Source organism: Klebsiella sp. I138 (assembly GCF_051131765.1).
Classification (GTDB): Bacteria; Pseudomonadota; Gammaproteobacteria; order Enterobacterales; family Enterobacteriaceae; genus Klebsiella.
In genome coordinates, this window is sequence record NZ_CP180447.1 from 2353649 (window position 1) to 2411319 (window position 57671).

Genomic DNA, 57671 nt, shown 5'->3' on the forward strand with positions numbered 1-57671 from the left:
TCAGAGAGCAGTACGCGCTGCGGATGACGATGCGTCGGGTCGGCCACCGGTACAGCGGCCATTAATTTGCGGGTATAAGGGTGCTGCGGGTTTTCAAACACGGCGCGGCGCGGGCCAATCTCAACAATTCGCCCACGATACATCACCGCCACGCGGTGACTGATGCGTTCAACCACCGCCATATCGTGTGAAATAAACAGGAATGCGATGCCCATTTCACGCTGTAAATCGAGCATCAGATTAATAATCTGCGCGCGAATGGAGACATCCAGCGCCGACACGGCCTCGTCGGCAATCACCACTTTTGGATTCAGCGCCAGCGCGCGGGCGATGCAAATTCGCTGACGCTGACCGCCGGAAAACTCGTGCGGATACCGCCAGGCGTGTTCCGGCTGCAGGCCGACTCGCTCCAGCAGCCAGGCGACACGCTCACGCGCCGCGTCCCCCTTCAGCATGCCGTGTATGCGCAGCGGCTCCATTATTGAATAACCGACGGTTTGTCGCGGGTCGAGCGACGCAAACGGATCCTGGAAAATAAACTGAATATCGCGGCGCAGCGCCTGAAGCTTGCTGTTTGCCAGCGTATCGATACGCTCTCCGTTAAAGACGATCGTTCCACCCTGCGTCGCCACCAGCCGGAGCAAAGCCCTGCCGGTCGTTGACTTCCCGCAGCCGGACTCGCCGACCAACGAGAGGGTTTCTCCCGGCCACAGATCGAAGCTGACCTTCTCGACCGCATGAACTTCGCGGGTGATGCGGTTCAAAATACCGCTGCGCAACGGGAAGCGCGCCACCAGATCGCGCACTTTAAGAATCGGCTCGCCGGCCACGACGGTATTCTGTTCGCCCTCATCGGGCGCGGGCTGCTGTAATAACGGAAAATGGCGCGGCAGGTTGCTGCCGCGCATCGAGCCAAGTCGCGGTACTGCAGCTAGCAGCGCCTGGGTGTAGGGATGTTGCGGTGCGCGGAAGATAGCCTCTACCGTGCCGCTCTCCACCGCTTCACCGCGGTACATTACCAGTACCCGATCGGCAATATCGGCGACGACGCCCATATCGTGAGTAATAAAAATCACCCCCATCGCCATCTCTTTTTGCAGAACGGCAATGAGCTGGAGAATTTGTGCCTGGATCGTGACATCCAGCGCCGTGGTGGGTTCATCGGCAATCAAAACCGCAGGACGGCACGACAGCGCCATGGCGATCATGACCCGCTGACGCATCCCGCCGGAGAGCTGATGAGGATAGCGCGAGAGCATCGTTTCCGCCTCGGGGATCCGCACCTGATCGAGCATTTTCTTTGCTTCGCGCAGCGCTGCATCATGCCCCAGCCCCTGGTGCAGGCGAATAGATTCAGCAATCTGCTCTCCGATGGTAAACACCGGGTTCAGCGAGGTCATCGGCTCCTGAAAAATCATCGCCATATCGGCCCCGCGCACGCTGCGCATCCCGGCAGCAGACTGTTCGCTCAGGGCAACAACCTGGCGGTTGCGACGACGCAGCCACAGCGCTTCGCTGCTGACCTCGCTAACCTCCCGATCGAGCAGACGCATGAGCGCCAGCGCAGTCACGGATTTCCCCGACCCTGATTCGCCGACGATGGCTAGCGTTTCGCCCCGCCGCAGGGTAAACGACAGCTGACGCACCGCAGAAAACGTCTCCCGCTCCTGGCGAAATGCCACGTTCAGATCGCGCACCACCAGGACATCATTGGCGTCGATTTCTTGACTATGCGGCAACGTGCTTCCCCTTATTCCCGATAAATGCCAATTGTGGGCGTATCCCCGGCGTAGCACCAGGCCCGGTACATGCCTTCACTGTTGAACGGCAGCACCACATTGCCTTCTCTGTCGATGGCAATCAGGCCGCCGCTGCCGCCGAGCGCCGGCAGTTTTTCCATCACCACTCGCTCGCAGGCTTCATACAGGCTGAGATTGCCATATTCCATCAGCGCAGCGATATCGTAGGCCGCCAGCGTACGGATAAACACTTCGCCGGTGCCGGTACAGGAGACCGCGACGCTGGCGTTATTGGCATAGCAACCGGCCCCCGGCAACGGGCTGTCGCCGACGCGACCGGGGAGTTTATTCGTCATACCGCCGGTCGAGGTTGCCGCCGCCAGATTGCCGGCCAAATCCAATGCCACCGCACCGACGGTGCCCATTTTATGGCGTTCGTCCAGCGGCGAGGTGCGGTGATCGAGTACGATCTCGTCGTCGGCCTGCGCCTGTTGCAGCTGAAGTAAACGTTCGGTGGTCGAAAACAGTGCGTTCTCTACCGGCTCCATACCGTGGTCGGCGGCGAACGCTTCCGCGCCCTCGCCGATCAGCAGCACATGCGGGCTTTGCTCAAGCACCAGACGCGCGGCCAGCACCGGGTTACGTAAATGTTTGACTCCGGCAACCGCCCCGGCCTGCAACCGGTTGCCGTCCATCACGCAGGCATCCAGTTCATGAGTGGCATCACGGGTAAAAACTGACCCAATACCGGCATTAAACAGCGGGCACTCCTCGAGCAGGCGCACCACTTCAGTGACCGTATCCAGCGCACTGGCGCCTGCCGCCAGCATTTTTTGTCCGCTGTCGACAATCTCAGAGAGCGCCGCCACGTACTGTCGTTCGCGTTCCGGCGTCAGCGCGGAGCGCGTTATCGCCCCCGCCCCGCCATGAATTGCTATCACCGCCTTGCCCATTCAGCGATCCCTTACCCATAAAATGTCTTTATTCATACGGCATCCTGCAAACAGCCTCTTGAGTGGCGACGGATAACCTGCTCTTTTCCAGGTGTATTCCCCTACTGATTCAACGCATCCTGGATGATTTTGTGTATAAATATCATTATCGTGCTGACTGTCCTATACAATTTTTGAATATAGAAAGCCTATGCGGTGGTGTAAAGCCTGTACCGTGGTGGCATATAGCCGTCAGCGCTTTTCTGTCATAATAGGCGTTTTCGATGTTTTGCCCGCAGGAGAACCCCATGGATTTTACCGCCGGACTGATGCCGCTCGACACAGCCCTGACTCAGATGCTCAATCGTATTACACCGCTGAACGCGGTGGAAACCGTCCCGCTGTTGCAGGCCTTTTCGCGCGTAACTGCCCATGATCTCATTTCGCCGCTGGACGTCCCGGGCTTTGATAACTCGGCAATGGACGGCTATGCCCTGCGTCTGGCTGACCTCGCCGACGGCGCGGCGCTGCCGGTCGCAGGTAAAGCCTTCGCCGGGCAGCCGTTCCACGATATCTGGCCTGCCGGCACCTGTATTCGCATCATGACCGGTGCACCGCTCCCTTCAGGCTGCGATGCGGTCGTGATGCAGGAAGAGACAGAGCAGACCGAAGAAGGTATCCGCTTCGTCGCCCCCATCAAAGCGGGGCAAAACATTCGCCGCCGTGGCGAAGATATCGCCGATGGTGCCGTTGTATTCCCCGCCGGAACCTCGCTTACCGTCGCCGAGCTGCCGGTGCTGGCCTCGCTGGGTATTGCGCAGGTGGATGTGGTGCGTAAAGTGCGCGTCGCGGTGTTCTCGACCGGTGATGAACTGCAGCTACCGGGCCAGCCGCTGGGCGACGGACAAATCTACGATACCAACCGACTCGCCGTACACCTGATGCTCCAGCAGCTGGGTTGTGAGGTGATTAATCTTGGCATTATTCCTGACGATCCGGACCGCCTGCGCGAGGTGTTTATCGAAGCTGACCGCCAGGCCGACGTGGTCATCAGTTCCGGCGGCGTTTCCGTCGGGGAAGCGGATTACACCAAAACAATCCTCGAAGAGCTGGGCGAAATTGGCTTCTGGAAGCTGGCCATCAAACCGGGTAAACCTTTTGCCTTCGGAAAGCTGAACAACAGCTGGTTCTGCGGCCTGCCGGGCAATCCGGTCTCCGCTACCCTCACCTTTTACCAGCTGGTGCAGCCGCTGCTGGCAAAACTGGGGGGCAACAGCGGCAGAACTCAGCCGATGCGCCTGCGCGTTCGCGCCGCCACGCGGCTAAAAAAATCGCCGGGCCGCCTCGACTTCCAGCGCGGCGTACTGCAACGCAACCCGGACGGTGAGCTGGTGGTTGAGTCGACCGGTCATCAGGGTTCGCATATTTTTAGCTCTTTTAGCCTCGGTAACTGCTTTATCGTCCTGGAACGCGAACGCGGCCATGTCGAAGCGGGCGAATGGGTTGAAGTTGAACCCTTTAACCATCTGTTTGGGGGGGTGTAATGGGCGTCGAGCTGAGCGATGAGGAGATGCTGCGCTATAACCGTCAAATCATCCTGCGCGGTTTCGATTTTGACGGCCAGGAGCAGTTGAAAGCCTCGCGGGTACTGGTGGTTGGCCTCGGCGGACTCGGCTGCGCTGCGGCACAATATCTGGCGGCCGCTGGCGTCGGTCAGCTCACACTACTGGACTTCGATACCGTGTCGCTCTCCAATCTGCAGCGCCAGACGCTGCACAGCGATGCGACCCTTGGCCAGCCGAAGGTCGACTCCGCGCGTGACGCGCTGGTGCGCATCAACCCGCACGTTCAGCTCGCGACGCTGAACGCCTTGCTCGAAGACGATGCATTACAGGCGCATATTGCCGCGCACGATCTGGTGCTCGACTGCACCGATAATGTCACTATCCGCAATCAGCTCAATGCAGGCTGTTTCCGGCACAAAACGCCGCTGGTTTCCGGCGCAGCGATTCGTATGGAAGGCCAGATCAGCGTCTTTACCTGGCAGGAGGGCGAACCGTGCTATCGCTGCCTGAGCCGCCTGTTCGGCGACAACGCCCTCACCTGCGTTGAGGCGGGCGTGATGGCACCGCTGGTCGGCGTCATCGGCGCGTTGCAGGCGATGGAGGCCATTAAAGTTCTCACCCGCTACGGCGTTCCGGCGGCAGGCAAAATTGTTATCTACGACGCGATGACCTGTCAGTTTCGTGAAATGAAGCTGCCGCGCAACCCGCAGTGCGAGGTTTGCGCTGGTCTCTGACCCCCTCCCGGCGGCGGCCGCCGCCGGTTAATGTGTGACCTGGTACGACTTTCCCTTTTCTCCCAGGCCTGATCCGCTCTGCTGTTGATTTGCATCAATACAACTTTCATTCGAAAGTAATTTAATCTTCATATGCAAAGAGAGGGCACATTATGATTTTCAACATTCAGCGCTATTCAACTCACGACGGCCCCGGGATTCGCACCGTCGTATTCCTTAAAGGTTGCTCGCTGGGTTGCCGCTGGTGCCAGAATCCGGAAAGTCGCGCCCGCACGGCGGACCTCCTGTATGACACCCGTCTGTGCCTCGACGGCTGTGACCTGTGTCAGCAGACGGCGCCGGATGTCATCACCCGCAAGCTCGATGGCCTGATTATCCATCGCGAAAAGCTCACCGATGACCACTATGCGCGGCTGCGCGAATGCTGCCCGACCACCGCGCTCACCGTTTGCGGCGAAGAGAAGAGCGTGGAGGAGATTATGGCCACGGTGCTACGTGATAAACCTTTCTACGATCGCAGCGGCGGCGGGGTTACTCTCTCCGGCGGTGAACCGTTTATGAATCCTGAACTGGCGCAGCGGCTGTTTCAGGCCAGCCATGAAGCCGGGATTCACACCGCCGTCGAAACCTGTCTGCACGTGCCGTGGAAATATGTGGCGCCCTCGCTGCCGTGGATTGATCTGTTTCTTGCCGACCTTAAGCACGTTAATGAAGCGATTTTCAACCAGTGGACCGACGGCAGCGCCCGCCGGGTGCTGGATAACCTGCAGCGCGTCGCGCAGGCCGGGAAGAAAATGATCATCCGCGTCCCGTTGATTCAGGGGTTCAACGCCGATGAAGCCGCCATTACCGCCATTACCGATTTTGCCGCCGACCGTTTGCAGGTCGCGGAGATTCATTTCCTGCCGTACCACACGCTGGGAATGAACAAATACCAGTTACTCAGTCAACCCTATACCGCACCGGACAAACCGCTTGCTGCACCCGAGCTGCTCGCCTTCGCGCAGCACTATGCTCAGAGCAAAGGTTTAACGGCTACTTTACGAGGATAAACCCATGACCACCCTGAAACTGGATACGCTGAGCGCTCGCATTCAGGCGCATAAAATGGCGCTGGTACATATCGTTAAGCCCCCGGTGTGCACAGAGCGCGCGCAGCATTACACCGCGGCTTATCAGCAGCATCTTGATAAGCCTATTCCGGTGCGTCGTGCGCTGGCGCTGGCTCATCACCTGGCAGAGCGTACTATCTGGATCAAACACGACGAGCTGATCGTCGGCAACCAGGCAAGCGAAGTCCGCGCCGCGCCGATCTTCCCGGAATATACCGTCAGCTGGATTGAAAAAGAGATCGATGATCTTGCCGATCGTCCGGGCGCGGGTTTCGCCGTCAGCGAAGAGAACAAGCGGGTCCTGCATGAAATCTGCCCGTGGTGGCGTGGGCAAACCGTCCAGGATCGCTGCTACGGAATGTTTACCGATGAGCAAAAAGCGCTGCTGGCAACCGGTATTATCAAAGCAGAAGGCAATATGACCTCCGGGGATGCCCACCTTGCGGTTAACTATCCGCTGCTGCTGGAAAAAGGCCTCGACGGCATGCGTGCCAAAGTGGCCGAGCGCCGCTCGCGCATCAACCTTACGGTGCTGGAAGACTTGCACGGTGAGCAATTCCTGAAGGCCATTGATATCGTACTGGACGCGGTGAGCAAACACTGCCAGCGCTTTGGCGAACTGGCTCGTACCATGGCCGCAGCAGAAACGCGCGAAACCCGTCGCGACGAGCTGCTGGCCATCGCGGAAAACTGCGACATCATCGCTCATGAACCACCAAAAACCTTCTGGCAGGCGCTGCAGCTGTGCTACTTCATCCAGTTGATTCTGCAGATTGAGTCCAACGGTCACTCGGTATCCTTCGGCCGTATGGACCAGTACCTCTATCCGTACTACCGCCGTGACGTCGAGTTACAGCAATCCCTGGCACGCGAGCAGGCGATTGAAATGCTGCATAGCTGCTGGCTGAAACTGCTGGAAGTGAACAAAATTCGCTCCGGATCGCACTCTAAAGCCTCCGCAGGGAGCCCACTGTATCAGAACGTGACCATCGGTGGACAAAACCTGGTGGATGGCAAAGCGCAGGATGCGGTGAACCCCCTCTCCTATGCCATTCTGGAATCCTGCGGCCGTCTGCGCTCAACTCAGCCCAACCTCAGCGTGCGCTACCACGCCGGCATGAGTAACGACTTCCTCGACGCCTGCGTGCAGGTGATTCGCTGCGGCTTCGGGATGCCGGCGTTCAATAATGACGAGATTGTTATTCCTGAATTCATCAAACTCGGCATCGAACCGCAGGATGCCTACGACTATGCGGCCATCGGCTGCATCGAAACCGCCGTCGGCGGCAAATGGGGATATCGCTGTACCGGGATGAGTTTTATTAACTTCGCCCGGGTGATGCTCGCGACCCTGGAAGGGGGACGCGATGCGACCAGTGGCCAGGTGTTCCTGCCGCAGGAACATGCGCTGTCGAAAGGTAACTTTGCCAACTTCGAGCAGGTCCTGGCCGACTGGGATACTCAGATTCGCTACTACACGCGCAAATCAATCGAGATTGAGTATGTGGTCGATACCATGCTGGAAGAGAACGTCCACGATATTCTGTGCTCGGCGCTGGTGGATGACTGCATTGAGCGGGCGAAGAGTATTAAGCAAGGCGGAGCGAAATACGATTGGGTTTCCGGTTTGCAGGTCGGTATTGCCAACCTCGGTAACAGCCTGATCGCGGTGAAAAAGCTGGTGTTTGAACAGGGGGCAATCGGTCAACAGCAGCTGGCAAAAGCACTGGCAGAAGACTTTGACGGCCTGACCCACGAGCAGCTGCGTCAGCGCTTGATCAATGGCGCGCCGAAGTACGGTAACGATGATGACAGCGTGGATACCCTGCTGGCACGCGCTTACCAGACTTATATCGATGAGCTGAAGCAGTACCACAACCCGCGCTACGGTCGTGGTCCGATTGGCGGCAACTACTACGCCGGAACTTCATCAATTTCTGCGAACGTCCCGTTCGGCGCGCAGACCATGGCGACGCCGGATGGCCGTAAGGCGCATTCACCGCTGGCGGAAGGGGCTAGTCCGGCCTCCGGGACCGACCATCTTGGGCCGACCGCGGTTATCAGTTCTGTGGGTAAACTGCCGACCGGCTCGATTCTCGGCGGCGTGCTGCTTAACCAGAAGCTGAACCCGGCGACGCTGGAGAACGAGTCCGACAAGCAGAAGCTAATGGTGCTGCTGCGGACCTTCTTCGAGGTGCATAAAGGCTGGCATATCCAGTACAACATCGTGTCGCGTGAAACGCTGCTGGAAGCGAAGAAACACCCCGACCAGTATCGTGATTTAGTGGTTCGCGTGGCCGGTTATTCGGCCTTCTTCACCGCGCTGTCGCCGGATGCCCAGGACGATATCATCGCCCGAACCGAGCATACGCTGTAAGCAAAACCCCCCGGAGGCGGCGCGTTGCGCCTCCGGGGCCATCCACCCCATTGACCCACTGGATTCAGGTTGCAGGAAGCCACCGAAACCACCGCAGTAACCGACACAAAAGACAGCAAACAAACTTTCATTCGAAATAAATTTGTGCTTCAGGTCACATTGTAATTAGAATGTTACTGGTCGAAGTTAGCCAGGAGCATTTGTTATGACCGTTAAAGTTATCGTCACCGATATGGACGGAACTTTTCTCAATGACGCCAAGCAGTACGATCGCCCGCGTTTTCTCGCACAGTTCGCGCAGCTTCAGCAGCAAGGTATTGAATTCGTTGTCGCCAGCGGCAACCAGTACTATCAGCTGATCTCTTTTTTCCCGGAAATTCGCGAGCAGATCTCTTTTGTCGCCGAAAACGGTGCACTGGTGTATGAACACGGCAAACAGCTGTTCCACGGCGAGCTGACCCGTCATGAGTCCCAGGTGGTGATTGGCGAGCTGCTGAAAGACAGCCAGCTGAATTTTGTCGCCTGTGGCCTGGAAAGCGCCTACGTCAGCGACCAGGCTCCCGATGCTTTCGTCGCCCTGATGTCGAAGCACTACCACCGCTTGCAGCGAATCAGCGATTATCAGAACATTAATGACACGCTGTTTAAATTCTCCCTTAATCTGCCGGATAGCGATATCCCGCAGCTTATCGATAAACTGCACGTTTCACTCGATGGCATCATGAAGCCCGTGACCAGCGGTTTCGGCTTTGTCGATTTAATTATTCCCGGCCTGCATAAAGCGAACGGCATCAGCCGCCTGCTCAAACGCTGGCAGATCTCGCCGCAGGAGTGCGTCGCCATTGGTGACAGCGGCAACGATGCAGAAATGTTGAAGCTGGTGAAGTACGCTTACGCTATGGACAACGCCGCCGAAAGTATCAAAGCCATCGCGGATTACACGACCGACGATAACAACCATCACGGCGCGCTGAAGGTGATTCAGGCCGTTCTCGACAAGACTCCCCCCTTCTCTCTCTGACCGCTGACCGGGGCCTTCTGCCCCGGTTTTTCCATTTTGTGCGCCCCCTCTGATTTTTAAACTTGCATTAACTTAAATTTAACTTAAATTAACGTTTGTAAGATTTAATACTTTCGAATGAAAGATGAGTGAGGTCACCATGGCTGCTATCTATACCCACGAAACATTACCCGCCGACCACAAAGCGGCAATCCGACAAATGAAACAGCATCTGCGCGCGCAAATCGGTGACGTGCAGGCGGTGTTCGATCGTCTGACCGCGCGGATCGTCGCCCGCCTGGAAGAGATCGAGGCGCTGAAAGCCCGGGGCGAAGATGTCTGGCCGGTGATCCCGTTCAGCGATATCGCCGAGGGGAAAGTCAGCAATGCCCAACGCGAAGCAATTAAGCGTCGCGGCTGCGCGGTGATCAAAGGCCACTTCGCGCGCGAGCGGGCCCTGGCATGGGATAACGCCATGCTTGAGTATCTTGACCGTAACCATTTCGACGATGTCTACAAAGGCCCTGGCGACACTTTCTTCGGCTCACTGGACGCCTCGCGCCCGGAAATTTACCCGATCTACTGGTCGCAGGCACAGATGCAGGCGCGCCAGAGCAATGAGATGGCGGCCGTGCAATCCTTCCTTAATCGTCTGTGGACCTTTAACCATGAGGGCAAGCAGTGGTTCGACCCGGACGTCAGCGTCATCTATCCGGATCGCATCCGCCGTCGCCCGCCGGGAACCACGTCAAAAGGTTTGGGGGCGCATACCGATTCCGGTGCCCTGGAACGCTGGCTACTGCCGGCCTATCAGCGCGTCTTTGCCAACGTCTTTAACGGTAATATCGATGCCTACGATCCGTGGGATGCGGCGCACCGTACCGAAGTTGAAGAGTACACCGTCGACAACACCACCAAGTGCTCCGTCTTCCGCACTTTCCAGGGCTGGACCGCGCTCTCGGATATGATTCCCGATCAGGGACTGCTGCACGTAGTGCCGATTCCAGAGGCGATGGCGTATGTCCTGTTGCGCCCGCTACTGGACGACGTGCCGGATGATGAATTGTGCGGCGTGGCGCCAGGCAAAGTGCTCCCCATTTCAGAGAAATGGCACCCGCTGCTGATCAAAGCGCTCAGTTCTATCCCGGCGCTCAACGCCGGCGATTCGGTGTGGTGGCACTGCGATGTGATTCACTCGGTGGCGCCGGTGGAAAACCAGCAGGGCTGGGGTAACGTGATGTATATTCCCGCCGCGCCAATGTGCGAGAAAAATCTCGCCTATGCGCAGAAGGTTAAAGTGGCTCTGGAAAACGGCGCGTCGCCGGGGGACTTCCCCCGCGAAGACTATGAGGCTGACTGGCAGGAGCGTTTTACCCTCGCCGATCTCAACATCCACGGTAAACGGGCGCTGGGTATCGTCGTCTAGTCGTCGTAGAGCCCGGCCTGCACCACCGCGGTATGGCGGTTACCGGAGCGTATCCGCCGTACCGAATCCCGCACCACCAGCGTGCCGTGCAACAGCAGCGAGCCGTGCGGCGCATTCGGGCGAATCAGCCGCTGCTGGATCATATGCACCGCTTCCGTGCCCAGCTCATCCCGTGGGACGTGGACGGCAGTCAGCGGCACATCCTGAATCGCTGCCAGGTTGAAACCGTCAATACTCATCACTGAGATATCCTGCGGCACCCTGAGCCCCCGCTTTTGCAATGCACTGACCGTTCCGGCGACCATAAAATCTCCGCCGACCAGAAATGCCGTCGGCAGCGTTTTACCCGCCTGTGCGTCAAGCCATTCACCCACCCGCTCTTCGGTGTCCCTGGCGCTAAAGCTGGCGACCGTAAGCAGATCCCGCCCGTCGGTGAAGCGCAGGTTGCGCATCCGCCAGGCCTCTTTGATGCCTGCCAGCCGCAGATCCATGGTGTAACGACGCAGGCACATCACGTTCAGCACCGCCCGATGCCCCATTTCAAACAGATACTGGGCAGCAAACTGGCCGATCAGCCGGTGATCCGGGGCAATGGAGGGCAGACGCATCCCTTCATCGCGACAGTTGAGCAGCACGCAGGGTTTTGCCAGATCTGCCGCCAGATCGTGAATATGCGGACAATCAATACCCAGCAGGATCGCCGCTTCGGTTTCCGGCTCATTCATGCGGGCCAGGAACAGATTGGCATCACTGTCATTCTCCTCAAGCGCGCAGGTGCGCAGACGTACCTCATGGGCGCCCAGCGCATGGTGGATGCTCTGGATAACCCGGTAATAATAGATATCAGAACGCTCATCAAACGCCCGCTGCGGTGCAAAGACCACCAGGCTGTTAAGCAGCATACGTCCGGCGGCGATACCCTCCAGAACCCCCATTTCGCGCGCACACGTCAGCACGGCCTGGCGGGCCCTCTCACTGGTGTTCGCTTTTCCTGCCAGCACTCTGGAGACGGTGCTTGCGGACATGCCCGTTCGGGCGGCGATCTCAGCAATTTTTAGCTTTTTATCCATTTTGTGATCCAGCTCCATCTTCAAAATGAAAAAATTTTCATCATCGATGAACCCAGCTTATCAAGTAAATCCTTGCCTCTTCCGTGAGCATTTCGCCAGCTTGTGAAAAAACTTTCATAAATAACGCTACTGCCCGTTCGTTTTCTCACCTAACCTGAATTGGTCCGATAACTTCCATACTAGTTGCGCACAAAGAAAAATAAATAAAACAATATTATTCAATACATTACAGGAACCGGTATGACAACTCGATGTATGAGCCGGTCATTACCCTACATAAAAAAAACTTGTGGAGAGTTCTATGAGTCAAGGCCTCAACAACGATATCACCGCCAGTCAATCCCGGCGGGTGGTCAAAAATTTACGCTGGTGGATGCTGGTCCTTTTTTTACTTGGCGTCACCGTCAACTACATCACACGTAACTCGCTGGGGATTATCGCCCCGGAGCTGAAAACCACCCTCGGCATCACCACCGAACAGTATTCGTGGATCGTCGGTGCATTTCAGCTGGCCTATACCCTCTTCCAGCCGCTGTGCGGCTGGCTCATCGACGTGATCGGCCTGAAAATTGGCTTTATGATTTGCGCCACGCTGTGGGCTATCGCCTGTATCGCTCACGCCGGTGCCGGTAGCTGGCTGCATCTGGCCATTCTGCGCTTCTTTATGGGCGGGGCAGAAGCCGCCGCTACGCCAGCAAACGCCAAAACCATCGGTGAATGGTTCCCGAAATCTGAACGCCCGATCGCCGCCGGCTGGGCAGGTGTCGGCTTCTCGATTGGCGCAATGCTCGCACCGCCGATTATTTACTTCGCCCACGCCTCCTTCGGCTGGCAAGGGGCCTTTATGTTTACCGGGGTGCTGGCCCTGCTGTGGGTCGTGCTGTGGTGGGTGTTTTATAACAACCCTGAAAAGCACCCTAACCTCGGTAAGAGCGAGCTGGCGTTCATTCGCCAGGACAACGAGCCGCCGGCAGTTAAGCTGCCGTTCTTCACCGCGCTTAAAACCGTCTCAAAAAATAAGCGTTTTTACGGGATTGCGATTCCGGCTTTCATGGCTGAACCCGCCTGGGCAGTGCTGAGCTTTTGGGTACCGCTGTACCTTGCTAAAGAGCACGGGATGGACCTGAAACAGATTGCGATGTTTGCCTGGCTGCCGTTTCTCGCCGCCGACCTCGGGAGCGTCGTCAGCGGCTATCTGACCAGACTGTATACCCGCTGGTTCGGCTGTAGCCGCGTGAACTCGGTGGTCGCCAGTTCGGTGACCGGCGCCTTCCTGATGATTTCGCTGGCTCTCGTCGCCATCACCCGCGATCCCTACATCACCATCGTGCTGATCTCTATCGGCGGCTTCGGCCACCAGATTATCTCCTGCATGCTGAGCGCACTGGTGGTGGAGTCATTTGATAAAGGCCAGATGGCGACGGTCAACGGCATGCGCGGTTCCGCGGCCTGGATCGCCAGCTTCCTGTTCTCGTTATTAATCGGGGTGACCGCCGACAAAATTGGCTTCAACCCGCTGTTTATCGCCATGGGGTTCTTTGACCTGATTGGCGCCATCTTCCTGGTGACATTTATTGCTGAACGTCGCGCCAAACGCGCCTGAGAGTGGATACAAAAAAGATGAAAACGCTTAAACACTGGACATTACACCAACAGCTGGCTCATCACGTTGAGCTGACTATCGATGAGCAGCACACGCTGTGCCTGTATGTGCTGGAAGAGAACCTGTTTCGCGTGCTGCTAAAACGCCAGGGTCAGTTGGCGCTGGACCGCACCTGGAGCATTGCGCCGCAGCAGGACGTGCCGTGGGAAGGACGTTCTCGCGACGATCTGAGCGGCTTTAGCCTCCCCGCGTGGACGCTCGAACAACACAGCGACAGCCTGACGGTCGCCACGGGCCAGCTGCGCGTCACCGTCCACCAGCCGCTGTGGCTGGAGTGGAGCTATCGCCAGGATGACGGCGAGTGGCTTCCACTGGTGAATGACCGCCCCACCAGCGCCTATCTGCTCAACGCCCACGGCGACGGCGTGGCGCACTATCTGAGCCGCCGCAAGGACGAACGCTTTTATGGGCTGGGTGAGAAGGCCGGGAATCTTCAGCGCAATGGGCAACGCTATGAGATGCGTAATCTTGATGCGATGGGCTATAACGCCGTCAGTACCGATCCGCTGTACAAACACATCCCCTTTACTCTCACCCAGCGTAGCGACATCAGCTACGGCCTGTTCTACGATAACCTGAGCAGCTGCTGGCTGGACCTGGGCAATGAAATTGATAACTACCACACTGCCTATCGCCGCTGGCAGGCGGAAGCAGGCGATATCGATTACTACATGTTCACCGGCCGTCGGGCGCTGGATGTCACTAAAGCATTTGTGCGCCTGACCGGCAAAACGCTGTTCGGGCCCAAATGGAGCCTCGGCTACAGCGGCTCCACCATGCACTACACCGACGCACCGGATGCGCAAAACCAGCTGATGAATTTTATTCGCCTGTGTGAAGATCATGCGATCCCCTGCGACTCTTTCCAGCTTTCTTCCGGCTACACCTCTATCAACGGCAAACGCTACGTTTTTAACTGGAACTATGACAAGGTGCCGCAGCCCAAAGTGATGAGCCAGTGCTTCCACGATGCGGGCATCAAGCTGGCGGCCAATATTAAGCCCTGCCTGTTGCAGGACCATCCGCGCTATGGCGAAGTGGCGGAAAAAGGGTTATTTATCCGCGATTCAGAAACTGACGCGCCGGAACGCTCAAGCTTTTGGGATGACGAAGGATCGCACCTCGACTTCACCAATCCACATACCGTCGCCTGGTGGCAGGACGGCGTAACCCGCCAGCTGCTGGAAATGGGTATCGATTCTACCTGGAATGATAATAACGAATTTGAAGTCTGGGACGGCGAAGCCCGCTGCCACGGTTTTGGCCAAAACATCGCTATCAAACATATTCGCCCGGTGATGCCGCTGCTGATGATGCGCGCCTCAATGGAAGCCCAGCAGCGTTTCGCCACGCAAAAACGTCCGTATCTGATCTCCCGTTCCGGCTGCGCCGGGATGCAGCGCTACGTCCAGACCTGGAGCGGCGATAACCGTACCTGCTGGGATACGCTGCGCTATAACACCCGCATGGGGCTAGGGATGAGTTTGTCCGGTTTGTATAACGTGGGCCACGACGTCGGCGGTTTTTCCGGTGATAAACCGGATGCCGAACTGTTCGTGCGCTGGGTGCAGAATGGCGTGATGCATCCGCGCTTTACCATCCACTCGTGGAACGATGACCAGACGGTCAATGAAGCCTGGATGTACCCGGGAGTGACGCCGGCAATTCGCAGCGCGATCGAACTGCGCTACCGCCTGCTGCCCTACCTGTATACGCTACTGTGGCAGGCCCACGCCGATGACGAACCGATGCTGCGACCGACGTTCCTCGATCATGAGCACGATCCACAAACCTTTGAGGAGTGCGATGATTTCCTGCTGGGCCGCGATCTCCTGGTCGCCAGCGTAGTGGAGCCGGGGCAACGTCAGCGCCGGGTGTGGCTGCCGGATAACGCCTCCGGCTGGTACGATTTTTATAGCGGGGAATGGTTCTCCGGCGGCCAGTGGGTAACGCGAGATGCGCCGCTGGAAACGCTACCGCTGCTGGTTCGCGCAGGAGCCGGGCTGCCGCTCAGTGAACGCATCACCCACGTGGATGCGACAAAGGACGACAGCCGCGAACTGAAGCTGTTCCCGCTGAAAGGCGTGGGTTCATCACATGGTCTGCTGTTTGAGGACGACGGCGAAAGCTGGGGCTATCAGGAAGGCAATGCGCTGTGGCTGACGTGGGAGATGGTCTGCGACGCCAGCACCATCAACCTACAGGTGAGCACCCGCGGTCATTATTGTCCGGCCTGGCCAGCGCTGAAAGTGACGTTACCCACCGGGGAAAGGCGCAAGCTACTGATAAACGGTATCGAAGCCGGAGAATGGCAGTTGAAGTAACCCCCGGAGCCCTTCCCTTGCGGAGGGGCGCGGTTAATTGATGTCCACCTGTAACTAAATACGCCACAACTGTAAGGCCCCGTGGCGTTTTTTATACGCCGGTTATACCGTAAGAGTGCCCCTTCACACATTCGGACCTCTGACGATGAAAGTATTGAGTGCTCTTATTGTTTCGCTGACGTTGTGTTCCACCAGCGCACTGGCGTTTCAGGAGAAACCCTCTCCCGAAATCCCGTTGCCTTCGGCAACGACCAAAACGACGGCCCTCAGCCGTTTTGCGGCTGATGAAAACGATACGGCCATTACGCAGGCCTATGGCCCTGGGACGTTTACCAGCACCTCGACCACCAGCAATGGTTTCCCCGTTCCGGCCGCAGCCGTGCGTCATCGCTAAACCGCTCTTCATATTTTGCCGGGCAGGCGCTGACACATACCTGCCCGGTTCACTGTACAAGCCCACCAGATATCCCCCCCTCAGACTGAGGCAATCAGCAAACCAATCAGTACACAGCAAAGTACCAGACTCAGTAAAGTCAGGACGATAATCATTGCACGCTACCCCGTTCAGATTCAGAGAAGACGGGATTCAGCCACGCCATTATTAAAGGAAAATGCGTTCATGGCCCCCTCCTGCAGCCGACAATTCAGCGACTATTTATTCACAGTATTGTGCAGGAAAAATGGGCAAATTAAGGGGCGCAAAATTTATTGCGAAGTTGTTGCTGAAAGGTTGAGGTAAAAGGGGGGTGGCAAACGTTATCCCGGCACGCTGAGGTGCCGGGATGGCAGGCAATTAGTTATCGATGCCTTTGCTACGCAGGTAATCTTCGTAGTTACCGGTGAAGTCGATCACGCGCTCCGGCGTAATTTCAATCACGCGGGTCGCCAGCGAGCTGACGAACTCACGGTCGTGAGAAACGAAGATCAGGGTACCCTGATACATTTCCAGCGCCATGTTCAGCGATTCGATCGATTCCATATCCAGGTGGTTGGTCGGTTCATCCATCACCAGAATGTTCGGTTTTTCCATCATCAGCTTACCGAACAGCATGCGACCTTTCTCACCACCGGACAGTACTTTTGCCGGTTTTTTGATATCGTCCTGGCTGAACAGCAGACGGCCAAGGATGCTGCGCACGGCCTGCTCGTCATCGCCTTCCTGCTTCCACTGGCTCATCCAGTCAAAGACGGTCATGTTATTTTCGAATTCGTATTCGTGATCCTGCGCGTAGTAACCAATCTGCGCGTTTTCAGACCATTTAACGCTGCCGCTGGTCGGCTCAAGCTCACCCACCAGGGTTTTCAGCAGGGTAGATTTACCCACGCCGTTGGTCCCAAGCACGGCCAGTTTTTCGCCCACTTCCAGCAGCAGATTAACCCCTTTGAACAGCGGGCCATTGTCAAACCCTTTCGCCAGCGCTTCCACTTCCAGCGCATTACGGAACAGCTTCTTATCCTGTTCAAAGCGAATGAACGGGTTCTGACGGCTGGAGGCTTTCACTTCATCCAGCTTAATTTTGTCAATCTGGCGGGCACGCGAGGTTGCCTGGCGAGATTTAGAGGCGTTAGCACTAAAGCGGCTAACAAAAGATTGCAGGTCGGCAATCTGTGCCTTTTTCTTGGCGTTGTCGGCCAGCAGGCGTTCGCGGGCCTGGGTCGCAGCGGTCATATAATCATCATAGTTGCCGGCGTAGACGCGCAGCTCACCGTAGTCGAGATCCGCCATATGGGTGCAAACCATGTTCAGGAAGTGACGGTCGTGCGAAATGATAATCATGGTGCTGTCACGTTCGTTCAGCACCTGCTCCAGCCAGCGAATGGTGTCGATGTCCAGGTTGTTCGTCGGCTCATCGAGCAGCAGAATATCCGGGTTCGAGAACAGCGCCTGCGCCAGCAGCACACGCAGCTTCCAGCCCGGTGCGACTTCGCTCATCGGGCCGTAATGCTGCTCGACCGGAATCCCCACGCCCAGCAGCAGTTCGCCGGCGCGCGCTTCGGCAGAATAGCCGTCCATCTCGCCGTAAGTGACTTCCAGGTCGGCGACTTTATAGCCGTCTGCTTCGCTCATTTCCGCCAGAGAGTAGATGCGGTCGCGTTCCTGCTTCACTTCCCACAGCTCACCGTGGCCCATGATGACCGTATCCAGCACGGTGAATTCTTCAAAAGCGAACTGATCCTGGCGCAGTTTACCGATACGTTCATTCGGATCGAGAGAGACGTTGCCCAACGTCGGCTCGAGATCGCCGCCGAGGATCTTCATAAAGGTGGATTTACCGCTACCGTTGGCGCCAATCAGGCCGTAACGGTTGCCGCCGCCAAATTTGACGGAGATGTTTTCGAACAGCGGCTTACTGCCAAACTGCATGGTGACGTTGCTGGATACTAGCACGGGGTTATCCTGAAAAAAGAGAATGAGAAGTGTGATACATCGGACATTATGCCAGCAAAGCCATCACTTTTCACGGTTTGCAATAAAATCGCGGGCATCGTCTATGATACGGTCTCTCTCATATTGCGAGATTCAATTGCGCGATAGTTGATTTTTTCCCTTACTCTGGAAGGAACCTATGACGACACACTCCCGCCATCCGGCATTCTTATCGCTTCAGGGCGGCATCAACTTTCGCGATCTCGGTGGCCTGCATACCGCCGACGGTCGCCGCGTGCGCCGGGGAAAATTATTGCGCTCCGGCTCGCTGCATGAAATCACCGCCGAGGATCTGAGCCACCTTGACGCTCTGCCTGTGACCCGGGTCATTGATTACCGCGATCCGCACGAAGTTCAGCGCAGCCCCGACAGGCTGAATGAACGGATGCACTACCTCAATGCGCCCGCTAATCCGCTGACGTCCGATGTCAACGCCAAAGTCACGGAGCTGAACGCCGCAACGCTCAATGCCATGAACGGCCGGCAGTTTATGTTGCAGCTTTATCGCCAGCTGCCGTTTAACAACGCCGCCTGGCGTCAACTTACCCACTGGCTGATGCAGCCTGCTGACGGTGCGCTGTTGCAGCACTGCGCGGTGGGTAAAGACCGTACTGGCGTAGGCTGCGCACTGACGCTGTTCGCCCTTGGCTGCGACACGCCTGTCGTGATGGAGGAGTACCTGCTCACTCACGGCATGCTGAACCAGGTTGAGACTGGGATCCTCAGCGCGCTCGGTGACGAATTGACTCCTCGTGGGCGGCAGAATCTGGCCGAGATCCTGACGGTACATGAATCGTACCTCGCGGCAGCGCTGTCGGCGATTCACGAGCGCTATGCCAGCGTAGATGCATGGCTGGAGCAGGAGTATCAGCTCACGGCAGAAGCACGAGAAGCGCTACGCTTAAGGTTTCTTGAAGGGTAAGCACCGCTTTTTTGCCTGCCACGATTTGCCTTAAAAATTTAGGGCGGCGAACTACACTTGAAACAACTGGCAAAAAAGTGTGATTTCGTACACATCTGATTTCCCTGTAGGATGGAATGCACATATAATGCGCTCCCATCTATTAGCTGAATAATCTGACAAAGGCCTGTGTGGCTTTGACACTGCACACGACATGAAGAATATGAAAATATCGACACTCTTAGCGGCAGCCTTCGCCCTCGTCGGCTTTTGCAACACTGCATCCGCTGTCACTTATCCGCTGCCGACCGACGGTAGCCGACTGATTGGTCAGAACCAGGTGGTTACGGTTCCTGATAACAACAAACAGCCGCTGGAATATTTCGCAGCCAAATACCAGATGGGTCTGTCCAACATGCTGGAAGCTAACCCGGGCGTAGACACCTATCTGCCGAAAGGCGGCACCGTGCTGAATATCCCGCAGCAGCTGATTCTGCCCGATACCGTGCATGAAGGTATCGTGATCAACAGCGCGGAGATGCGTCTTTACTACTATCCGAAAGGCACCAACACCGTTATCGTGCTGCCAATTGGTATCGGCCAGCTGGGCAAAGATACGCCGATTAAGTGGGTCACCAAAGTAGAACGTAAGAAAGCGGGCCCGACCTGGACCCCGACCGCGAAAATGCATGCGGAATACGTCGCGGCGGGCAACCCGCTGCCGGCCGTTGTCCCGGCAGGCCCTGATAACCCGATGGGCCTGTATGCACTGTATATCGGTCGTCTGTACGCCATTCACGGTACCAATGCTAACTTTGGTATCGGGCTGCGCGTCAGCCACGGCTGCGTCCGTCTGCGTAACGAAGACATCAAATTCCTGTTTGAAAACGTGCCGGTCGGCACCCGCGTTGAGTTTATCGATGAACCGGTAAAAGCCACGACCGAGCCGGACGGAAGCCGTTATGTTGAAGTACATAACCCGCTGTCCACCACCGAAGCGCAGTTCCAGGGCGGTGAAATCGTGCCGATTACTCTGACCAAAGAAGTCCAGGCGATCACCGGCCAGTCCGACGTCGATCAGACCGTTGTTGAGCAGGCTGTCCAGAACCGTTCCGGTATGCCGGTTCGCCTGAACTGATTTTCTGACGCAACGGCGTAAAAAAGTAGGCCTGGAGCCTAATGCTGGTCACTTAAAGGTGACCAGCATTTTTTTTGTCTATCGCGGACCAGAGTGATACCGGTAAACGGTGGTTTGCGTGAAAGTATTTTTCGTACTTTGGCGCATGTGTTCTGCGGAGTATTCCGTTCACTTTTGTGGCATGTTCCGTTCACGATGAATCCGGCACTTTTCTCGCACCCGCTGCGGAAGTGACATCTTGCCGTCCCCGAACAGCCAGACGGCGGAGACGAAGGTATCGCGTAGCGACGATTTTTCTTGCCGAAATGCCGGGTTCCCAGGGCCGGGCGAAACCGGCCCTGGGCCGTTCACCTGTCGCGCAGGATACAGGGAGGCGCGGGACCTGTGGTGAACGGAACATTCCACCGTTCTGACAACAACAAACGTTCGTGCACCACCGTAAAAACGAAATCTCCGGCTTAACAGCGACCTACGGGACAGGAACTCCTACAGATATGTTGAAGCCGCATAGAAACGGCAATCTCTGTGAGATGACTGATTCTTACACCTCTGCCGGTTCGGTCAACTGCCCCTTAAACGATCGGCATCAGGCCTGATACCCGCCTTTTTTATCCGTTATTCACCAGAATAATGCCGCCGTGATCGTAGCGATAGTGGCAATGGGCATACTCCAGCGGCGTCCCGTCTTCCAGATAGATAACCTGCTCCACGTCCAGCACCGGGTCGCACTCGCCGCAGTTCAGGTACTGCTGGTCCAGCGTCTCCGGCTTCATCGCCCGCACCACGCGATATGAACCCATCAGCTTCAGCCCCAGCGTCTCCTGCACGTAGCGAAATACCGAACTTTCCAGATGGGTTTTATTCAGCCCAGGAACCAGCGCCACGGGCATCACCGTCATATCCAGCGACACCGGCTCACCATTAAGCACCCGCAGACGAACAAAATCATAGACCGGAGCATCAGCGTCGATAAGCAGTGAGGTCTGCTCTTTTTCCGTCGCAAAGCGCAGCTCAAAGCGGATAACCTGGCTGGTCACTTCGCCCAGATGCTCCCAGGTCTTGGTGGCACCAAAGTAGTCGCTACCCGGCAGCTCCCACTGTGAAAGCTGCAGAAAATTCTTCCGTACGAAGGTACCTTGCCCCTTACGGGTATAGATAAGTCCCTCCACGATAAGCTGGCGCATCGCCTGCTGAATTGTCATCCTGCTGGTGTTAAATTCCGCCGCCAGCGCAAACTGATCGGGTAACGGGGCGCTGGCGGAGTACTGCTGGCTGATAATTCGCTTTTTAATTTCCCGCGCGATCGCAAGATACTTCGCCGTCATTCCCCGTCCTTTTATTGATGATTTTCTCTGGATGCGTTCTGTTTAGCGCAAGCGCTGGCGGGCCTAAGAATACACCAAACGCCCGCCTGCCGCCCCGCTACATCACTTCGCCATTGCTATGGATAGCCTGTTTTAACCAGGCGTAGCTTTTCTTCGGCACGCGCTTAAGGTCTTTGAGATCGTGGTTTTCACGGTTCACATAGACCACGCCATAGCGCTTGCGCATATCGCCCTGAGAACTGAGGATATCAATCAATCCCCACCCCAGGTAGCCGATCACCTGCGCGCCATCTTCAACTATCGCCTCTTTCATGGCATTGATGTGATCGCGATGGTAGGCAATGCGGTAATCATCGGCCACCGGCGTTTCCCCATTCCATGATTCAATCACGCCAATCCCGTTTTCAATCGGGAACACCGGCAAACGCCAGTCGTTGTAGTAGCGGGTGATAATCATGCGAAATCCGAGCGGGTCAATCTGCCAGTTCCATTCCGTCGCCTTCAGCCAGCTATTCGGTCGATCGCCGAACAACATATAGTTGTTCACCGGCGTCCCGGCAGGAATGGGGTCGCTGTCCAGGGTGCGGCTGGCGTAGTAGCTGAAGGCCAGATAGTCGACTTTCACCGTCGCCATCAGCGCCAGATCCTCTTCCCGATAGATCTCGTGAAAACCTTCCCGTGCCACGAAGTGCATCACTTCCGGGCTGTAGCCTTCTCCGGCAAAAGCGCGGAGCAGATTCTGATTGAAGAACTCATCCAGTTGCTGGGCGCAGAGAATGTCGCACGGCTTGCAGGTCGCCGGATAGACCAGCGCATGCGCCAGCATACCGCCCATCAGACATTGCGGTTTTACCTGGTGCAGATAGTGGGTCAGGTGAACGTGGGCCATCATTACGTGGTGCTGGATCTGATACAGCTCACGCAGGGTTTTCTCGCCGCTCAGGTAGCCCGTAATGAGAAACGCCTCCGGCATGTGATAGAGGTTTTGCTCGTTGAAGGTCAGCCAGTACTTCACCTTATCGCCGTAGCACGCAATCATCTTCTGGCCGTAGCGAATAAAGGCGTCCATGACGCGGCGATCGGTGAAGCCGTTATAGCGCTCCGCCAGCGAAAGGGGCATATCGAAGTGATACAGACAAATCATCGGCTCAATACCGCGGGCGATCAGTTCATCAATAAACTGGTGGTAGAAGGCAATCCCCTCTTCATTAAACTCGCCGTCACCCAGCGGACATACCCGGCTCCAGGCAATCTGAAAGCGATAGCAGTTCATGCCCAGATCCTGCATCAGGTCGAAATCTTCCCGGTAGCGGTGGTAAGAGTCGGTCGCGACTTTCCAGTCAGAAGCGAATTCCGCGGGCTGGCGAATGTCGTATACCGACATCCCTTTGCCCCCTTCATTCCAGGCCCCTTCCGTTTGCATGCTGGAGACCGAGTTACCCCACAAAAAATCCGCCGGTAGTGCATTGTTCATCTCTCGCCCCTATATGACTAGTCATTTAAATTTCATGACTAGTCATATAAACGATATCCTCGATTCAGGCAAAAGAAAGGATCGTTTTTTGTGAGCGCAGCGAATAAAAAAGCCGGATCGGGGTAAACCGATCCGGCTGTCAGGCCTTCTGGGAACAGCGATCTGTATTTATTGCTGTGCGAGCTGATCGCGGCGGTATTCGCCCTGACGCTCCAGCATCCAGCCCGGGTATTCGCGCGGCAGTGCGCTAACGGCATCCAGCTGCGCCAGCTCCTCTTTACTCAGCTGGACATCGACGGCGGCGAGATTATCCGCCAACTGGTCAGGACGTTTGGCGCCGATAATCACGCTGCTGACCGCGGGCTGGTGCAGCAGCCAGGCAAGAGCGACCTGCGCGACCGAAACGCCTTTCGCCTCAGCGATCACGCGCATGACGTCGATGCAATCGAAGGCGCGATCTTTATTCACCGGCGGGAAATCAAACTCCTGTCGACGACCGCCCCCGGCGCTCTGCCCGTCGCGATCGTATTTCCCGCTCAGCAGACCGCCGGCCAGCGGGCTCCAGACCATCAAACCGACCCCTTCGCTCTGCATCATCGGCACCAGCTCACGCTCCAGGTCACGCCCGGCGAGGGTGTAGTAAGCCTGCAGGGAGGCAAAGCGCGACAGCCCAAGCCGTTCAGAAATGCCGAGTGCTTTAACGATTTGCCACGCTGCCCAGTTTGATACACCGATATAGCGAACGTGCCCCTGCTGCACCAGGTTATCCAGCGCATAGAGCGTCTCCTCGATGGGTGTAGCCGGATCGAAGCCGTGGAGTTGATAGAGATCGATATGATCGAGTTGCAGCCGTCGTAGGCTCTCTTTAACGCTGCCCATGATGTGATATCGCGAGCTACCGCGGGAATTAACGCCGGCCGTGCCGGTTTCGCCAAAAACTTTAGTGGCAACGACCACGTTCTCGCGCGGGACCTTCAGGTTTTTTAGCGCCTGGCCGGTTAGCATTTCCGAGCGGCCTTCAGAATAGACGTCAGCGGTGTCGATAAAGTTAATGCCCGCATCCAGCGCACTGCCCACCAGCTGTTCGGCTTCTGCCTGACGCAGCTGACCAATTTTTCCCCACATGCCGCCTTCACCACCAAAGGTCATAGTGCCCAGGCACAGTCGGGAGACAAACAGACCGGTGTTTCCGAGTTTTTGATAACGCATTGGACTCTCCTCATCAGGATATTAAACCTCAGCGTTAACGTTATACGCCCGTAGTGAAACGGGCGAATGGGGTGATTCTGTCTGTTTCTTGCCCAATCCTCTGAAAATCAGGCGACGAATCGCAGCAATGCGTAGCCCACCAGCGCCGCCCACAGCAGCATCGGCAGAGAGTAAAGATGAAAGCGCCACCAGATGCGACGATCTGCTGCCATTCGTAGGGCAATTAAATTCGCCAGCGAACCGGGAAGCAGGCCAAAGCCACCGACGTTGACCGCCCAGGCCAGCAGCGTAGAAGGGGGAACGTAGTTGAGCAGCAAAATGGTGGCCGGGACGTTGCTGATAAACTGTGACAGGCCTATCGCCGACAGCCACAGGCCGCCGGCAGAAAGCTGACCAACGCCGCTTAACACCTGGTGCAATGCGGGCAGCTGCACCAGCAGATGAACGTCAATAAACATCACCATAAAGACCAGCAGCAGCGACCAGTCCACATGGATAATCACCGCCCGTGCCAGCAGCAGAAAGCCGAGGATAATCAGCCCCAGCCCCCACAATTCGAGCTTCATTTCTAAGGCTGTCAGGAAGATCAGATAAAACGCCAGGCAGCCCCATACCAGTTTTGGCTGCCACTCCGGCGCCCGGTCCGCGCTTTGAAAATGCAATCGCGAGGCGGAAAAACAGTACCAGCATAGCACCAGTAGCGTCAGCATCATTGCCGCCGCCAGCGGCAGCATTTGCCCAATAAACCCCGGGAAGCTGAGGCCAGAACGCCCCCACAGCAGAATATTTTGCGGATTGCCAATAGGCGTTAACAAGGACCCGGCGTTGACCGCCAGCGCCTCGAAAATGATTAGCCGGTTAACCGGTATCGCACACCACTTTTTCAACGTCAGCGTTAACGGTACGACGATAAACAACGCCACATCGTTAGTCAGAAACGTCGAGAGTAAGGCCGCGGCAAGGACCATAAAAATGGCCAGCTGCCGCTCGGTGGCAAACCGACGCGCCATTTTTCGCCCCAGCACATCAAAGTAGCCGCTCAGTTCAATCCCTTTGGTCAGCAGCATCAACCCACTCAGGGTGATTATCGTGTGCCAGTCGATAGCCTGAGGCCAGCTTTTGGGCGCAAACGGCACAAACAAACTTAAACCACAGGCGATGATCAGCAATAAATGCAGAAAACGATCGCGAGCCAGCGACTGAACAAAGGGAAGGTTCATTCTCCTTGCTGCCCGTACTTAAGCGTGAACTGATTAAATGCCACCAGGGTTTCTTCGCTGACGTGATGCTCCATTCCTTCCGCATCGCGACGCGCTATCTCCGGGCTGACACCCAGAACCAGCAAGAAATTCTCGACAATCTGATGACGCTCGCGGCTCTCGTGGGCTAGCTTTTCGCCTTCCGGGGTTAAAAATACACCGCGCCAGGGGATCTGCTCGATCAGCCCGACGCTGGCCAGGCGTTTTAACATTTTGGCCACCGTTGGCTGAGACACACCCAGGCGCGCGGCCATATCAACCTGGCGCGCTTCCCCCACTTCGCGAATCAGATCTGAAATCAATTCGACGTAGTCGTCAATCAGCTCCCGGCGGTGGGCTTCACGCACCTGGCGAAACCCTTCAACGTGTTCTTCGACATTAACAAGCTGCGTCACTTTTTTTGTTATTGGTCTACCCGCGCGACGGTTCATTGTGCTTCCTCATACATGTGACGCATCAAGCATCATCTCTAAAGATCCCCATTGTAAATGATTGGGCCCGTAGCACAAAAAATTAACGTTTTAGCCATAGCTATAAGATATAGCCTGTGCTATATCTGTATGTAATGCAGACATCCTTCAAGGAGCGAAGGGCGAAATTACAGGAGGTCCCATGAACGAATTCAAGAGGTGCTTACGCGTGTTTACTCATTCCCCTTTTAAAGTCCGCTTAATGCTGATCAACATGCTGTGCGATCTGGTGAACGGCAAAAATCGCCAGGAAAAACCTAACCACTAAATGCGGCGTCGCGGTACGCCGCTTCATTTTTCCGTCACAATACCCTGTCAAACTGGCCCGTTTCCCCACGTTTCCGCCGCTTTTTTCAAGTTTTGTAAGCTTTCTCTCAAAACAATCCGTTATGCCTGGTTGACCTTATCATTTGCAAGCCCTATCTTTTGTCAGCCCTGCCACTACTGCGGCTCGCAGAGACCCTCTTCAGGCACTGTCCAGCAGGTTTTACCCCTTGATGCCAGGGGATGCACATGGCGTCTTTTTGATTAATAACTATGAATGTCACCCTGAAAGAAACGCTGGTCGCTCGTGGATTAGTCCCTAATCCGTGGACAGGATTTTATTTTCTCCAGTCTCTGCTGATTAACCTCGCACTCGGCTATGAATTTAGCCTGCTCTATACCGTCGCATTTACATGTGTGTTACATCTGCTGTGGCGCCATGCCCCGCGGGCGCAAAAAGTCGTGGTCGGATGCTATTCCCTGCTTGCCGCCTTCTATTATCCGTTTGGCCAGGCCTACGGGGCCCCCAACTTCAATACGCTGCTGGCGCTGCATGCCACTAACGTCGAAGAGTCCACCGAAATTCTGACCATCTTCCCCTGGTACAACTACCTGCTGGCGGTCTTTATTTTTGCGCTGGGCGTCATTGCCGTGCGCCGCAAACCGGAAGAACGTAAGCCGTGGAACAAAATGGAGATACTGGGGCTGCTGTTCAGTATCGGTATTTTCTTTCTGCAGCCGGTACAAAATCTGGCCTGGGGCGGCGTCTTTAAAGTGATTGATACTGGCTATCCCGCCTTCCGTTTCGTGAAAGACGTGGTCGTCAATAATAATGAAGTGCTGGACGAGCAGGCTCGCATGGCTCAGTTGGCGAACATGAAAGACAGCTGGCACGTGCTGGCGGTCAAACCCAGGTATCAGCTGTATGTCGTGGTGATTGGCGAAAGCGCGCGCCGCGACGCACTCGGCGCCTTTGGCGGCCACTGGGATAACACGCCGTTTGCCAGCTCCGTCAACGGCTATCTGTTTAATGACTACATTGCCGCCAGCGGCTCCACGCAAAAATCGCTGGGCTTAACGCTCAATCGGGTTGTGGACGGCAAGCCGCAATATCAGGATAACTTTGTCACTCTGGCGAACCGCGCCGGCTTCCAGACATGGTGGTTTTCGAACCAGGGTCAAATTGGCGAATACGATACGGCGATTGCCAGTATCGCAAAGCGTGCGGATGAAGTGCAGTTCCTCAAGAATGGTGACTTTGAGGCCAACAAAAATACTCAGGATGAGCAGTTGTTAAAGCTAACCGAGCAGGTGCTTTCCGTTCAGCGGACTCAGCCGCAGCTGATTGTTCTGCATCTGATGGGATCGCACCCGCAGGCCTGCGATCGCACTAAAGGAAAATATACCGTTTTCGTACAATCGAAAGAGACATCCTGTTACCTCTACAGCATGACGCAAACCGATACGCTGCTCGGCAAGCTCTATCACCAGCTGCAAAATTCTGGCGATAGTTTCTCAATGACCTATTTTTCCGATCACGGTCTGGCCTTTAAAGAGCGCGGCAAAGAGGTGCAGTACCTGGCGCATGACGATAAGTACCAGCAGAATTTCCAGGTGCCGTTTATGGTGCTGTCCAGCGATGATAAAGCGCATAAAGTGATTAAGGCACAGCGTTCTGCTAACGATTTCCTCGGGTTCTTCTCCCAGTGGACCGGGATCAGTGCCGCAGAAATAACGCCTCGCTATCGTTTTGTCTCTGAACAAGCCGCCGGACCGACCTATATCACCAACTTCCAGCTACAGAAAGTGGACTATAGCCATCTGGGGACCGATCTGTTCACTACCCACTAGCGCAACCGCCGCCGGGAGACTCACGGCGGCAATTCAGTCAGCCACCAGACTTTTCAGGCAAAAAAAATCCGCCCCTGTGAGGCGGATTTTTTATATCACCGAAGCGATTAGAAGCTGTAACCAACGCCAGCGATCCAGGTACCAACGTCAACGTTACGAATACGAGACTGCTCGTAGGAGAAGTCCAGAGCAACGTTTTCGATCGGGTTGAACTGCATACCAGCACCGTAGGAGAAACCGTAGTCGCTCATGTCGTGCTTGTTCGGGTAGCTGTTGTCCTGGAATTTACCGTGGCCAAGACCCACAACGCCGTAGATGCTAGCCCAGTCGTTCAGACGGTAAGCCGGACCTGCGGTGATGCCGTAGTACTGACCTTTCTGGTATACGCCAGATTCAGTACGGTCTTTTTCGGTGTAGGTGAAAGAACCGATAACACCCAGCGGGCTATTGTCTTGCTCGTAACGGTACTTCAGGTTGAAACCGCCAGCTTTGTTAGCTTCACCCTGCATGTCGCTCTGCGCGTAACCACCGGTAACGGTAGAAGTTGCAGCGAAAGCGGTACCTACGGATGCAGCCAGAACAACGGCCAGTGCTGAAAAACGTGCAATTTTATTCATAACCACCTCAAATGTGTTTCTAATAAGTCCTAAGTCTTAAATATATCAAAAACTTTCGGGAAACTCTTTTCACTTTACACTGTCTAACATACTTTTTCATGTAACCAAAAGTTTCCACGATTCTGTAACAAACTGGAAAACAACCGTTTTTGGCGAATACCCTGCTATTAAGGCCGATAACCCACCGCACGCGCATCCAGATAATTCCTAATAAACAGAATGTTTTCTCTTCGCATCTCGCCGCATTGTACGCTTCCTGGACGCGTTTTTTTCAACAATAGATAAACCGTAGCCAGGTAATTCATTTACACTGGAACCTTTACCGCATTTGACAAACCCTGACAGGAGAAAGGATGCCCGGCTCGTCCCGCAAAATACCGGCATGGCTGCCGATACTGGTTATTTTAATCGCGATGGTCTCTATCCAGAGCGGCGCATCGTTAGCGAAATCGCTGTTTCCGTTAGTCGGAGCACCCGGCGTTACCGCTCTGCGTCTGGCGTTAGGCACCTTGATTCTGGTGATTGTCTTCAAGCCCTGGCGACTTCGCTTTACCGCAGAGCAGCGCCTGCCGCTCGTCTTATATGGCCTGGCGCTGGGATCAATGAACTACCTCTTTTACTTATCGATTCAGCGTATTCCGCTGGGTATTGCGGTAGCGCTGGAGTTTACCGGGCCGCTGGCGGTTGCGCTATTTGGCTCGCGTCGCCCACTCGACTTTGTCTGGGTTATCCTGGCCGTACTGGGGCTGTGGTTCCTGCTGCCGTTGGGACAGGATGTCGCGCAGATCGATCTCACCGGTGCGCTGCTGGCGCTGGGCGCCGGTGCCTGCTGGGCCGTCTATATCTTGACCGGACAGCGCGCTGGGGAAGAGCACGGCCCGGCAACGGTTGCTATGGGGTCGCTTATTGCCGCCGTGGTCTTTGTCCCGCTGGGGATGCTGCAGGCAACCGACACGTTGTTCCAGTGGTCGCTGCTGCCGCTGGGGCTGGCTATCGCCGTACTCTCTACGGCACTGCCTTACTCGCTGGAGATGATTGCCCTCACCCGCATGCCTACGCGCACATTTGGCACGCTGATGAGCATGGAGCCGGCTCTCGCTGCGCTATCGGGGATGGTGTTTCTGGGTGAGACGCTGACCTCTACGCAAACGCTGGCGCTCGGGGCAATTATTCTCGCATCAATGGGGTCGACGCTGACGATGCGTCGGGAAAGTAAAATCGAAAAAGTGGATATCAACTAGCCACAACATCCGTTCTGCATGGCCGTTGCACGTCGTGCAGAACCGCATTCCCCACGCGGGCTCATGATGCCATTCCACGCGTTTTTCAAAATAGCCAACACCCCTTCGCTATCAAACCGATAGAGACTACCGCCCTCCCCGTCCCCCACTCCATTGCTATACTTAGTCCCATGAGTTACGGGGACAAGCGCTCCATTTGATTCAAATTTGATGTATGACGAGTATAAATATCAAGAGGATATGAAACTATGAGTACCGCAAAACTGGTTAAAACGAAAGCAACAGATCTGCTCTATACCCGCAACGATGTTGCCGACAGCGAGAAGAAAGCCACCGTCGAACTGCTGAATCGCCAGGTGATCCAGTTCATTGACCTGTCGCTGATTACCAAGCAGGCTCACTGGAATATGCGCGGTGCCAATTTTATTGCCGTTCATGAAATGCTGGATGGCTTCCGCACCGCACTGACCGATCATCTCGACACCATGGCAGAACGCGCCGTGCAGCTGGGTGGCGTCGCACTGGGCACGACGCAGGTGATCAACAGCAAAACTCCGTTGAAAAGCTACCCGCTGGATATTCACACCGTTCAGGATCACCTGAAAGAGCTGGCAGACCGCTACGCGATTGTAGCCAATGATGTCCGTAAAGCGATCGGGGAAGCGAAAGACGAAGATACTGCCGATATCTTTACCGCCGCCTCACGCGACCTGGATAAGTTCCTGTGGTTCATCGAAGCCAACATCGCCTAAGACACCACATCACCGTCAGCCTGGCTGGCGGTTTTTTTTCAGATAAACCTGACCTCTCCAGCCCTCTTTTCTTTATCGCCTGAACCGCACCATTATAGTGCGCAACAATGGACAAAATACGCGCTAAAGTAAATCAAATGTAATAATCACCTCACACAATCGTTACAGCAAGATTGTTTTACCATCGGTGTTTGCGTTAAAAATGCTCTTGTTATTCGACGCGCTTATAGCGCACCAAAATGACGCCCCAATATGGTGCAATTGCCGTTCTCTGTACCCTAAATCGTGCAACAGGATAGACTTCGTTTGTTAGAAAACAACAAGTTGTAAAACTGGCACGATTTTTTCATAGGGTTACACGTTCTCGCAGGGGATCGTCCCGTGGATAAAAAAGGAAATGCTATGAAGTCTGTATTTAAAGTTTCACTGGCTGCACTGACCCTGGCTTTTGCGGTTTCTTCTCAGGCCGCTGAAAAACAACTGATTGTTGCGACCGATACGGCGTTTGTTCCGTTTGAATTTAAGCAAGGTGATAAGTATGTCGGTTTTGATGTCGACCTGTGGGACGCCATCGCGAAAGAGCTGAAACTGAACTACACCCTGAAACCGATGGATTTCAGCGGAATCATCCCTGCGCTGCAAACCAAAAACATCGACCTCGCGCTGGCGGGGATCACCATTACTGAAGAACGCAAAAAAGCGATCGAATTCTCCGATGGCTACTATAAGAGCGGTCTGCTGGTGATGGTAAAAGCCGATAACAAAGACATCAAAGACGTGAAGGATCTCAACGGTAAAGTGGTGGCGGTTAAAGGCGGCACCGGTTCCGTTGACTACGCCAAGGCCAATATCAAAACCAAAGACCTGCGCCAGTTCCCGAACATCGACAATGCCTATATGGAACTGGGTACCGGCCGCGCCGATGCCGTTCTGCACGACACACCTAATATCCTCTACTTCATCAAAACTGCCGGTCAGGGCAAGTTCAAAGCCGTAGGGGAATCGCTGGAAGCACAGAGCTACGGTATCGCCTTCCCGAAAGGCAGCGACGAACTGCGTGAAAAAGTGAACGGCGCGCTGAAAACCCTGCGTGAAAACGGCACTTACAACGAAATTTATAAAAAATGGTTCGGTACTGAGCCAAAATAATAATCAGCGTTGATCTCTTACAGGCCTGCTGAGGTCTGATAGCCCGGCTTCGGCGCATGCGCCTTCTGCCGGGCATCACCTCGCCGCAGGCCTGAGTCATTTTTTCTCAGAGGCGCGCCTCTGTTTTTCGACACGGTAACAGGAACGAATTATGCAGTTTGACTGGAGTGCCATCTGGCCCGCCATTCCAATTTTGCTGGAAGGCGCCAAAATGACGCTGTGGATTTCCGTCCTCGGCCTGGCTGGCGGCCTGATAATCGGCCTCGTCGCCGGTTTCGCCCGCTGCTTTGGCGGCTGGATTGCTAACCACGTTGCGTTAGTTTTTATCGAGATCATTCGCGGTACCCCGATCGTGGTTCAGGTCATGTTTATCTACTTCGCCCTGCCTATGGCGTTCAATGACTTACGCATTGATCCATTCTCGGCGGCGGTAGTGACCATCATGATCAACTCCGGCGCCTACATCGCGGAAATCACCCGTGGGGCAGTACTCTCTATCCACAAGGGCTTTCGTGAAGCAGGCCTGGCGCTTGGCCTGTCTCGTCGCGAAACCATCCGCCATGTGATCCTGCCGCTGGCGCTGCGTCGTATGCTGCCACCGCTGGGTAACCAGTGGATCATCAGCATCAAAGATACCTCGCTCTTTATCGTCATCGGCGTCGCCGAACTGACCCGCCAGGGCCAGGAGATTATTGCCGGTAACTTCCGCGCGCTGGAAATCTGGAGCGCCGTTGCCGTGATTTATCTGATCATCACCCTGGTGCTGAGCTTTATTCTGCGTCGTCTTGAAAGAAGGATGAAAATCCTGTGATTGAATTTAAAAATGTTTCCAAACACTTTGGCCCAACCAAGGTGCTGCACGATATCGATCTGAAGATCAACAAAGGCGAAGTTGTGGTGATTATCGGGCCTTCTGGCTCCGGTAAATCCACGCTGCTGCGCTGTATCAACAAGCTGGAAGAGATAACCAGCGGTGAGCTGATTGTTGATGGCCTGAGGGTCAACGATCCAAAAGTCGACGATCGCCTGATTCGTCAGGAAGCCGGCATGGTGTTCCAGCAGTTTTATCTATTCCCGCACCTGACGGCGCTGGAGAACGTAATGTTCGGGCCGCTGCGTGTCCGCGGGGCGAAGAAAGATGCGGCTGAGAAGCTGGCAAAAGATCTGCTGGAAAAAGTAGGCCTGGCCGAACGCGCTCACCACTACCCTTCCGAGCTCTCCGGCGGCCAGCAGCAGCGTGTAGCTATCGCTCGCGCCCTGGCAGTGAAGCCCAAAATGATGCTGTTTGACGAACCCACCTCGGCGCTGGATCCGGAACTGCGCCACGAGGTGCTGAAAGTGATGCAGGATCTGGCCGAAGAAGGAATGACGATGGTGATCGTCACCCACGAAATCGGCTTTGCCGAAAAAGTGGCCTCGCGACTGATCTTTATCGACAAAGGGCGAATCGCAGAAGATGGCGACCCGCAGGTTCTGGTGAAAAACCCGCCGAGCCCGCGCCTGCGCGAGTTCCTGCAGCACGTCGCCTGATATATCCCCCAAGGCTCCCCCAAACGCGGGGGAGCCACTTTCCAGATACATCCCACACCGCTTCTTCCATTTTCAACTTCTATACTTAATAGTTTTGGAATGGAATGGAGGCGCCCGTGCCGTGGATCCTGTTACTGCTTGCAACGCTGTTTACCGCTCCGCTTTCGGCAGCGACGCTGCCCGGCGTCCCCGCCGCAACTACGGAACAGCCCGCCAGCAGTGAGCCAGACCTCGAGAAGAAAAAGGCCGCCTATGCGGCGCTTGCCGACGTGCTGGATAACGATGCTGCACGCAAGGAATTGATTGATCAGCTGCGCTCGGCCACCGCCACACCGCCGCCAGCCAACGCGCCGAAGCTGACTCCACCGGTCGAAAAGGATGAACGCACGGTGCTGGAAAACGTCACTCAGGTTAGCCGCGAATACGGTGAGCGCTTTGCTTCGCGTTTTTCTCAGCTGTGGCGCAATATCACCGCCTCGGCGCACAAACCGTTCCATGCCGACACCTTTCGCAACGCCGCGGGCCACTTCCTGCTGCTGGCCGTGTTGGTCTTCGCCTTCTGGTGGTTGGTGCGGTTGGCCGCGCTGCCGCTGTATCGCAAAATGGGTCAGTGGGGACGGCGTAAAAACCACGATCGCGGCAACTGGCTACAGCTCCCGGCGACCATCGCCGGTGCGTTTATCTTCGATCTGCTCCTGCTGGCGCTGACGCTGTTTGTTGGTCAGATGCTCAGCGATCGGTTTAACGGCGGGAACCGGACCATCGCCTTTCAGCAAAGTTTGTTCCTGAATGCCTTCGCTTTAATTGAGTTCTTTAAAGCCATTTTGCGATTGATTTTCTGCCCACGGGTGGCGGAGCTGCGGCCTTTTAGCCTCAGCGATGAGAGTGCGAAGTACTGGAACCTGCGCCTCAGCGCACTGAGCAGCCTGATAGGCTACGGCCTGATCGTCGCTGTGCCCATTATCTCTAATCAGGTCAACATCCAGGTCGGTGCGCTGGCGAATGTGGTGATTATGCTGTGCATCACCCTGTGGGCGCTGTATCTGATTTTTCATAATAAACCGTTCATTACCCAGGGGCTGCTGCATCTGGCAGACCGTTCTCTGGCCTTCTTTAGCTTGTTTATTCGCGCCTTTGCGCTTATCTGGCACTGGCTGGCCTGCACCTATTTCATCGTGCTGTTTTTCTTTTCTCTCTTTGACCCCGGCAACAGTCTGAAATTTATGATGGGAGCCACGGTGCACAGCCTGGCGATTATCGGCACCACAGCGCTGCTCTCCGGCATTTTGTCGCGTTGGATAGCCAAGACCATCACCTTGTCACCGCAAACTCAGCGCAACTATCCTGAGCTACAAAAACGGCTGAACGGCTGGATCTCGGTCTCACTGAAGGTGGCGCGAATTTTAGTGGTCTGCGTGGCGATTATGCTGCTACTGAGCGCCTGGGGGCTGTTTGATTTCTGGAACTGGGTGCAAAACGGCGCCGGGCAAAAAGCGATAGATGTCCTGATTCGCATCGCGCTGATCCTGTTCTTCTCCGCCATCGGCTGGACGCTGCTCGCCAGCCTGATTGAAAACCGTCTGGCCTCGGACATTCACGGCCGTCCGCTGCCTGGCGCCCGTGCCCGTACCCTGCTGACGCTATTCCGCAACGCTCTGGCGGTGATCATCAGTACCATCACGGCGATGATTTTGCTGTCTGAAGTGGGGGTGAATATTGCCCCGCTGCTGGCCGGTGCTGGCGCGCTGGGGCTGGCCATTTCGTTCGGCGCCCAGACGCTGGTGAAAGATATTATCACCGGTATTTTTATCCAGTTTGAAAACGGGATGAATACCGGCGATCTGGTGACCATCGGTCCCTTGACCGGCACCGTGGAACAGATGTCGATCCGCTCCGTCGGCGTGCGCCAGGATACCGGTGCTTACCACATTATTCCGTGGTCCTCGATAACCACCTTCGCCAACTTCGTACGCGGCATCGGTTCGGTGGTGGCCAACTACGATGTCGACAGACAGGAAGATCTGGATAAAGCGGGACAGGCGCTGAAAGAAGCCGTTGCCGACGTGATGGCACAGGAGGACATTCGGGGACTGGTGATTGGTGAGCCGTCATTTGCCGGGCTTGTTGGCCTGAGCAATACGGCATTTACTCTGCGGGTCACCTTCACGACTCTGCCGCTGAAACAGTGGACGGTTCGTTTTGCTCTCGACACCCAGGTCAAGAAACACTTCGACCTCGCCGGGGTACGGGCCCCGGTACAAACCTACCAGGTACTGCCGGCACCTGTACCAGGCGCCGCACCGCCAGCGGCCCCCGCAGAACCAACGCTATAGCTTCAGATGCCGAAGTGGATGCACCGGGCGATTCGGGCCACCCGGCGCGTATCACCGCGAGATAGCGGTTACAGCGGGCGACGGCGTTTGGCTTCATCCATAAAGGTCCAGGCGATAAAGCGGCTCTGCTTCTGCCCCTGGGACATCTCTTTTTTCACGACCTTTACCGCACCGACATCGGTCAGCGCACGATAAAGCGGCGGCAGATTGTCGCCGCGCGATACCAGGGAGGTGAACCACTTCACCTGACGACCAAACTGCTGGCTTTCACGGATCATCTGAGAAATGAACGCCACCTCACCACCTTCACACCACAGCTCCTGCTGCTGGCCACCGAAGTTCATGACGCTATCCGCGCCCAGCCCCAGGTTACGACGCTTACGCTCGCCACCGGCCTGTGCGCTGGCGGCGGAATCGTGGAACGGCGGGTTACACAGCGTCGCGTCAAAGCACTCATTCTTATGAATAATGCCGGTAAAGATGGCGCCGCTCTCTTTCTGCCGACGCAGACGAATCTGGCGGCTGAGCCCAGGGTTTGCGTTGATGATTGCCTGGGCGCTGGCAATGGCTTCCGGGCTAATTTCGCTGCCGGTAAAACGCCAGCCGTACTCATGCACACCGATCAGCGGATAGATCAAGTTCGCGCCTGCGCCGACATCCAGGATGCTGGCATTTTCAGGGATAGTACCGGTATCCAGCGCCAGCAGGTCGGCCAGGTGGTGGATATAATCCGCTCTGCCCGGCACCGGTGGGCATAAGAAACCGTCCGGAATATCCCAGTGTTTCACCGCGTAAAAGTGTGCCAGCAGCGCCTTATTCAGCGCCTTCACCGCCAGCGGATTAGCAAAATCGATGGTCTGCTCACCCACCGGATTTAGGGTGATAAAGCCTTGCAGCTCAGGGTGAGCCTCGCATAGCACGGGCAAATCATAACGTTGATGATGACGGTTACGCGGGTGTAACCCCGGTTTCTGGGCTTTCATGGCAATCTCCTTTGAACAGCCGCGTAAGATACCCGTTGACGGCGGCGCGGTAAATAAGGGAGTCTGGATATCTCCTATTCGGTTACGGGTATTCTATGTATTTCTATCAACCTTCACAGGGACATGGCCTGCCGCACGACCCGCTAAACGCGATTATCGGGCCACGCCCTATCGGCTGGATAGCCTCTCTGGACGCCGCCGGGCAGCGCAACCTTGCCCCCTATAGTTTCTTCAACTGCTTCAACTATCGACCACCGATTATCGGTTTTGCCAGCAGTGGATGGAAAGACAGTGTACAGAATATTGTCGAAACCAAAGAATTTGTCTGGAATCTGGCCACCCGTCCTCTGGCGGAAGCCATGAACGAAACCTCCGCCAGCATTCCGCGCAACGAGGATGAGTTTACCCGCGCCGGGCTGACCCCCGCAGCCAGCCGCATCGTCGCAGTCCCTCGGGTTGCGGAAAGCCCGGTAAACTTTGAATGCCGGCTGTCGCAATGCATTCGCCTGACCACCGCCGATGGCGACGCTGTCGACAGCTGGCTGGTGTTGGGCGAAGTGGTAGCGGTGCATATCGATGAATCGTTACTGGAAAATGGCGTTTATCAGACCGCCAGGGCCAGACCGATTCTCCGCGCCGGCGGGCCGAGCGCCTATTACACTATCGATGAAAGCCTGCGTTTCGACCTGATCCGCCCGGACGCCCGCTAAGCCGTTTATTCTGCCGCCCGGCCCGTAGAAAGCACCTGGTCGGGCCGCCGTTTATTCAAAAAAGATGTTGTTTGTCTTCAGTTTTTTACCCTGTTTATCCTGCGACAACGGCCTAAACTTAAAGTATGTCCCATGCGGTTAATGAGGATATGCTCATGAAAAGAAATCTGCTGTTACTCACCACTATCGCGCTTGCCGCCGTCTCTTTTATTGTCCAGGCCGAGATATCACCTCCCCCGTCCGTCGTCGAGAGCGGTCCGTTACGCCCGGCAGGCACCGTCTCCGCTTCCGGCGCCAGCAACCTGGATGACCTGCAGGCAAAACTGGCGGAAAAAGCACATGAAAAAGGGGCAATAGCCTGGCGAATCAACTCCGCCGGCGGGGCAAATAAAATGTCAGGCACTGCGATTATCTATAAATAATCGCATGCTTAGCAGGCCGGGTCCCGAGTCTTCGGCCCTGTGACAAGAGATCCCGGCCAGTCCACAGGAGATTCTGCTGCGCGAGCGGCCAGAGCGGGATCCCTTGCCTGACCCTTTTTTACCCCCATATTCTCTATACTGACAAATAAGCAACGTGAGGAGGTACACCATGGCATCCGGATGGGCTAACGACGGTGCGGTTCAGGATCAGATCGACAGCACCATTGACGACGCCGTCGCGCGGGCGAGAAAGGCGCTGCCGAGTGGAGAGAGCAACAAATTTTGTGATGAATGCGGAGAGCCCATTCCAGAGGCCCGACGCAAAGCGATTCCTGGAGGGAGATACTGCGTAACCTGCCAGCAGAATAAAGATTTACATAACAATACATTTTCAGGATATAATCGGCGCGGCTCGAAGGATAGCCAGCTGCGCTGACTTTCCTTTACCGTTCATTACCGCAGAACGCATTATCTTTTCGCGCACGTTTTTTGGCGAAAAAAGTGGCAATATGTGCCCTGAAAGCGTTCTTCATCCCCGCTACCCCTTTTCGTTCATCGCATCACGAAATAATTTATTAATATTCAATAAATTAATAATCATTCAAAAAAATCGATGAAGACTGTGAATTTCCTTCGATTTTATCTCTCGCAAAAAAACGTGATACTTATCACATCGACGGAACATCGTCCCCCTGACAAAATAACCTGCGAGAGATTAACTATGAAAACCATTAAATATGCTGCCGCTGCTATTGCCCTTACTACTCTGTCCTTTGGCGCTTTCGCCGCTCAGCCAGTTAGCCCGTCTCAGGCTGAAGGCATGAACAAAATCGGCGTAGTGTCTGCTGAAGGCGCAACGACTCTGGATGGTCTGGAAGCAAAACTGGCTGCGAAAGCGGAAGCCGCTGGCGCGACTGGTTACAGCATCACCTCCGCTAACACCAACAACAAAGTTAGCGGTACCGCGGTTATCTATAAATAATCGCTGCACGACCTGTATTAACCCTGTAAGACCCTTTAATACCCTTGTTTTGCCCGTCCGCGCCACCGGACGGGCTTTTTTTTGTGCATCGCTTGTTGGCACGGGTGTCTTTATTCGGTAGTACGGGTGACTACCAGTGCTCCGCAACCCTGGCCAGCCCCTGCTCCAGAGTCGCAACCTCACCGGTCGCCACCAGACAGCAGGCCAGCTGAATTCTCAGCGATGATGGTAGCGGCTCGCTTCCTGCCATGCAGCGCTCAATCCAACGTGCGGTGACCTGAGGATCTTTTGATTCCGGCAGCACAGCGCCCTCTTCCGATATATCGCTTTGCCGCTCATGCAGCACCCGCGTCCCCGTCGTATCAATCAGGCTTATCTGCGGACAGCGCTGAGGGTTGGCATACACTTCACCTTCCGTCCCGTGCATTAGCAGCGCCCGCCCACCGATCTCGACAAAGAATTTTGCCACCTTGCCCACGTATTCCGGGTGAGAAACGCTTGATAAGCGCAGCGCCGCATCTTCAGCAAATGGCGTCGCCAGCTTTGCCAGAGTATGCGCACTGTTGCGCACTCCCATACGCCAGCGCAGGGCAAGCTGTTTTTCCAGCGGTGGGCAGAGCGCCCCGACCGGAATATACACCGGCTCGTGGCCGTCCAGCCGTGCCTGGGCCTGGCCCGCATGCCGGGTTGCCGGGATCCCCATTAGCTCGAAAATCGTTTCGGTCAGCACCCGGGTAGGATCGTGGCTGACGCCGTGCACCACCACCGGAAAGCCAAGCTTATGCAGTAAAACGGCTAACAGCGGCGTCAGATTAGCCTGCTTACGCGCACCGTTATAGCTGGGGATCACAATCGGCATCGGTCTGGCGACAGGCGGCGTCAGGCGCAGGGTTTTCTGCTGCATGGCTTCATAGAAGCCTTTCATCTCCGCTTCGCCTTCGCCCTTGATACGCAGGGCGATTAAAATCCCGCCCAGCTCCAGTTCAGCGACCTCGCCGTCAAGCATCCGCAAGTAAAGCGCGCGGGCAGTATCCACATCCAGGTCACGCGCGTGATTTTTCCCGCGCCCGACTTCTTTAATGATCTTGCTGTAGTCCATCGAAGACTCCTGTTAGCTGCTCACATCGTCGACATTGCACCGTTAACGCCGTTTGCGCCGCGTCTGCTTTGCTTTCGTTTTGACGATAACCTCTGGGACGGCAGGCTGTTCTATTGGAAAAACGGGCAATGCATTCAGTAGACGCTTGCCATAATTTTTGGTCAACAAACGCTTGTCATAAATAACCACTTCGCCCCAGCAGCTATGGCTGCGGATCAGGCGTCCGACCTGCTGAATCAGATTGAAGGAGGCGCTTGGCAAACTTTGTACCTCAAAAGGGTAGCGATTCAGGCTCTTCAGCCATTCGCCTTCGGTGATCACCACCGGACTGTCGATGGGCGGGAAGGCGATTTTATGAATGTGTACCTGGCTGAGCAGCTCGCCTTTTAGATCCAGGCCCTCAGCAAATGACTGTAGACCCACCAACACGCTGCGTTCACCGCCTTCAACGCGCTTGCGGTGCAGTTCCACCAGCCGGTAGCGCGGTTTATCCCCCTGTACCAGCAACAGCAGACGCAGGTCGGTGACGTGTTCCAGAAAACGTTGCATCGCCCGCCCGCTGGCGAACAGTACCAGCATCCCGAGGTGCTTTTTGCTCTCGACCTGCTCGCGAAAATAAGCCGCCATTTCGGCAATATGCTGCTCTTCGTTATCGATCAGCGGCTCGTAGTGCATCTGCGGGATAATAATTTTGCCCTGCTCAACATGGTTGAAGGGGGAATCCAGCGCGACAAAACGATCGCCGGCCTTTTCTTTCAACCCGCTCATCTCCTGCAAGCGCGCAAAGCTGTTCAATGAGCGCAAAGTGGCGGAGGTGACGACAATATGCGGCACGCTTCGCCACAGCAGCCTTTCCAGCTGATCGCTGACGCGAATGCCAACGCAGTGAAACCAGATATGCGCCTGGCCATCACGTACATCGCGCGTCGCCCATTTGGTGACCGGCGCCCCCGAAGACTGCGCCAGCGACGCCAGCCGCCACAGCTTACTCTGACTTTCGAACATCCCCAGCGCACGATTCATTTGTAGCAAAACCCGGTGCAGGCGCACAACATCGTGGCTGCCGGTTTTTTCCCCGAGATCGTTAAGAAAAAGCTCAGCCAGCCCGCGCAACATTTCGGTGAGTTTTGCCAGGCGCTGGCAGATATCCATGACCTCCTGCGGCAGTTCCCCCATCGGAAAACGATGCTCAGCTTCCTGGCCGGCAGGCATATACAGGTTAAGGATATTGTTCAGCGAGGCAATCAGCTCATACAGCTCCTCGCAGTGGCTGGTCAGACGCTCTGGATTGGCCAGTGGGGGCGTGGTTTTCGGCCGGAACTGCTCCATACATGTCGCCACCAACTTGCTGAACAGATCCAGCTGTAGCCGGTACCACGGAGCCGTAATTTCCGCGCTCATTTCCAGCGCGTCCCGGGCGACTTCCGGCAGATGATGGCCTTCATCGAGCACCAGCAGCAGGTTTTTCGGCTCCGGCAGTACGGCCTCGCTCTCCATGGCCGCCATCACCAGCGCATGGTTGGCTACCACGACTTCTGCTTCCTGAATTTCTCGCCGGGCAACAAAGAAGGGGCATTCGCGGTAGTAGTGGCAGTTGCGGTTCAGGCAGCTGGCTTTGTCGGTGCTCAGGCGGCCCCATAGCGCATCATCGATAGATTTATCGGTGTGATCGCGCAGACCGTCCCAGCGGTAGCTGTCGAGGTCGGCTTTCAGCGTCGCGCACAGCTTCTGCTCGGCCTGATTATTCGGGGTGAGATCGTCATCGAGAAATGCCAACAGGTCCTGCTGCGTCGGGTCGGTACTGGCCAATGCCGTCAGATTGCGTGGGCAAACGTAGCGCCCGCGACCAAACGCGGCGGTAAAGCGCAGATCAGGAATAATTTTGCGCAGCAGCGGCAGATCTTTGCTGTAGATCTGATCCTGCAATGCAACGTTGGCGGTACTCACCACCAGGGTTTTCTGCTCCTCACGAGCAATGGCAATACCGGGGATCAGATAGGACAGCGTTTTCCCGACGCCGGTGGGCGCCTCAATGGCAAGGTGTCGGCCTTCTTCTCCGGCAAGCGTTTTCGCCACATCGGCAATCATCTGCCGCTGTGGAGGACGGGGAATAAAGTCCGGAATCTGTTCCTGAAGCGCCTTATACCAGGCGGCGATTTGCGCTTTTAGCGCAGCGGTCAATGCCATGAGAAAACCTGAATACTGTATAAACAGCCACTATTGTGCCATTTTTTGCCTGACAGGAGGTATGCCTTTCTGAGCAATGTGGAATGATGCTCGGGATATGTCAATGTACCGGTCTGGGATCACAGGGCACGCAAGAGAGGAACCCGGATAGCGGCATTCACGCCGTCTCCGGGTTGCGTTGCATAATCCAGGCAAAACCTGTTGTCCGGATTATGCAAATGTGGCGGGGTGCGGTTACTCAGCGGCCGCTGGTTTACGCGGGCGACGGCGACGCTGTTGCTCGCCGGCCGGTTTCGCATCGCCGATGCGGCGTGAAGGTTTGGCAGCGGCCTTCGGCGCTTCACCGTCGTTACGACGCGGTGCGGACTGCTGGCTGCGGCCCTGGCCTTGGCCTTGAGCACTTCGCCCTTGCCCCTGACCGCTGCGGCCCTGGCTCTGGCCACGACCGCCGCCGCTGCGCTGCTGGCGACCGTTTTGAATCGGTTCTGCTCTGATCGACGGATCCGGTGCATAGCCGGCAACGGCAATGCGCGGAATCTCTTTTTTCAGCAGACGTTCGATATCATGCAGCAGTTTATGCTCGTCAACGCAGACCAGCGACAGCGCCTCGCCGGTGGCAGCAGCGCGGCCGGTACGGCCAATACGGTGAACATAATCTTCTGGCACATTCGGCAGCTCGTAGTTCACTACGTGCGGCAGTTCTTCGATATCCAGACCGCGCGCGGCGATATCGGTCGCCACCAGTACGCGAATGGCGCCGGATTTAAAGTCAGCTAATGCACGAGTACGTGCGCCCTGGCTCTTGTTACCATGAATGGCTGCGCTGCGGATACCGTCTTTATTCAGCTGTTCGGCCAAATGGTTGGCACCGTGTTTAGTGCGGGTAAAGACCAGCACCTGCTGCCAGTTACCTTCACCGATCATCTGCGACAGCAGTTCCCGTTTGCGTTTCTTATCAACGAAATGAACGTGCTGCGTCACCTGCTCGGAGGCGGTGTTGCGGCGAGCCACTTCGATTTCCAGCGGGTTATGCAGCAGCTTTTCCGCCAGAGATTTAATTTCGTCAGAGAAGGTCGCTGAGAACAGCAGGTTCTGGCGTTTCGCCGGAAGCTTCGCCAGTACGCGGCGAATATCATGAATAAAGCCCATATCCAGCATGCGATCGGCTTCATCAAGCACCAGAATTTCGACTTTATCCAGGCTAACGGCGTTCTGATGCTCAAGGTCCAGCAGGCGCCCAGGGGTTGCCACCAGAACATCAACGCCGCTACGCAGCTTCATCATTTGTGGGTTAATGCTTACCCCACCAAAGACGACCAGCGAGCGAATATTCAGGTACTTGCTGTAATCGCGAACGTTTTCGCCGATCTGCGCCGCCAGCTCACGCGTTGGCGTGAGGATCAGCGCGCGCACCTGGCGACGGCCTTTGGCATGCGGCTCTTTCTGAATCAGATGCTGCAGGAGCGGCAGCGTAAAGCCTGCCGTTTTGCCGGTGCCGGTCTGGGCGCTGGCCATCAGATCGCGTCCCTGCAACACCGCAGGGATAGCCTGCTGCTGAATTGGGGTTGGCTCAAGGTAACCCTGCTCGGCGACAGCGCGCAGGATATCAGGGTTCAGGCCAAGGGAATCAAAAGACATAACAACTCCAAACCGCCCCGGCCCATGACAGGCGTAGTTTTCGGGGAGATTATTGCAAAAGAGATGGCAAAAACCACAATGCCATGAAGGGGCGCAGTCTAGCAGGTTTTGTGACGCAGCGCATAAAATATCCCCTCGGGGTTTTTCCGCCGGATAATCCTCGCGACGTGCGTCATTCAGCGCCTGAAGTGGAAAACGCTAAAGAGAGTATCCGCCATTCTGGACAGTTTCGCGAATTAGACATACTCTTAATCAATCGATTGATTAATTTTCTCTGCCGCGATGATCACATCCCCTGTTACGACCAAAGGCGAACAAGCCAAAAGCCAGCTGATTGCCGCAGCCATCGCCCAGTTTGGCGAATACGGCCAGCACGCTACCACCCGCGATATTGCCGCGCAGGCCGGGCAAAATATCGCCGCGATCCCCTACTATTTTGGTTCTAAAGACTCGCTGTATCTTGCCTGCGCACAGTGGATTGCCGACTTTATCAGCCATAATTTCCGCCCGCACGCAGAAGCGGCTGAAGCGCTCCTCGCCACGCCGTCACCGGATAAAGCCGAGATTCGGGTGCTTATCCTGCGGGCGTGCCAGAACATGATTTTGCTGCTGACTCAGGATGACACGGTAAATCTCAGCAAATTCATCTCTCGCGAACAGCTTTCTCCTACCCCGGCCTATCAGCTCATCCACGGCCAGGTTATCGCACCGCTGCACCGCTACCTGACCCGCTTAATCGCCGCGTTTACCGGCCTTGATGCCGATGACACGCAAATGATTCTGCACACCCATGCGCTGCTGGGCGAGATTCTCGCGTTCCGCCTTGGGCGGGAAACCATTTTGCTGCGTACCGGATGGGCGCAGTTCGACGAAGAAAAAACCGAGCAAATTTATCAGGTTATTGCCTGCCATATTGATTTCGTTCTGCAAGGGTTATCGCAAAGGAGCCAGGGATTATGAAAAAACCCGTCATCATCGTTCTGTTAGTACTGCTGCTGATTGCCGCACTCGGCGGCGGCTGGTGGTGGTATCAAAGCAGCCAGCAGAGGGAGCTGACCCTGTATGGCAACGTCGATATTCGCACCGTGAATATGAGCTTTCGCGTCGGCGGGCGCCTGGCATCGCTGAACGTTGATGAGGGCGATAAGATTCAGGCCGGACAAACGCTAGGCCAGCTGGATCGTGCCCCGTACGAAAACGCCTTACAGCAGGCCCAGGCGAATGTCTCCACTGCCCAGGCGCAGTATGATCTGATGATGGCCGGCTATCGGGCGGAAGAAATAGCCCAGGCCGCCGCCGCCGTCAAACAGGCGCAGGCCGCTTACGACTATGCGCAGAACTTCTATCAGCGCCAGCTGGGGCTGCGTCAGAGTAGCGCCATCTCGGTTAACGACCTGGAAAATGCCCGCTCCTCCCGCGACCAGGCTCAGGCGACGCTGAAATCCGCCCAGGATAAACTGCGCCAGTATCGCGCCGGCAACCGCCCGCAGGAAATCGCCCAGGCCAAAGCCAGCCTTGAACAGGCGCAGGCGGCCCTGGCGCAGGCCAAACTTGACCTGCACGATACCACCCTTATCGCGCCGTCAGATGGCACGCTAATGACCCGCGCCGTCGAGCCGGGCAGCATGCTCAGCGCCGGTGGCACGGTCATGACGCTGTCGTTGACCCATCCGGTCTGGGTACGCGCCTATATTGACGAAAAAAATCTCGGCCAGGCGATGCCCGGACGGGAGGTCCTGCTGTACACCGATAGCCGCCCTGACCAGCCGTGGCACGGTAAGATTGGTTTTGTGTCACCCAGCGCCGAATTTACGCCGAAGACCGTAGAGACACCGGACTTGCGTACCGATCTCGTCTATCGCCTGCGTATCATTGTCACCGATGCGGATGACACGCTGCGCCAGGGGATGCCGGTGACGATCACTTTCAGCAGCGGGAACGGACATGAGTGAGGACGTTATCACGCTCAGCGGCCTGACCCGCCGGTTCGCCGGTATGGACCGGCCCGCCGTGGCGCCGCTCAACTGCACTATCCGCTCCGGCTATGTTACCGGCCTGGTAGGACCCGATGGCGCGGGAAAAACCACTTTGATGCGTATGCTCGCCGGGTTACTGAAGGCCGATGACGGTACCGCCAGCGTGATCGGTTTCGACCCGATTACCGATGACAGTGCCCTGCATGCGGTGCTCGGCTATATGCCGCAAAAATTCGGCCTGTATGAAGACCTGACGGTGATGGAAAACCTCACGCTGTATGCCGATCTGCGCAGCGTTACCGGCGAGACACGCAGAAAAACCTTCGCCCGTCTGCTGGAATTTACCTCCCTCGGCCCCTTCACCGACAGGATGGCGGGGAAGCTTTCCGGCGGGATGAAGCAGAAACTGGGCCTTGCCTGTACTCTGGTGGGCGAGCCAAAAGTGCTGCTGCTCGATGAGCCCGGCGTCGGTGTTGACCCGATATCCCGCCGTGAGCTGTGGCAAATGGTGCACGAACTGGCCGGGGATGGAATGCTGATCCTCTGGAGCACCTCTTACCTTGATGAAGCGGAGCAGTGCCGCGACGTGCTGCTGATGAACGAAGGCCAGTTGCTGTACCAGGGCGAGCCGAAAGCGTTGACCCAAACCATGGCCGGGCGCAGTTTTCTGGTCTCCAGCCATGAGGAGAATAACCGCCGCCTTCTGCAACGAGCGCTGAAGCTGCCGCAAATCAGCGATGGCGTTATTCAGGGAAAATCGGTACGTCTGATCCTCCAAAAAGAGGCCACCATTGAGGAAGTGCAGCGCAACAGCAGCATGCCCGCGTTAGAGATAGCCGAAACTGCTCCGCGCTTTGAAGATGCGTTTATCGATTTGCTGGGTGGTGCCGCCACTGCGGAATCGCCGCTGGGCGAGATTATTCATCGCGTTGAGGGCTCGGCCGATGAAACGGTGATTGAAGCGCAAAGCCTGACCAAAAAATTCGGTGACTTCGCCGCCACCGACCACGTCGATTTCAGCGTTAAACGTGGTGAGATTTTCGGCCTGCTCGGCCCTAACGGAGCGGGAAAATCCACCACCTTTAAAATGATGTGCGGCCTGCTGGTTCCGACCTCCGGCAAGGCGCTGGTGCTGGGGATGGATCTGAAAGTCAGCTCAGGGAAAGCGCGCCAGCACCTCGGCTACATGGCGCAAAAGTTTTCGCTGTACGGCAACCTGACCGTTGAGCAAAACCTGCGCTTCTTCTCCGGCGTTTACGGCCTGCGTGGCCGGGTTCAGAATGAGAAAATCGCCCGTATGAGCGACGCATTTGGTCTGAAAAACATCGCCAGCCATGCAGCCGATGAGCTCCCGCTGGGCTACAAGCAGCGCCTGGCATTAGCCTGCTCGCTGATGCATGAGCCCGATATCCTGTTTCTCGATGAGCCGACCTCCGGCGTTGACCCCCTCACCCGCCGCGAGTTCTGGCTGCATATTAATAGCATGGTGGATAAAGGGGTGACGGTGATGGTAACGACCCACTTTATGGACGAGGCCGAATATTGCGATCGCATTGGTCTGGTTTATCACGGCAAGCTGATCGCCAGCGGCACGCCGGATGCGCTAAAGGCGCAGGCGGCGAATGAGCAACAGCCCGATCCCACAATGGAGCAGGCGTTTATCACTCTGATTCATGACTGGGATAAGGAGAATGCCGGTGAGCGCTAAAGTTCTGTCATGGCGGCGCGTGCGCGCCTTATGCGTCAAAGAGACGCGGCAGATCGTCCGCGACCCCAGCAGTTGGCTGATTGCGGTAGTGATCCCTCTGCTGCTGCTGTTTATCTTCGGCTACGGGATCAACCTCGACTCCAGCAAGCTAAAAGTCGGCGTACTGCTGGAGCAGCAAAGCGAAGAAGCGCTGGACTTCGTCCACACGATGACCGGTTCCCCCTATATTGACGCGACCGTCAGTGACAATCGTCAGCAACTGATTGAAATGATGCAGGCCGGGCGCATCCGCGGGCTGGTAGTGATCCCGGTAGATTTCGACCAGAAGATGGCGCGCCCCGGCGATGACGCCCCCATCCAGCTGATAACCGACGGCAGCGAACCGAATACCGCCAACTTTGCCCAGGGCTACGTAGAGGGTATCTGGCAAATCTGGCAGCAGCAGCGTGCGGAAGATCGCGGTGAAACCTTCGAACCGCTGATTGATGTGCAGATGCGCTACTGGTTTAACCCGGCGGCCATCAGCCAGCACTTTATTATTCCCGGTGCCATTACCATCATTATGACGGTGGTCGGTGCCATTCTGACCTCGCTGGTGGTGGCCCGCGAATGGGAGCGCGGGACCATGGAGGCTCTGCTGTCGACCGAAATCACCCGCGCAGAGCTGCTGTTGTGTAAGCTGATCCCCTACTATTTCCTTGGCATGCTGGCGATGCTGCTGTGCATGCTGGTGGCGGTGTTTATCCTCGGCGTACCGTTTCGTGGTTCGCTGGTGATTTTGTTTTTTATTACCAGCCTGTTTTTACTTAGCACCCTGGGGATGGGGCTGCTCATTTCGACCATCACGCGTAACCAGTTCAACGCCGCGCAGGTCGCACTGAACGCCGCCTTTCTGCCCTCGATCATGCTTTCCGGGTTTATTTTCCAGATCGACAGCATGCCAGCGGTGATCCGCGCGGTGACCTACGTCATCCCGGCGCGCTATTTCGTCAGTACCCTGCAAAGCCTGTTCCTCGCCGGTAATATTCCGGTGGTGCTGCTGGTAAATACGCTGTTTTTAATTGCCTCGGCGGTAATGTTTATCGGCCTGACCTGGCTGAAGACAAAGCGTCGACTGGATTAATTCTGGCGCTCGTATTGTGCCCGACGACGCGACGCTTGCCGGGCCTACGGGCCGTGTAGTTCGGGTAAGCGCAGCGCTACCCGATATGAGGAAGGTACTATGTTTCACCGCTTATGGACATTGATTCGTAAAGAGCTGCAATCGCTGCTGCGTGAGCCGCAAACGCGCGCCATTTTAATTATGCCGGTCCTGATCCAGGTGCTGCTATTTCCTTTCGCCGCTACGCTGGAAGTGACCAATGCCACCATCGCTATCTACAACGAAGACAATGGCCGCCACGCGGTAGAGCTGACCCAGCGTTTCGCCAGGGCCAAAGCATTTACCCATATTCTGATCCTCAAAAGCCCGCAGGAGATCCGCCCGACGATTGATGAGCAAAAAGCGCTGTTGCTGGTCCGCTTCCCGGCAGACTTCTCACGCAATCTCGACACCAGCCAACCCGCACCGCTCCAGCTTTTACTGGACGGGCGCAACTCCAACAGCGCGCAAATCGCCGCCAACTATCTTCAGCAGATCGTTAAGAACTATCAGCAGGAGCTGCTGGAAGGGAAAGCGAAACCGAATAACAGCGAGCTTATCGTGCGCAACTGGTATAACCCGAATCTGGATTATAAATGGTTCGTGGTCCCGTCACTGATCGCCATGATCACTACCATCGGGGTGATGATCGTGACCTCTCTCTCCGTCGCCCGCGAGCGGGAGCAAGGCACCCTCGATCAGCTGCTGGTTTCGCCGCTGGCCACCTGGCAAATTTTTGTCGGCAAAGCCGTACCGGCACTGATCGTCGCCACCCTACAGGCGAGCATCGTGCTGGCTATCGGAATCTGGGCGTATCAAATCCCCTTTGCCGGATCGCTGCTGCTGTTTTACTTTACGATGGTGATTTACGGTCTGTCGCTGGTGGGATTTGGTCTGCTGATCTCATCCCTGTGCTCAACCCAACAGCAGGCCTTTATCGGCGTCTTTGTCTTTATGATGCCGGCGATTTTGCTCTCTGGCTATGTCTCGCCGGTTGAGAATATGCCGCAGTGGCTGCAGGACGTGACCTGGATAAACCCGATTCGTCACTTTACCGATATTACCAAGCAGATTTATTTGAAGGATGCGAGTCTGGAGATTGTGTGGGGAAGTTTGTGGCCGCTACTGGTCATAGCGGCCACTACGGGGTCAGCGGCGTATGCGATGTTCCGCAGGAAAATAGCGTAATCCCCGTTATCGTTCAGGCCGCCTCTGCGTTGGCTGGCCTCTCTCACCCCAGTCACATAGCTATCTATGTTCCTGGGGATTCGCTGCGTTGCCGCCTTGATGCAACCCGAACGCTTTAGGGGCTCCCCGTTATCGTTCAGGCCGCCTCTGCGTTGGCTGGCCTCTCTCACCCCAGTCACATAGCTATCTATGTTCCTGGGGATTCGCTGCGTTGCCGCCTTGATGCAACCCGAACGCTTTAGGGGCTCCCCGTTATCGTTCAGGCCGCCTCTATGTTGGCTGGTCTCTCTCACCCCAGCCACACAGCTATCTGTGTTTATGCGGATTTGCGGCGTTGTTACCCTGATGCAGTCCGAACGCTTTAGGGTAACGGTTCTTGTCTTTGGCCAGCAGTGACACCACCGCCGGGCCTGCCAGAATGACCAGTCCGGCAGCGGCCAGCAGCAGGTTATTGTGCAGCACGCGCGACAGCAGCCACAGCACGATAACCGCCACCCCAAAGTACCAGGTGGTGGTGAGCTCTTCGAGGAAATCCCCGACGTCACGCCAGCGCGCATCGTGGTGACGCTGTAAAAACAACATCGACAGTAACGTGACACCGTACAGCACGCACAGCCCTAATCCGACGCGTACCAGCGCGCCACTCATCCAACCCATCACCAGTACTGCCACGACCAGTAGATGCAACATAATCTGCCAGCAACTGAGGCCAGTTGCGACGCGTACACGTTGTTGCCACTTCATGGCTTCTCTCCTGAAGGATCTTTATCTGTAACTCAGAGTACCGCACTTTACGGAAAATTCCGTATCACCGCATCTTTTTGTGACACCTACTACACTATTTCATTCAGGAAAGTGACATTGACCGGGGAAACATGGCTGAACAAATGCGTGGATTTTCGCTGAACGTGCTGACAATTAACATTCATAAAGGCTTTACGGCGTTTAATCGACGTTTCATGTTGCCGGAACTGCGTGACGCGGTCAGAAGCGTCAGCGCCGACATCGTGTGTCTGCAGGAGGTCACCGGCGCGCATGAAATCCATCCGCTACATATCGAAAACTGGCCAGATCGTACTCATTATGAATTTCTTGCCGATACTCTCTGGAACCAGTACGCCTACGGGCGCAATGCGGTCTACCCGGAAGGGCATCACGGCAATGCCGTGCTCTCTCGCTTTCCCATTGAATATGATGAAAATATCGATATCTCCGTTGGCGACAGCGAAAAGCGTGGTCTGCTGTACTGTCGTATTATTCCGCCGGAATGCCGCATGGCGCTGCACCTGATTTGTGTTCATCTGGGCCTGAGCGCGCAGCAGCGACAGGCCCAGCTTGCAATGCTTGCCGGACGTGTCAACGCCCTTCCCGCCGATGAGCCGGTGGTAGTCGCCGGCGATTTCAACGACTGGCGCCAGCAGGCAAACCGGGTATTGAAGTCGCAGGCGGGGCTGGAAGAGATCTTCACTCGCGCCCATGGTCGCCCGGCGAGAACCTTCCCGGCGCGTTTTCCGCTGCTGCGCCTTGATCGGGTTTACGTAAAAAATGCCCACGCCAGCCATCCGACGACTTTGGAACTTCACCCATGGCGTCACCTCTCGGACCATGCCCCGCTGAGCGTGGAGATTCATCTATGAAATGCAGCTGGCAGGAAGGAAACCGCATCCGGCTTCTGGAGAACGGCGATAATTACTACCCGGCCCTGTTTGCCGCTATCGATCGCGCACGGCAAAAGGTGATCCTTGAAACTTTTATCTGGTTCGAAGATGACGTGGGCTGGCAGCTGCATGCCGCACTGCTTAAAGCTGCGCGCCGCGGGATCCGGGTCGAAGTACTGCTCGATGGCTATGGCTCTCCCGACCTTAGCGAAAGCTTCATCAATGAGCTGGGCACCGCCGGAGTCATATTTCGCTATTACGATCCGCGCCCGCGTCTGCTTGGCATGCGCACCAATCTGTTTCGCCGCATGCACCGTAAAATTGTGGTAATCGATGAAACGACGGCGTTCGTCGGGGGCATTAATTATTCCGCTGAACATATGACCCACTATGGCCCGGAAGCGAAACAAGATTATGCCGTACAGGTCGAGGGACCGGTGGTACGGGATATCCTGCAATTTGAGCTGGAAAATCTTCCGGCCAGCAAGGAGACGCGCCGCAGGTGGCTTCGTCGTCGACATAAACCGGAGATCAACCGCACCCCGGGGGAAGCACAGGCGCTGTTTGTCTGGCGGGACAATCACGATCATCGCGATGATATTGAACGTCATTATCTCAAGATGCTGGCCAACGCCCGTCGGGAAGTGATTATCGCTAATGCCTACTTTTTCCCCGGCTACCGGCTACTGCATGCGATGCGCAGCGCCGCTCGCCGCGGTGTACGGGTCAAGCTGATTGTGCAGGGCGAGCCGGATATCCCGATTGTGACCGTTGGCGCCCGCCTGCTGTATCGCTATCTGGTCAACGGGGGCGTACAAATTTTTGAGTACCGCCGAAGGCCGCTGCACGGCAAAGTTGCCCTGGCAGACGATCATTGGGCTACCGTCGGTTCAAGTAATCTCGACCCGCTCAGCCTTTCGTTAAACCTGGAAGCGAATCTGATTATCCACGATCGCCAGTTCAACCAGACATTGCGTGACAACCTCAACGGACTCATCGCCCGGGACTGTAAACAGGTGGACAAATCAATGCTGCCAAAGCGCAGCTGGTGGAATCTGGGTAAGAGCGTGGTGGCTTTCCACTTTCTGCGTCACTTCCCGGCATGGGTAGGCTGGCTACCTGCCCATACGCCGCATCTGGCACGGGTCCGCCCGCCGGTTCAGCCGGAAATTGAAACTCAGGATCGGCTGGGCGCGCAGAATCAGGAAGTCTGATAGCAGGCAGCGATGCAACAGAAGGACTGCCCCGGTAACGCGATGCGTTCCGGGGCTGATCAAATGACGGGATAATTTAACGACGGTTGCCGAAAATGCGCAGCAGCATGAGGAACAGGTTGATAAAGTCCAGATACAGCGTCAGCGCACCGAGAATGGAGTATTTACGCAGCGTAGAGGCATCTCGGGTATCGATCTGCTCACCGATGTTTTTCAGCTTCTGGGTGTCGTAAGCGGTCAGGCCGACAAACACAATCACCCCGATATAGGTAATCGCCCACATCAACGCTTCGCTCTTAAGCCAGAAGTTAACCAGAGAAGCCAGAACGATGCCAATTAAGGCCATAAACAGCATGTTGCCGAAACCGCTGAGATCGCGTTTAGTGGTATAGCCATAAAGGCTCATCACGCCGAACATCCCCCCGCTGACGACAAAGGTGCTGGCAATCGACGAGTAGGTATAAACAAGGAAGATGCTGGAAAGCGTCAGTCCGGTCAGCGCCGAATAGAGCATAAACAGCGTGGTCGCCATTCCTGCACTCAGGCGTTGAACCATCCCGGAAAGCACGAATACCAGCGCCAGTTGGGCAATAATCAAACCAAAGAAGGTGATTTTGCTGGAAAAGACAAACATCATCACCGCTGGCGTACTGGCGGCAAACCAGGCAATGAACGCCGTTAGCAGCAGCCCGACCGTCATCCAGCCGTAAACCTGGGCCATATATGTTTGCAGACCGCTGCGTACCTGAACAATGGAATCTGAACGAGGGAATCTGTCCATGACTATCTCCTGATTAACACGTTTTATCTACCTAAGCGTATCACACTACCAGCGCTCTGCCGCCTGCCGATCGCTATCGCGCGCATCTACCCAGCGTTCGCCCTCCGGTGTCGCTTCACGCTTCCAGAAAGGTGCGCGGGTTTTCAGGTAATCCATAATGAATTCCCCGGCGGCAAAAGCACTGCTGCGGTGCGCGCTGGTCACACCGACAAACACAATCTCTTCGCCCGGCCACATTTCGCCGATGCGGTGGATGACCGTCACCCGGCCCAGCGGCCAACGCTCCCGCGCCAGCTCAACGATTTCCGCCAGTGATTTTTCCGTCATTCCCGGATAGTGTTCGAGGGTCAGCGCTTTAACGCTGTCACCGAGGTTGTGATTACGCACTTTCCCGGTAAAGGTGACGACCGCACCGTCTTCATCGCGCTCGGCCAGCCACGGATATTCGTCGCCCACGCAAAAACGATCGTGGCTTACGATAATACGAGTTTGCGTCATGTTAGCCTCCCGTAACTGGTGGAAAGAACGCCACTTCGTCACCGGAGACCAGCGGATGGTCGAAGGTGACCAGCGTCTGGTTCACCGCCGCCAGCAGCTTCCCCTCTTCCAGCGCCAGCGTCCAGCGATCGCCGCGGCTGGCGAGCTGGCGGCGAACGGCTTCAACGGTCGACAATGCGTCCGCTTCGAGAGTCAGGGAGTCGGTACCAACCAGTTCGCGTACCTGGGCAAAAAACAGGACCTTAATCATGAGTCTCATCCGCCTTGAAATCACCGGATTTGCCGCCGCTTTTTGCCAGCAGGCGCACCGGGCCAATCACCATATCTTTTTGCACTGCTTTGCACATATCGTAAATCGTCAACGCCGCCACGGAGGCGGCGGTCAGCGCCTCCATCTCTACGCCGGTTTTGCCGGTAAGACGACACAGCGACTCGATGCGGACCCGGCTGCGCTCCGGCTGAGCCTGCAAGTTAACTTCGACCTTGCTCAGCATCAGGGGATGGCACAGCGGGATCAGCTCCCAGGTGCGTTTTGCTGCCTGGATACCGGCAATGCGGGCGGTGGCGAAGACATCGCCTTTATGGTGGCTGCCGTCGATGATCATCGCCAGCGTCGCTGGCAGCATTTCAACATAGGCTTCAGCCCGGGCTTCGCGTACCGTCTCGGCTTTGGCAGAAACATCTACCATGTGCGCCTCACCGGCGGCGTTAATATGGGTCAGTTGTGACATCGCTTATTTCTTAAGATGAGAGATAAAGTTACACGGGCGCGTACGGGCATCGAGCTGCGGAGCAATGATATTTTCCCACGCGGTACGGCAGGCTTTGGTTGACCCCGGCATGGCAAAAATCAGCGTGCTATTCGCCATACCGGCAATGGCCCGGGATTGCAGTGTCGACGTGCCAATCTCCTCGAAGGAGAGCATGCGAAAAACTTCGCCAAACCCTTCGACTTCACGGTCAAACAGCGGTCGCAGCGCTTCCGGCGCCTGATCGCCCTCGGTAAAGCCGGTTCCGCCGGTAATGAGCACCACCTGTACATCATCGCTGGCAATCCACGCCGAGACCTGGGCGCGGATGGCATAGCGGTTCTCTTTCACAATCGCTTTATCCACAATCTGGTGGCCCGCTTCCTGCGCCGCATCACGCAGCCAGTGGCCAGAGGTATCATCCTCTTCGCCACGCCGACTGGAAACGGTGAGAATAGCAATACGGGTCGGGTTAAACTCAGCGCTGGCCTGACTCATCTGTTCGCTCCTTTAGAATCAATTATCCGCCAATATACGACAGGTTTTGCGTAATACCGGTGTTGCCCTGATGCAGGAAATGGGTTTGTTTTTTATGGGTTAATGCTTCAGATATGCGCGCTTCCAGCGCCGCCTGCTGCTGATCCTCGGCAAGCAGATCGCGCAAATCCACGCCGCCGTCGCCGAACAGACACAGGTGCAGCTTGCCTACGGAAGAGACACGAAGACGGTTACAGCTGGCACAGAAATCTTTCTCATACGGCATGATTAAGCCGATTTCTCCGGCATAATCCGGGTGACAAAAGACCTGCGCCGGGCCGTCGCTGCGCTGACTTATCTGGTGAATCCAGCCGCGCCGCAGCAGCTCATCGCGCAGCACCATGCCGGAAATATGGTGGCGGCGGAACAGATCGCTACCCTCGCCGGTTTCCATAAGCTCAATAAAGCGCAGCTGAATACGTCGGGGTTGGATCCACGCGAGAAAGGTGTCGAGCTGATGATGGTTCACATCGCGCATAAGCACGGTATTGACCTTCACCTTCTCAAAGCCGGCGGCAAAGGCGGCATCGATGCCGTCCATGACCTGGTGAAATTTGTCCTGCCCGGTGATGGCGTGAAACTGGCGCGCATCGAGGCTGTCGACGCTGACGTTAATCGCCGTCAGTCCAGCATCACGCCACTGGCTGACATCCCGCGCCAGGCGATAGCCGTTGGTGGTGACCGCAATCTGACGAATAGCGCTGTTTTCTCGCACGGCGGCGATAATATCGGCAAAGTCGCGGCGCAGGGAGGGCTCGCCGCCGGTCAGACGAACTTTTTCGGTGCCGAGCGCAGAGAAGGCGCGCGTGACGCGGCGCACTTCATCAACGCTAAGAAAGCCTTTGTTGGTGGCGGCGCCGGGCTTGTAGCCATCCGGCAGGCAGTAGGTGCAACGAAAGTTACACACATCGGTAATCGACAGGCGCAAGTAATAAAACTTACGCGCAAATGCATCGGTAAGCTGTGAAGCCATATACACCTTTCCAAGTACGGGAGACGCGGTCATTTCTTCCCACGCCCTGGTGACAAGCAAGGCTGCCACGGCCAAAGCACCATATCTTACGACACAGGCACAGAGGCTAGAGTGTTAACTGGTTTATGCCGATAGTAGCGCGGAAACGACAGTTTCGCCATTTTCCCTTTCGTTATATAATCATGTATATATCGACACGATCGTGCATTTTCGTTACAGAATAGCCAAAAACCAGGCTTTTGCATTGATATCGGTCAGTTTCTCAGGAGCCGGGCATCGTCTTTTAGGGGTAGATCGGTTACTGTGAGCCCGTTCAATTGATATTAAGGAATGTGTATGCGCACTCGTACGTTCGCCGATCTTGACCGCGTAGTGGCACTGGGCGGGGGGCACGGTCTGGGCAGAGTGATGTCGTCACTCTCATCGCTCGGGTCACGTCTTACCGGTATTGTCACCACCACTGATAACGGCGGCTCCACGGGGCGTATTCGCCGCGCCGAAGGCGGTATTGCCTGGGGCGATATGCGCAACTGCCTTAATCAGCTGATCGCTGAACCCAGCATTGCTTCGGCGATGTTTGAATATCGTTTTGCCGGTAACGGTGAACTTTCCGGGCATAACCTCGGAAATCTGATGTTAAAGGCCCTCGACCACCTGAGCGTACGGCCTTTAGAGGCGATCAATTTAATCAGAAACCTGCTGAAAGTGGACGCATTCCTGATCCCGATGTCTGAACAACCGGTCGATCTGATGGCCATTGACCACGAAGGCCATGAAGTATACGGCGAGGTCAATATCGACCAGTTGCCCTGCGTCCCGAAGGAACTGATGCTTTCCCCGCCGGTGCCCACAACCCGCGAAGCGGTAGAGGCCATCGCAGAAGCCGATTTAATTCTGATCGGGCCGGGAAGTTTCTACACCAGCCTGCTGCCGATTCTGCTACTCGATGAAATGGCGCAAGCGCTACGCCGAACGCCGGCGACAATGGTTTTTATCGACAATCTCGGAAAAGAGCACAGCCCGGCGGCAAACCTGACGCTGGCGGACAGGGTCGGGATTATGGAGCACTATGTTGGCAAGCGCGTGATTGATGCCGTCGTCATTGGGCCGAAAACTGACACCTCCGGGCTTGATAACCGGGTTATCATTCAGACACCGCTGGATGCTGCGGATGTCCCCTATCGCCACGATCGGATGTTGCTACGCAACGCCCTGGAAAAAGCTATTCAAACATTAGGTTAACCGTCGAGATGGCGGTTGTACCGGCGCAGCTGACCTTTATATTAAAATATTAAGGTTGTCTTAAAATAAAAGTGGCAACATGGCAACCATCTTAGTCCCAGG

At 56.0% G+C, this 57671-nt stretch carries 52 protein-coding genes and 1 riboswitch (1 of these 53 cut by a window edge); of the genes, 31 read left to right on the forward strand and 21 right to left on the reverse strand.

All coding sequences use genetic code 11. From position 1 onward, the window contains the following. Positions 1-1739, reverse strand: the 5' portion of a protein-coding gene (gene gsiA / locus ACMYSK_RS10970) for a glutathione ABC transporter ATP-binding protein GsiA (protein WP_434642958.1). Its footprint begins 118 nt before the window's first position; only the first 1739 of its 1857 coding nucleotides appear in the window; its start codon is at positions 1737-1739; its stop codon lies off the left edge, out of view. 11 nt (positions 1740-1750) lie between these two features. Next, entirely contained in the window at positions 1751-2692 is a 942-nt protein-coding gene (gene iaaA / locus ACMYSK_RS10975; protein ID WP_434642960.1) for a beta-aspartyl-peptidase, read from the reverse strand. Positions 2693-2979: 287 nt separating this feature from the next. Between iaaA and moeA the strand changes: the two genes are divergently transcribed. From moeA to ACMYSK_RS11005, 6 genes are all read left to right on the forward strand, one after another. Beyond that, a complete protein-coding gene (moeA, locus tag ACMYSK_RS10980) occupies positions 2980-4215 on the forward strand; it encodes a molybdopterin molybdotransferase MoeA (RefSeq protein WP_434642962.1) in 1236 nt (411 codons plus the stop codon). After that, entirely contained in the window at positions 4215-4970 is a 756-nt protein-coding gene (moeB, locus tag ACMYSK_RS10985; protein WP_434642964.1) for a molybdopterin-synthase adenylyltransferase MoeB, read from the forward strand. The genes moeA and moeB overlap by 1 nt, the downstream gene beginning before the upstream one ends. A 152-nt stretch (positions 4971-5122) precedes the next feature. Then, complete coding sequence (locus tag ACMYSK_RS10990; RefSeq protein ID WP_434642966.1) at positions 5123-6022, forward strand: glycyl-radical enzyme activating protein; 900 nt, start codon at positions 5123-5125, stop codon at positions 6020-6022. A gap of 4 nt (positions 6023-6026) precedes the next feature. Beyond that, entirely contained in the window at positions 6027-8459 is a 2433-nt protein-coding gene (locus ACMYSK_RS10995; RefSeq protein ID WP_434642967.1) for a formate C-acetyltransferase/glycerol dehydratase family glycyl radical enzyme, read from the forward strand. Between the two features lie 205 nt (positions 8460-8664). After that, the gene (locus tag ACMYSK_RS11000) at positions 8665-9480 is read left to right on the forward strand and encodes a Cof-type HAD-IIB family hydrolase (protein ID WP_434642969.1); all 816 of its coding nucleotides are present in this window, start codon (positions 8665-8667) and stop codon (positions 9478-9480) included. Positions 9481-9619: 139 nt separating this feature from the next. Beyond that, positions 9620-10885, forward strand: coding sequence for a DUF1479 domain-containing protein (locus ACMYSK_RS11005; RefSeq protein ID WP_434644039.1), 1266 nt, complete (start codon positions 9620-9622; stop codon positions 10883-10885). On the opposite strand, the gene ACMYSK_RS11010 is transcribed toward ACMYSK_RS11005, so the two are convergent. Beyond that, entirely contained in the window at positions 10882-11973 is a 1092-nt protein-coding gene (locus ACMYSK_RS11010; protein ID WP_434644042.1) for a LacI family DNA-binding transcriptional regulator, read from the reverse strand. The two genes, ACMYSK_RS11005 and ACMYSK_RS11010, sit on opposite strands and share 4 nt — an antisense overlap. A 283-nt stretch (positions 11974-12256) precedes the next feature. Here ACMYSK_RS11010 and ACMYSK_RS11015 point away from each other — a divergent pair, with 283 nt between their 5' ends. The 3 genes from ACMYSK_RS11015 to ACMYSK_RS11025 all read left to right on the forward strand — a co-directional run bounded on the left by ACMYSK_RS11015 (position 12257) and on the right by ACMYSK_RS11025 (position 16336). Beyond that, positions 12257-13558: an MFS transporter gene (locus ACMYSK_RS11015; RefSeq protein WP_434642971.1), complete on the forward strand. Its 1302-nt coding sequence runs from the start codon at positions 12257-12259 to the stop codon at positions 13556-13558. Positions 13559-13575: 17 nt separating this feature from the next. Further along, positions 13576-15942: a TIM-barrel domain-containing protein gene (locus ACMYSK_RS11020; RefSeq protein WP_434642973.1), complete on the forward strand. Its 2367-nt coding sequence runs from the start codon at positions 13576-13578 to the stop codon at positions 15940-15942. A 145-nt stretch (positions 15943-16087) separates the two neighbouring features. Continuing rightward, complete coding sequence (locus tag ACMYSK_RS11025; protein ID WP_434642975.1) at positions 16088-16336, forward strand: hypothetical protein; 249 nt, start codon at positions 16088-16090, stop codon at positions 16334-16336. 399 nt (positions 16337-16735) lie between these two features. Here the strand turns inward: ACMYSK_RS11025 and ACMYSK_RS11030 are convergent, their stop codons facing one another. After that, complete coding sequence (locus ACMYSK_RS11030) at positions 16736-18331, reverse strand: ABC-F family ATPase (protein ID WP_434642978.1); 1596 nt, start codon at positions 18329-18331, stop codon at positions 16736-16738. 178 nt (positions 18332-18509) lie between these two features. On the opposite strand from ACMYSK_RS11030, the gene ACMYSK_RS11035 reads away from it, so the two are divergent. Beyond that, on the forward strand, positions 18510-19292 hold the full coding sequence (locus ACMYSK_RS11035) for a tyrosine-protein phosphatase (protein WP_434642980.1): 783 nt from the start codon (positions 18510-18512) through the stop codon (positions 19290-19292). Positions 19293-19494: 202 nt separating this feature from the next. Further along, complete coding sequence (gene ldtB / locus ACMYSK_RS11040; protein WP_434642981.1) at positions 19495-20409, forward strand: L,D-transpeptidase; 915 nt, start codon at positions 19495-19497, stop codon at positions 20407-20409. Positions 20410-21017: 608 nt separating this feature from the next. Here the strand turns inward: ldtB and ACMYSK_RS11045 are convergent. The 5 genes from ACMYSK_RS11045 to mntR form a co-directional block, all read right to left on the reverse strand. Continuing rightward, positions 21018-21734 (reverse strand): GntR family transcriptional regulator, encoded by a 717-nt coding sequence (locus ACMYSK_RS11045; RefSeq protein ID WP_434642983.1) that lies wholly within the window; start codon positions 21732-21734, stop codon positions 21018-21020. A gap of 97 nt (positions 21735-21831) precedes the next feature. Beyond that, entirely contained in the window at positions 21832-23208 is a 1377-nt protein-coding gene (locus tag ACMYSK_RS11050) for a glycoside hydrolase family 1 protein (RefSeq protein WP_434642985.1), read from the reverse strand. A gap of 168 nt (positions 23209-23376) precedes the next feature. Next, the gene (locus tag ACMYSK_RS11055) at positions 23377-24417 is read right to left on the reverse strand and encodes an aldo/keto reductase (protein ID WP_434642987.1); all 1041 of its coding nucleotides are present in this window, start codon (positions 24415-24417) and stop codon (positions 23377-23379) included. A 107-nt stretch (positions 24418-24524) separates the two neighbouring features. Further along, positions 24525-25637, reverse strand: a complete 1113-nt coding sequence (locus tag ACMYSK_RS11060; protein WP_434642990.1) for an anion transporter — start codon at positions 25635-25637, stop codon at positions 24525-24527. After that, on the reverse strand, positions 25634-26107 hold the full coding sequence (mntR, locus tag ACMYSK_RS11065; protein ID WP_434642992.1) for a manganese-binding transcriptional regulator MntR: 474 nt from the start codon (positions 26105-26107) through the stop codon (positions 25634-25636). The genes ACMYSK_RS11060 and mntR overlap by 4 nt, the downstream gene beginning before the upstream one ends. A gap of 181 nt (positions 26108-26288) precedes the next feature. Here mntR and mntS point away from each other — a divergent pair, with 181 nt between their 5' ends. Then, the gene (gene mntS, locus ACMYSK_RS11070; RefSeq protein WP_434642994.1) at positions 26289-26414 is read left to right on the forward strand and encodes a manganase accumulation protein MntS; all 126 of its coding nucleotides are present in this window, start codon (positions 26289-26291) and stop codon (positions 26412-26414) included. 269 nt (positions 26415-26683) lie between these two features. Beyond that, positions 26684-28261 (forward strand): phosphoethanolamine transferase, encoded by a 1578-nt coding sequence (locus ACMYSK_RS11075; RefSeq protein ID WP_434642996.1) that lies wholly within the window; start codon positions 26684-26686, stop codon positions 28259-28261. A 107-nt stretch (positions 28262-28368) separates the two neighbouring features. Here the strand turns inward: ACMYSK_RS11075 and ompX are convergent, their stop codons facing one another. Then, positions 28369-28878 carry an outer membrane protein OmpX gene (gene ompX, locus ACMYSK_RS11080; protein ID WP_434642998.1) on the reverse strand — a complete coding sequence of 170 codons (510 nt, stop codon included), beginning with the start codon at positions 28876-28878 and terminating at the stop codon, positions 28369-28371. A gap of 353 nt (positions 28879-29231) precedes the next feature. On the opposite strand from ompX, the gene rhtA reads away from it, so the two are divergent. From rhtA to ybiO, 6 genes are all read left to right on the forward strand, one after another. After that, positions 29232-30119, forward strand: a complete 888-nt coding sequence (gene rhtA / locus ACMYSK_RS11085; RefSeq protein WP_434643000.1) for a threonine/homoserine exporter RhtA — start codon at positions 29232-29234, stop codon at positions 30117-30119. A 248-nt stretch (positions 30120-30367) separates the two neighbouring features. Then, entirely contained in the window at positions 30368-30871 is a 504-nt protein-coding gene (dps, locus tag ACMYSK_RS11090; protein ID WP_434643002.1) for a DNA starvation/stationary phase protection protein Dps, read from the forward strand. Positions 30872-31273: 402 nt separating this feature from the next. Beyond that, a complete protein-coding gene (gene glnH, locus ACMYSK_RS11095) occupies positions 31274-32020 on the forward strand; it encodes a glutamine ABC transporter substrate-binding protein GlnH (protein WP_434643004.1) in 747 nt (248 codons plus the stop codon). Between the two features lie 151 nt (positions 32021-32171). Continuing rightward, positions 32172-32831, forward strand: a complete 660-nt coding sequence (glnP, locus tag ACMYSK_RS11100; protein ID WP_100684049.1) for a glutamine ABC transporter permease GlnP — start codon at positions 32172-32174, stop codon at positions 32829-32831. Next, the gene (gene glnQ, locus ACMYSK_RS11105) at positions 32828-33550 is read left to right on the forward strand and encodes a glutamine ABC transporter ATP-binding protein GlnQ (protein ID WP_434643005.1); all 723 of its coding nucleotides are present in this window, start codon (positions 32828-32830) and stop codon (positions 33548-33550) included. The genes glnP and glnQ overlap by 4 nt, the downstream gene beginning before the upstream one ends. A gap of 116 nt (positions 33551-33666) precedes the next feature. Next, positions 33667-35883, forward strand: coding sequence for a mechanosensitive channel protein (gene ybiO, locus ACMYSK_RS11110; RefSeq protein WP_434643007.1), 2217 nt, complete (start codon positions 33667-33669; stop codon positions 35881-35883). A 68-nt stretch (positions 35884-35951) separates the two neighbouring features. On the opposite strand, the gene rlmF is transcribed toward ybiO, so the two are convergent. Then, a complete protein-coding gene (rlmF, locus tag ACMYSK_RS11115; RefSeq protein ID WP_434643009.1) occupies positions 35952-36866 on the reverse strand; it encodes a 23S rRNA (adenine(1618)-N(6))-methyltransferase RlmF in 915 nt (304 codons plus the stop codon). Positions 36867-36961: 95 nt separating this feature from the next. Here rlmF and ACMYSK_RS11120 point away from each other — a divergent pair, with 95 nt between their 5' ends. The 4 genes from ACMYSK_RS11120 (at position 36962) to ybiJ (ending at position 38980) form a co-directional block, all read left to right on the forward strand. Next, on the forward strand, positions 36962-37576 hold the full coding sequence (locus ACMYSK_RS11120) for a flavin reductase family protein (protein ID WP_434643011.1): 615 nt from the start codon (positions 36962-36964) through the stop codon (positions 37574-37576). A 155-nt stretch (positions 37577-37731) separates the two neighbouring features. Beyond that, on the forward strand, positions 37732-37998 hold the full coding sequence (locus tag ACMYSK_RS11125; protein WP_434643013.1) for a DUF1471 domain-containing protein: 267 nt from the start codon (positions 37732-37734) through the stop codon (positions 37996-37998). A 169-nt stretch (positions 37999-38167) separates the two neighbouring features. After that, complete coding sequence (locus ACMYSK_RS11130) at positions 38168-38434, forward strand: DksA/TraR family C4-type zinc finger protein (RefSeq protein WP_434643015.1); 267 nt, start codon at positions 38168-38170, stop codon at positions 38432-38434. Positions 38435-38719: 285 nt separating this feature from the next. Next, positions 38720-38980 (forward strand): DUF1471 family protein YbiJ, encoded by a 261-nt coding sequence (gene ybiJ / locus ACMYSK_RS11135; RefSeq protein WP_434643017.1) that lies wholly within the window; start codon positions 38720-38722, stop codon positions 38978-38980. A 130-nt stretch (positions 38981-39110) separates the two neighbouring features. On the opposite strand, the gene ybiB is transcribed toward ybiJ, so the two are convergent. From ybiB to rhlE, 3 genes are all read right to left on the reverse strand, one after another. Beyond that, entirely contained in the window at positions 39111-40079 is a 969-nt protein-coding gene (ybiB, locus tag ACMYSK_RS11140) for a DNA-binding protein YbiB (RefSeq protein ID WP_434643018.1), read from the reverse strand. 42 nt (positions 40080-40121) lie between these two features. Beyond that, positions 40122-42266, reverse strand: a complete 2145-nt coding sequence (gene dinG, locus ACMYSK_RS11145) for an ATP-dependent DNA helicase DinG (protein ID WP_434643020.1) — start codon at positions 42264-42266, stop codon at positions 40122-40124. A gap of 234 nt (positions 42267-42500) precedes the next feature. Further along, the gene (gene rhlE / locus ACMYSK_RS11150; RefSeq protein WP_434643022.1) at positions 42501-43904 is read right to left on the reverse strand and encodes an ATP-dependent RNA helicase RhlE; all 1404 of its coding nucleotides are present in this window, start codon (positions 43902-43904) and stop codon (positions 42501-42503) included. Between the two features lie 282 nt (positions 43905-44186). Between rhlE and cecR the strand changes: the two genes are divergently transcribed. The 5 genes from cecR to ACMYSK_RS11175 all read left to right on the forward strand — a co-directional run bounded on the left by cecR (position 44187) and on the right by ACMYSK_RS11175 (position 49917). After that, positions 44187-44864 carry a transcriptional regulator CecR gene (gene cecR, locus ACMYSK_RS11155; RefSeq protein ID WP_434643024.1) on the forward strand — a complete coding sequence of 226 codons (678 nt, stop codon included), beginning with the start codon at positions 44187-44189 and terminating at the stop codon, positions 44862-44864. Next, complete coding sequence (gene hlyD / locus ACMYSK_RS11160) at positions 44861-45856, forward strand: secretion protein HlyD (RefSeq protein ID WP_434643026.1); 996 nt, start codon at positions 44861-44863, stop codon at positions 45854-45856. The genes cecR and hlyD overlap by 4 nt, the downstream gene beginning before the upstream one ends. Further along, positions 45849-47588, forward strand: a complete 1740-nt coding sequence (locus ACMYSK_RS11165) for an ATP-binding cassette domain-containing protein (RefSeq protein ID WP_434643027.1) — start codon at positions 45849-45851, stop codon at positions 47586-47588. Before hlyD ends, ACMYSK_RS11165 begins: the two co-directional genes overlap by 8 nt. After that, positions 47572-48711, forward strand: coding sequence for an ABC transporter permease (locus ACMYSK_RS11170; RefSeq protein ID WP_434643029.1), 1140 nt, complete (start codon positions 47572-47574; stop codon positions 48709-48711). Before ACMYSK_RS11165 ends, ACMYSK_RS11170 begins: the two co-directional genes overlap by 17 nt. Positions 48712-48810: 99 nt before the next feature. Beyond that, the gene (locus tag ACMYSK_RS11175; RefSeq protein WP_434643031.1) at positions 48811-49917 is read left to right on the forward strand and encodes an ABC transporter permease; all 1107 of its coding nucleotides are present in this window, start codon (positions 48811-48813) and stop codon (positions 49915-49917) included. Positions 49918-50223: 306 nt separating this feature from the next. On the opposite strand, the gene ACMYSK_RS11180 is transcribed toward ACMYSK_RS11175, so the two are convergent. Further along, complete coding sequence (locus ACMYSK_RS11180; RefSeq protein WP_434643033.1) at positions 50224-50661, reverse strand: YbhQ family protein; 438 nt, start codon at positions 50659-50661, stop codon at positions 50224-50226. Positions 50662-50792: 131 nt separating this feature from the next. Between ACMYSK_RS11180 and ACMYSK_RS11185 the strand changes: the two genes are divergently transcribed. Next, the gene (locus ACMYSK_RS11185; protein WP_434643035.1) at positions 50793-51554 is read left to right on the forward strand and encodes an endonuclease/exonuclease/phosphatase family protein; all 762 of its coding nucleotides are present in this window, start codon (positions 50793-50795) and stop codon (positions 51552-51554) included. Next, positions 51551-52789: a cardiolipin synthase ClsB gene (gene clsB, locus ACMYSK_RS11190; protein WP_434643036.1), complete on the forward strand. Its 1239-nt coding sequence runs from the start codon at positions 51551-51553 to the stop codon at positions 52787-52789. Before ACMYSK_RS11185 ends, clsB begins: the two co-directional genes overlap by 4 nt. 76 nt (positions 52790-52865) lie before the next feature. Here the strand turns inward: clsB and ACMYSK_RS11195 are convergent, their stop codons facing one another. The 6 genes from ACMYSK_RS11195 to moaA form a co-directional block, all read right to left on the reverse strand. After that, on the reverse strand, positions 52866-53570 hold the full coding sequence (locus ACMYSK_RS11195; protein WP_434643038.1) for a Bax inhibitor-1/YccA family protein: 705 nt from the start codon (positions 53568-53570) through the stop codon (positions 52866-52868). 45 nt (positions 53571-53615) lie between these two features. Beyond that, positions 53616-54068 carry a molybdopterin synthase catalytic subunit MoaE gene (gene moaE, locus ACMYSK_RS11200; RefSeq protein WP_004859775.1) on the reverse strand — a complete coding sequence of 151 codons (453 nt, stop codon included), beginning with the start codon at positions 54066-54068 and terminating at the stop codon, positions 53616-53618. Between the two features lies 1 nt (position 54069). After that, positions 54070-54318 carry a molybdopterin synthase sulfur carrier subunit gene (moaD, locus tag ACMYSK_RS11205; protein ID WP_434643040.1) on the reverse strand — a complete coding sequence of 83 codons (249 nt, stop codon included), beginning with the start codon at positions 54316-54318 and terminating at the stop codon, positions 54070-54072. Then, the gene (gene moaC, locus ACMYSK_RS11210; RefSeq protein WP_434643042.1) at positions 54311-54799 is read right to left on the reverse strand and encodes a cyclic pyranopterin monophosphate synthase MoaC; all 489 of its coding nucleotides are present in this window, start codon (positions 54797-54799) and stop codon (positions 54311-54313) included. Before moaC ends, moaD begins: the two co-directional genes overlap by 8 nt. A 3-nt stretch (positions 54800-54802) precedes the next feature. Continuing rightward, positions 54803-55315, reverse strand: coding sequence for a molybdenum cofactor biosynthesis protein B (gene moaB, locus ACMYSK_RS11215; protein ID WP_434643044.1), 513 nt, complete (start codon positions 55313-55315; stop codon positions 54803-54805). A 22-nt stretch (positions 55316-55337) separates the two neighbouring features. Continuing rightward, positions 55338-56327 carry a GTP 3',8-cyclase MoaA gene (gene moaA / locus ACMYSK_RS11220; protein ID WP_434643046.1) on the reverse strand — a complete coding sequence of 330 codons (990 nt, stop codon included), beginning with the start codon at positions 56325-56327 and terminating at the stop codon, positions 55338-55340. After that, a riboswitch (molybdenum cofactor riboswitch) is annotated at positions 56315-56453 on the reverse strand. Its footprint overlaps the gene before it by 13 nt. Before the next feature lie 210 nt (positions 56454-56663). On the opposite strand from moaA, the gene yvcK reads away from it, so the two are divergent. Beyond that, positions 56664-57569 (forward strand): uridine diphosphate-N-acetylglucosamine-binding protein YvcK, encoded by a 906-nt coding sequence (gene yvcK / locus ACMYSK_RS11225; protein ID WP_434643047.1) that lies wholly within the window; start codon positions 56664-56666, stop codon positions 57567-57569. Positions 57570-57671 lie beyond the last annotated feature (102 nt).

What these genes read in the sequence shown, in the direction of transcription:
- iaaA (WP_434642960.1), bottom strand. Translation starts at nt 2,692, where the DNA reads ATGGGCAAGGCGGTGATAGCAATTCATGGCGGGGCGGGGGCGATAACG.
- moeA (WP_434642962.1), top strand. Translation starts at nt 2,980, where the DNA reads ATGGATTTTACCGCCGGACTGATGCCGCTCGACACAGCCCTGACTCAG.
- moeB (WP_434642964.1), top strand. Translation starts at nt 4,215, where the DNA reads ATGGGCGTCGAGCTGAGCGATGAGGAGATGCTGCGCTATAACCGTCAA.
- ACMYSK_RS10990 (WP_434642966.1), top strand. Translation starts at nt 5,123, where the DNA reads ATGATTTTCAACATTCAGCGCTATTCAACTCACGACGGCCCCGGGATT.
- ACMYSK_RS10995 (WP_434642967.1), top strand. Translation starts at nt 6,027, where the DNA reads ATGACCACCCTGAAACTGGATACGCTGAGCGCTCGCATTCAGGCGCAT.
- ACMYSK_RS11000 (WP_434642969.1), top strand. Translation starts at nt 8,665, where the DNA reads ATGACCGTTAAAGTTATCGTCACCGATATGGACGGAACTTTTCTCAAT.
- ACMYSK_RS11005 (WP_434644039.1), top strand. Translation starts at nt 9,620, where the DNA reads ATGGCTGCTATCTATACCCACGAAACATTACCCGCCGACCACAAAGCG.
- ACMYSK_RS11010 (WP_434644042.1), bottom strand. Translation starts at nt 11,973, where the DNA reads ATGGAGCTGGATCACAAAATGGATAAAAAGCTAAAAATTGCTGAGATC.
- ACMYSK_RS11015 (WP_434642971.1), top strand. Translation starts at nt 12,257, where the DNA reads ATGAGTCAAGGCCTCAACAACGATATCACCGCCAGTCAATCCCGGCGG.
- ACMYSK_RS11020 (WP_434642973.1), top strand. Translation starts at nt 13,576, where the DNA reads ATGAAAACGCTTAAACACTGGACATTACACCAACAGCTGGCTCATCAC.
- ACMYSK_RS11025 (WP_434642975.1), top strand. Translation starts at nt 16,088, where the DNA reads ATGAAAGTATTGAGTGCTCTTATTGTTTCGCTGACGTTGTGTTCCACC.
- ACMYSK_RS11035 (WP_434642980.1), top strand. Translation starts at nt 18,510, where the DNA reads ATGACGACACACTCCCGCCATCCGGCATTCTTATCGCTTCAGGGCGGC.
- ldtB (WP_434642981.1), top strand. Translation starts at nt 19,495, where the DNA reads ATGAAAATATCGACACTCTTAGCGGCAGCCTTCGCCCTCGTCGGCTTT.
- ACMYSK_RS11045 (WP_434642983.1), bottom strand. Translation starts at nt 21,734, where the DNA reads ATGACGGCGAAGTATCTTGCGATCGCGCGGGAAATTAAAAAGCGAATT.
- ACMYSK_RS11050 (WP_434642985.1), bottom strand. Translation starts at nt 23,208, where the DNA reads ATGAACAATGCACTACCGGCGGATTTTTTGTGGGGTAACTCGGTCTCC.
- ACMYSK_RS11055 (WP_434642987.1), bottom strand. Translation starts at nt 24,417, where the DNA reads ATGCGTTATCAAAAACTCGGAAACACCGGTCTGTTTGTCTCCCGACTG.
- ACMYSK_RS11060 (WP_434642990.1), bottom strand. Translation starts at nt 25,637, where the DNA reads ATGAACCTTCCCTTTGTTCAGTCGCTGGCTCGCGATCGTTTTCTGCAT.
- mntR (WP_434642992.1), bottom strand. Translation starts at nt 26,107, where the DNA reads ATGAACCGTCGCGCGGGTAGACCAATAACAAAAAAAGTGACGCAGCTT.
- mntS (WP_434642994.1), top strand. Translation starts at nt 26,289, where the DNA reads ATGAACGAATTCAAGAGGTGCTTACGCGTGTTTACTCATTCCCCTTTT.
- ACMYSK_RS11075 (WP_434642996.1), top strand. Translation starts at nt 26,684, where the DNA reads ATGAATGTCACCCTGAAAGAAACGCTGGTCGCTCGTGGATTAGTCCCT.
- ompX (WP_434642998.1), bottom strand. Translation starts at nt 28,878, where the DNA reads ATGAATAAAATTGCACGTTTTTCAGCACTGGCCGTTGTTCTGGCTGCA.
- rhtA (WP_434643000.1), top strand. Translation starts at nt 29,232, where the DNA reads ATGCCCGGCTCGTCCCGCAAAATACCGGCATGGCTGCCGATACTGGTT.
- dps (WP_434643002.1), top strand. Translation starts at nt 30,368, where the DNA reads ATGAGTACCGCAAAACTGGTTAAAACGAAAGCAACAGATCTGCTCTAT.
- glnH (WP_434643004.1), top strand. Translation starts at nt 31,274, where the DNA reads ATGAAGTCTGTATTTAAAGTTTCACTGGCTGCACTGACCCTGGCTTTT.
- glnP (WP_100684049.1), top strand. Translation starts at nt 32,172, where the DNA reads ATGCAGTTTGACTGGAGTGCCATCTGGCCCGCCATTCCAATTTTGCTG.
- rlmF (WP_434643009.1), bottom strand. Translation starts at nt 36,866, where the DNA reads ATGAAAGCCCAGAAACCGGGGTTACACCCGCGTAACCGTCATCATCAA.
- ACMYSK_RS11120 (WP_434643011.1), top strand. Translation starts at nt 36,962, where the DNA reads ATGTATTTCTATCAACCTTCACAGGGACATGGCCTGCCGCACGACCCG.
- ACMYSK_RS11125 (WP_434643013.1), top strand. Translation starts at nt 37,732, where the DNA reads ATGAAAAGAAATCTGCTGTTACTCACCACTATCGCGCTTGCCGCCGTC.
- ACMYSK_RS11130 (WP_434643015.1), top strand. Translation starts at nt 38,168, where the DNA reads ATGGCATCCGGATGGGCTAACGACGGTGCGGTTCAGGATCAGATCGAC.
- ybiJ (WP_434643017.1), top strand. Translation starts at nt 38,720, where the DNA reads ATGAAAACCATTAAATATGCTGCCGCTGCTATTGCCCTTACTACTCTG.
- ybiB (WP_434643018.1), bottom strand. Translation starts at nt 40,079, where the DNA reads ATGGACTACAGCAAGATCATTAAAGAAGTCGGGCGCGGGAAAAATCAC.
- dinG (WP_434643020.1), bottom strand. Translation starts at nt 42,266, where the DNA reads ATGGCATTGACCGCTGCGCTAAAAGCGCAAATCGCCGCCTGGTATAAG.
- rhlE (WP_434643022.1), bottom strand. Translation starts at nt 43,904, where the DNA reads ATGTCTTTTGATTCCCTTGGCCTGAACCCTGATATCCTGCGCGCTGTC.
- cecR (WP_434643024.1), top strand. Translation starts at nt 44,187, where the DNA reads ATGATCACATCCCCTGTTACGACCAAAGGCGAACAAGCCAAAAGCCAG.
- hlyD (WP_434643026.1), top strand. Translation starts at nt 44,861, where the DNA reads ATGAAAAAACCCGTCATCATCGTTCTGTTAGTACTGCTGCTGATTGCC.
- ACMYSK_RS11165 (WP_434643027.1), top strand. Translation starts at nt 45,849, where the DNA reads ATGAGTGAGGACGTTATCACGCTCAGCGGCCTGACCCGCCGGTTCGCC.
- ACMYSK_RS11170 (WP_434643029.1), top strand. Translation starts at nt 47,572, where the DNA reads ATGCCGGTGAGCGCTAAAGTTCTGTCATGGCGGCGCGTGCGCGCCTTA.
- ACMYSK_RS11175 (WP_434643031.1), top strand. Translation starts at nt 48,811, where the DNA reads ATGTTTCACCGCTTATGGACATTGATTCGTAAAGAGCTGCAATCGCTG.
- ACMYSK_RS11180 (WP_434643033.1), bottom strand. Translation starts at nt 50,661, where the DNA reads ATGAAGTGGCAACAACGTGTACGCGTCGCAACTGGCCTCAGTTGCTGG.
- ACMYSK_RS11185 (WP_434643035.1), top strand. Translation starts at nt 50,793, where the DNA reads ATGGCTGAACAAATGCGTGGATTTTCGCTGAACGTGCTGACAATTAAC.
- clsB (WP_434643036.1), top strand. Translation starts at nt 51,551, where the DNA reads ATGAAATGCAGCTGGCAGGAAGGAAACCGCATCCGGCTTCTGGAGAAC.
- ACMYSK_RS11195 (WP_434643038.1), bottom strand. Translation starts at nt 53,570, where the DNA reads ATGGACAGATTCCCTCGTTCAGATTCCATTGTTCAGGTACGCAGCGGT.
- moaE (WP_004859775.1), bottom strand. Translation starts at nt 54,068, where the DNA reads ATGACGCAAACTCGTATTATCGTAAGCCACGATCGTTTTTGCGTGGGC.
- moaD (WP_434643040.1), bottom strand. Translation starts at nt 54,318, where the DNA reads ATGATTAAGGTCCTGTTTTTTGCCCAGGTACGCGAACTGGTTGGTACC.
- moaC (WP_434643042.1), bottom strand. Translation starts at nt 54,799, where the DNA reads ATGTCACAACTGACCCATATTAACGCCGCCGGTGAGGCGCACATGGTA.
- moaB (WP_434643044.1), bottom strand. Translation starts at nt 55,315, where the DNA reads ATGAGTCAGGCCAGCGCTGAGTTTAACCCGACCCGTATTGCTATTCTC.
- moaA (WP_434643046.1), bottom strand. Translation starts at nt 56,327, where the DNA reads ATGGCTTCACAGCTTACCGATGCATTTGCGCGTAAGTTTTATTACTTG.
- yvcK (WP_434643047.1), top strand. Translation starts at nt 56,664, where the DNA reads ATGCGCACTCGTACGTTCGCCGATCTTGACCGCGTAGTGGCACTGGGC.